The 57,671-nt window shown below is 37.5% G+C and carries 44 protein-coding genes and 1 tRNA gene (2 of these 45 running past the window's edge); 18 read left to right on the forward strand and 27 right to left on the reverse strand.

Annotation, left to right across the window (positions count from 1 at the left end):
• From L2586_RS19290 to rpsO, 5 genes are all read right to left on the reverse strand, one after another.
• A protein-coding gene (locus tag L2586_RS19290) for a hypothetical protein (protein WP_235294585.1) crosses the window boundary here: on the reverse strand, positions 1–182 show its beginning. 253 nt of this gene lie to the left of the window's left edge; 182 of the gene's 435 nt are visible here — the first part of the coding sequence; its start codon is at positions 180–182; the stop codon falls past the left edge of the window.
• 84 nt (positions 183–266) lie between these two features.
• Entirely contained in the window at positions 267–887 is a 621-nt protein-coding gene (locus tag L2586_RS19295; protein ID WP_235294586.1) for a hypothetical protein, read from the reverse strand.
• A gap of 58 nt (positions 888–945) precedes the next feature.
• Positions 946–1,812, reverse strand: a complete 867-nt coding sequence (locus L2586_RS19300) for a sigma-70 family RNA polymerase sigma factor (protein ID WP_235294587.1) — start codon at positions 1,810–1,812, stop codon at positions 946–948.
• Between the two features lie 211 nt (positions 1,813–2,023).
• Positions 2,024–4,174: a polyribonucleotide nucleotidyltransferase gene (pnp, locus tag L2586_RS19305; protein WP_235294588.1), complete on the reverse strand. Its 2,151-nt coding sequence runs from the start codon at positions 4,172–4,174 to the stop codon at positions 2,024–2,026.
• A gap of 107 nt (positions 4,175–4,281) precedes the next feature.
• Positions 4,282–4,557, reverse strand: a complete 276-nt coding sequence (gene rpsO / locus L2586_RS19310) for a 30S ribosomal protein S15 (protein WP_235294589.1) — start codon at positions 4,555–4,557, stop codon at positions 4,282–4,284.
• Positions 4,558–4,790: 233 nt separating this feature from the next.
• On the opposite strand from rpsO, the gene L2586_RS19315 reads away from it, so the two are divergent.
• On the forward strand, positions 4,791–5,717 hold the full coding sequence (locus L2586_RS19315; RefSeq protein ID WP_235294590.1) for a TolB family protein: 927 nt from the start codon (positions 4,791–4,793) through the stop codon (positions 5,715–5,717).
• Positions 5,718–5,805: 88 nt separating this feature from the next.
• Here the strand turns inward: L2586_RS19315 and L2586_RS19320 are convergent, their stop codons facing one another.
• Positions 5,806–6,129, reverse strand: a complete 324-nt coding sequence (locus tag L2586_RS19320) for a hypothetical protein (protein WP_235294591.1) — start codon at positions 6,127–6,129, stop codon at positions 5,806–5,808.
• A gap of 254 nt (positions 6,130–6,383) precedes the next feature.
• Here L2586_RS19320 and L2586_RS19325 point away from each other — a divergent pair, with 254 nt between their 5' ends.
• On the forward strand, positions 6,384–7,163 hold the full coding sequence (locus L2586_RS19325) for a dienelactone hydrolase family protein (RefSeq protein ID WP_235294592.1): 780 nt from the start codon (positions 6,384–6,386) through the stop codon (positions 7,161–7,163).
• 212 nt (positions 7,164–7,375) lie between these two features.
• Here L2586_RS19325 and L2586_RS19330 read toward each other — a convergent pair whose 3' ends face one another.
• Positions 7,376–8,032 (reverse strand): hypothetical protein, encoded by a 657-nt coding sequence (locus L2586_RS19330; RefSeq protein WP_235294593.1) that lies wholly within the window; start codon positions 8,030–8,032, stop codon positions 7,376–7,378.
• 324 nt (positions 8,033–8,356) lie between these two features.
• Between L2586_RS19330 and L2586_RS19335 the strand changes: the two genes are divergently transcribed.
• Entirely contained in the window at positions 8,357–8,614 is a 258-nt protein-coding gene (locus L2586_RS19335) for a hypothetical protein (protein WP_235294594.1), read from the forward strand.
• A gap of 712 nt (positions 8,615–9,326) precedes the next feature.
• Here L2586_RS19335 and L2586_RS19340 read toward each other — a convergent pair.
• Positions 9,327–9,399 (reverse strand) — tRNA-Met (locus tag L2586_RS19340).
• A 230-nt stretch (positions 9,400–9,629) separates the two neighbouring features.
• On the opposite strand from L2586_RS19340, the gene L2586_RS19345 reads away from it, so the two are divergent.
• From L2586_RS19345 to L2586_RS19375, 7 genes are all read left to right on the forward strand, one after another.
• The gene (locus L2586_RS19345) at positions 9,630–10,958 is read left to right on the forward strand and encodes a glutamine synthetase family protein (RefSeq protein ID WP_235294595.1); all 1,329 of its coding nucleotides are present in this window, start codon (positions 9,630–9,632) and stop codon (positions 10,956–10,958) included.
• Between the two features lie 51 nt (positions 10,959–11,009).
• A complete protein-coding gene (locus L2586_RS19350; protein WP_235294596.1) occupies positions 11,010–11,786 on the forward strand; it encodes a glucose 1-dehydrogenase in 777 nt (258 codons plus the stop codon).
• 37 nt (positions 11,787–11,823) lie between these two features.
• A complete protein-coding gene (locus L2586_RS19355; RefSeq protein WP_235294597.1) occupies positions 11,824–13,191 on the forward strand; it encodes an aldehyde dehydrogenase family protein in 1,368 nt (455 codons plus the stop codon).
• Positions 13,188–13,850 carry a glutamine amidotransferase-related protein gene (locus tag L2586_RS19360; RefSeq protein WP_235294598.1) on the forward strand — a complete coding sequence of 221 codons (663 nt, stop codon included), beginning with the start codon at positions 13,188–13,190 and terminating at the stop codon, positions 13,848–13,850. Before L2586_RS19355 ends, L2586_RS19360 begins: the two co-directional genes overlap by 4 nt.
• Complete coding sequence (eat, locus tag L2586_RS19365; protein ID WP_235294599.1) at positions 13,847–15,148, forward strand: ethanolamine permease; 1,302 nt, start codon at positions 13,847–13,849, stop codon at positions 15,146–15,148. The genes L2586_RS19360 and eat overlap by 4 nt, the downstream gene beginning before the upstream one ends.
• A gap of 1,938 nt (positions 15,149–17,086) precedes the next feature.
• Positions 17,087–19,237: a S9 family peptidase gene (locus tag L2586_RS19370; RefSeq protein WP_235294600.1), complete on the forward strand. Its 2,151-nt coding sequence runs from the start codon at positions 17,087–17,089 to the stop codon at positions 19,235–19,237.
• Between the two features lie 111 nt (positions 19,238–19,348).
• Positions 19,349–22,042, forward strand: coding sequence for a hypothetical protein (locus L2586_RS19375; protein WP_235294601.1), 2,694 nt, complete (start codon positions 19,349–19,351; stop codon positions 22,040–22,042).
• Between the two features lie 34 nt (positions 22,043–22,076).
• Here L2586_RS19375 and L2586_RS19380 read toward each other — a convergent pair whose 3' ends face one another.
• Entirely contained in the window at positions 22,077–22,892 is an 816-nt protein-coding gene (locus tag L2586_RS19380; RefSeq protein WP_235294602.1) for a S1 RNA-binding domain-containing protein, read from the reverse strand.
• 25 nt (positions 22,893–22,917) lie between these two features.
• Here L2586_RS19380 and L2586_RS19385 point away from each other — a divergent pair, with 25 nt between their 5' ends.
• The gene (locus L2586_RS19385; RefSeq protein ID WP_235294603.1) at positions 22,918–23,355 is read left to right on the forward strand and encodes an SRPBCC family protein; all 438 of its coding nucleotides are present in this window, start codon (positions 22,918–22,920) and stop codon (positions 23,353–23,355) included.
• On the opposite strand, the gene L2586_RS19390 is transcribed toward L2586_RS19385, so the two are convergent.
• From L2586_RS19390 to L2586_RS19420, 7 genes are all read right to left on the reverse strand, one after another.
• A complete protein-coding gene (locus tag L2586_RS19390) occupies positions 23,352–24,278 on the reverse strand; it encodes a hypothetical protein (protein WP_235294604.1) in 927 nt (308 codons plus the stop codon). The genes L2586_RS19385 and L2586_RS19390 overlap by 4 nt on opposite strands.
• 153 nt (positions 24,279–24,431) lie before the next feature.
• Positions 24,432–24,971, reverse strand: coding sequence for a hypothetical protein (locus tag L2586_RS19395; RefSeq protein ID WP_235294605.1), 540 nt, complete (start codon positions 24,969–24,971; stop codon positions 24,432–24,434).
• Positions 24,943–25,398 carry a leucine-rich repeat domain-containing protein gene (locus tag L2586_RS19400; protein WP_235294606.1) on the reverse strand — a complete coding sequence of 152 codons (456 nt, stop codon included), beginning with the start codon at positions 25,396–25,398 and terminating at the stop codon, positions 24,943–24,945. The genes L2586_RS19395 and L2586_RS19400 overlap by 29 nt, the downstream gene beginning before the upstream one ends.
• 119 nt (positions 25,399–25,517) lie before the next feature.
• On the reverse strand, positions 25,518–28,373 hold the full coding sequence (locus L2586_RS19405; RefSeq protein WP_235294607.1) for a lysozyme family protein: 2,856 nt from the start codon (positions 28,371–28,373) through the stop codon (positions 25,518–25,520).
• A gap of 209 nt (positions 28,374–28,582) precedes the next feature.
• The gene (locus L2586_RS19410; RefSeq protein WP_235294608.1) at positions 28,583–29,029 is read right to left on the reverse strand and encodes a hypothetical protein; all 447 of its coding nucleotides are present in this window, start codon (positions 29,027–29,029) and stop codon (positions 28,583–28,585) included.
• Positions 29,030–29,177: 148 nt separating this feature from the next.
• Positions 29,178–30,794 (reverse strand): phosphoenolpyruvate carboxykinase (ATP), encoded by a 1,617-nt coding sequence (gene pckA, locus L2586_RS19415; protein ID WP_284283288.1) that lies wholly within the window; start codon positions 30,792–30,794, stop codon positions 29,178–29,180.
• Positions 30,776–31,948, reverse strand: a complete 1,173-nt coding sequence (locus L2586_RS19420) for an aminotransferase class V-fold PLP-dependent enzyme (protein WP_235294610.1) — start codon at positions 31,946–31,948, stop codon at positions 30,776–30,778. Before L2586_RS19420 ends, pckA begins: the two co-directional genes overlap by 19 nt.
• Positions 31,949–31,974: 26 nt before the next feature.
• Here L2586_RS19420 and L2586_RS19425 point away from each other — a divergent pair, with 26 nt between their 5' ends.
• Together L2586_RS19425 and L2586_RS19430 are read left to right on the forward strand one after the other, a co-directional pair.
• Entirely contained in the window at positions 31,975–33,186 is a 1,212-nt protein-coding gene (locus tag L2586_RS19425; protein WP_235294611.1) for a hypothetical protein, read from the forward strand.
• Positions 33,187–33,241: 55 nt separating this feature from the next.
• Entirely contained in the window at positions 33,242–34,426 is a 1,185-nt protein-coding gene (locus L2586_RS19430; RefSeq protein WP_235294612.1) for a hypothetical protein, read from the forward strand.
• 263 nt (positions 34,427–34,689) lie between these two features.
• On the opposite strand, the gene L2586_RS19435 is transcribed toward L2586_RS19430, so the two are convergent.
• From L2586_RS19435 to L2586_RS19470, 8 genes are all read right to left on the reverse strand, one after another.
• On the reverse strand, positions 34,690–38,013 hold the full coding sequence (locus tag L2586_RS19435) for a methylmalonyl-CoA mutase family protein (protein ID WP_235294613.1): 3,324 nt from the start codon (positions 38,011–38,013) through the stop codon (positions 34,690–34,692).
• Positions 38,010–40,397, reverse strand: coding sequence for an alpha-ketoacid dehydrogenase subunit alpha/beta (locus L2586_RS19440; protein ID WP_235294614.1), 2,388 nt, complete (start codon positions 40,395–40,397; stop codon positions 38,010–38,012). The genes L2586_RS19435 and L2586_RS19440 overlap by 4 nt, the downstream gene beginning before the upstream one ends.
• Before the next feature lie 89 nt (positions 40,398–40,486).
• Entirely contained in the window at positions 40,487–42,016 is a 1,530-nt protein-coding gene (locus L2586_RS19445) for an acyl-CoA carboxylase subunit beta (protein WP_235294615.1), read from the reverse strand.
• 85 nt (positions 42,017–42,101) lie between these two features.
• Positions 42,102–44,222, reverse strand: a complete 2,121-nt coding sequence (gene scpA, locus L2586_RS19450) for a methylmalonyl-CoA mutase (RefSeq protein ID WP_235294616.1) — start codon at positions 44,220–44,222, stop codon at positions 42,102–42,104.
• Positions 44,222–45,115: a 3-hydroxyacyl-CoA dehydrogenase family protein gene (locus L2586_RS19455; protein WP_235294617.1), complete on the reverse strand. Its 894-nt coding sequence runs from the start codon at positions 45,113–45,115 to the stop codon at positions 44,222–44,224. The genes scpA and L2586_RS19455 overlap by 1 nt, the downstream gene beginning before the upstream one ends.
• Positions 45,116–45,132: 17 nt before the next feature.
• Positions 45,133–46,602 (reverse strand): acetyl-CoA carboxylase biotin carboxylase subunit, encoded by a 1,470-nt coding sequence (locus tag L2586_RS19460; RefSeq protein WP_235294618.1) that lies wholly within the window; start codon positions 46,600–46,602, stop codon positions 45,133–45,135.
• Positions 46,599–47,414, reverse strand: a complete 816-nt coding sequence (locus L2586_RS19465; RefSeq protein WP_235294619.1) for a methylmalonyl-CoA mutase family protein — start codon at positions 47,412–47,414, stop codon at positions 46,599–46,601. The genes L2586_RS19460 and L2586_RS19465 overlap by 4 nt, the downstream gene beginning before the upstream one ends.
• Positions 47,411–47,875 (reverse strand): acetyl-CoA carboxylase biotin carboxyl carrier protein subunit, encoded by a 465-nt coding sequence (locus tag L2586_RS19470; protein WP_235294620.1) that lies wholly within the window; start codon positions 47,873–47,875, stop codon positions 47,411–47,413. The genes L2586_RS19465 and L2586_RS19470 overlap by 4 nt, the downstream gene beginning before the upstream one ends.
• Before the next feature lie 137 nt (positions 47,876–48,012).
• On the opposite strand from L2586_RS19470, the gene L2586_RS19475 reads away from it, so the two are divergent.
• The 5 genes from L2586_RS19475 to argE all read left to right on the forward strand — a co-directional run bounded on the left by L2586_RS19475 (position 48,013) and on the right by argE (position 54,664).
• Positions 48,013–48,648 carry a TetR/AcrR family transcriptional regulator gene (locus L2586_RS19475; protein ID WP_235294621.1) on the forward strand — a complete coding sequence of 212 codons (636 nt, stop codon included), beginning with the start codon at positions 48,013–48,015 and terminating at the stop codon, positions 48,646–48,648.
• A 138-nt stretch (positions 48,649–48,786) separates the two neighbouring features.
• Entirely contained in the window at positions 48,787–51,600 is a 2,814-nt protein-coding gene (locus L2586_RS19480; protein ID WP_235294622.1) for an outer membrane beta-barrel protein, read from the forward strand.
• A 23-nt stretch (positions 51,601–51,623) separates the two neighbouring features.
• On the forward strand, positions 51,624–52,037 hold the full coding sequence (locus tag L2586_RS19485; RefSeq protein ID WP_235294623.1) for a hypothetical protein: 414 nt from the start codon (positions 51,624–51,626) through the stop codon (positions 52,035–52,037).
• Positions 52,038–52,042: 5 nt separating this feature from the next.
• Positions 52,043–53,425, forward strand: coding sequence for a YfcC family protein (locus L2586_RS19490; RefSeq protein WP_235294624.1), 1,383 nt, complete (start codon positions 52,043–52,045; stop codon positions 53,423–53,425).
• An 84-nt stretch (positions 53,426–53,509) separates the two neighbouring features.
• Positions 53,510–54,664: an acetylornithine deacetylase gene (gene argE / locus L2586_RS19495; protein ID WP_235294625.1), complete on the forward strand. Its 1,155-nt coding sequence runs from the start codon at positions 53,510–53,512 to the stop codon at positions 54,662–54,664.
• 86 nt (positions 54,665–54,750) lie between these two features.
• On the opposite strand, the gene L2586_RS19500 is transcribed toward argE, so the two are convergent.
• The 3 genes from L2586_RS19500 to L2586_RS19510 form a co-directional block, all read right to left on the reverse strand.
• A complete protein-coding gene (locus tag L2586_RS19500; RefSeq protein WP_235294626.1) occupies positions 54,751–55,749 on the reverse strand; it encodes a nucleotidyl transferase AbiEii/AbiGii toxin family protein in 999 nt (332 codons plus the stop codon).
• Between the two features lie 6 nt (positions 55,750–55,755).
• Entirely contained in the window at positions 55,756–56,349 is a 594-nt protein-coding gene (locus L2586_RS19505) for a DUF6088 family protein (protein WP_235294627.1), read from the reverse strand.
• A gap of 793 nt (positions 56,350–57,142) precedes the next feature.
• Positions 57,143–57,671: the 3' portion of a sialate O-acetylesterase gene (locus tag L2586_RS19510; protein WP_235294628.1), read on the reverse strand. It continues 1,376 nt past the right edge of the window; the window shows 529 of its 1,905 coding nt (coding positions 1,377–1,905); the start codon falls outside the window, past its right edge; its stop codon occupies positions 57,143–57,145.

A 57,671-nucleotide genomic window follows, 5' to 3' on the forward strand; every position in this document is an offset into this window, starting at 1 on the left:
TCGAAAGGATCTAGCTCGATAATATGTTCTGGGTCAACATTCAACTTTTGGCTGATTAAATCGCCTTGAGGGATATTCCAAACATCAGGATCGTTTTCTAAATTTGAATTGACTAGAAATATCTCTAATCCTTTCTCATGGCAACGATATATTATAAATCTTACTTGATCAAGTGTACTCATATTGTTTATATAAACCTCATTCGGCTCGAAATGTTGTAATTTTACTTACACAAGAAAAGGAAATTTATTAAATCCACCCAATAATCACTTTAGTTTCTTAATTTCCTTTGTTCTATCGACAATGGTATAAATTGCTAGGGCAGTTGTAATTAGAAAATCAGTATGTGATAATTTAGATGAAATATACTCGAATGCCCTTGGGTTAAATTTGTCATTTGTGATGGGATCCAAGATAGCTCCGATTCCCTTGTCTCCAATAATTATAGGTTTCACAGGTCTATCATAGTCATTGATTCTAGCGATTAATCTTCTATTATTCTTACCATAAATCAAACCTTTATCATTCATATTTCCTAGGAAATGCTCATCTACAAATATCTGTGTATTGTTATCTTTTGTGATATAGAAGAATTCATGCTTGAGTGTCGTCGCATAAATTAAACTCTTCTTCCTGCTCCCTGGAAACTCTCTATACCCATAAGCGATCATGTGCTCATGATATATAGAATCGATGATGCCTTTTACAGTATTTGCAAAGCGACTAGAGAAACTCCTTTCTACTTGATTCAAAGAAAGTAATTCTATTTCAGACTCTTCCCAATTGATAATCATTTTCTTGAGATCATCAATTTCAGATCTTAATTCAAGAATTTCTTTTTTAGGATCGAACCCTCCATTAAATATAAGATTGATTAATCTTAACATTCAGAATGCATTATAATTTTAGAAAACGATCACAAGGTATAAATATTTGACCAAATGCTTATCCTAAGTAGGACTTCAAGGCATTTTTATTTACGGATTTTCGTAACCTTCTAAGTGCGCGCTCTTTAATTTGTCGAACTCTTTCACGTGTTAAGCCGTACATGTCTCCTATTTCCTCTAAAGTTTTACCTTTTTCATCTTTTAAGCCATAATATGCACAAAGCACATCCACTTCTCTAGGGGAAAGACTAGCAAGACCATGGTTCACTTCATCTTTTAGAGATTGTTCCATTAACTTAAGATCGGGACTTATGTTTTCGCTGGTTTCGAAAAGATCTAGCATAGTAGATTCTCCTTCTTCACCGCCTAATGGTGCATCAAAAGAGATATGCCTGCCTTTCCCATTTAACATGGTTGCGACTTCTTTCGGAGTAATTTCTAAAATTTCAGCTAATTCTTCGTGAGTAGGTTCTCTCTCAGATTTTTGGACGAAGGATATGAATGCTTCATTAATCTTGTTGTAAGAACCAACTTTGTTAAGCGGTAACCTTACAATTCTAGAATATTCGACGATAGCCTGTAGGATAGATTGTCGAATCCACCACACGGCGTAGGAAATAAACTTGAATCCTTTTGTCTCATCAAACCTTTTAGCAGCTTTCATTAAGCCTACATTACCCTCATTGATAAGATCAGAAAGGGAAAGACCTTGATTTTGATATTGCTTAGCAACAGAAACGACAAAACGTAAGTTCGCTTTGGTTAATTCTTCGAGCGCATCTTTATCACCATTCCGAATTAATTTGGCTAAACGTGCTTCATCATCAGCGGTTAAAAGCGAAATCTTCCCAATATCATTTAGATATTTGTCAAGAGCTAAACTTTCTCGAGCTGTTATTTTATTCGTTATTCTTAATTGTCTCATTGATTGTTGATGGGTTAAATCTCTAAATCCTGAACACTTAATAGAATGACATCTGATCTAGCCACGAAATAAACATGACCAAACGATTACATTGTTTTCAATAGAATTACTACAATAATATTTATGAAAAGGTTTCTTTAATTCAATATTTAAATAAAAAAAACCTGATCAAATTACATTTGACCAGGTTTATATTGCTTTTTCGTACTATTTAAGAGTCGCTTTTCTCTTTTCTTTCAGGCTTCGGCATCAATGCTTTACGTGAAAGTTTGATCTTTCCAGAACGACTATCGATATCAAGAATTTTAACTTTTACTTTGTCTCCTTCCTTGAACACATCTTCTACTTTCTCTACTCTAGAGTGAGAAATTTCAGAGATGTGAAGTAGTCCACTTTTTCCTGCAAAGTCAACAAAAACACCATATGGCATTAATGAACGTGCGATACCTTCATACTCATTTCCTATTTCAGGAACGTGAGCAATCTTTAAGATAGCATCTTTTGCTGCTTCTAAAGCAACTTTATCATTACTTGAAATATTCACATGACCTTTACCATCTTTCTCTTCGATAGTAATGATTGTTCCAGTTTTCGCTTGTAACTCTTGGATGATTTTTCCTCCAGGTCCGATAACTGCACCGATGAAATCTTTTTCTATGATAATGCTCTCGATTCTAGGAGCGTGTGGTTTGAAATCTTCGTTTGGAGCTGTGATGGCTTTCTTCATTTCATTTAAGATATGAAGTCTACCTTCTTTCGCTTGGTTAAGAGCTTTCTCTAAAGTCTCATATGGTAAACCATCTATTTTGATATCCATCTGACAAGCCGTGATACCGTTTTCAGTACCCGTTACTTTAAAGTCCATATCTCCTAATGCATCTTCATCTCCTAAGATATCAGAAAGTACTGCGATTCTATCTCCTTCAGCAACCATTCCCATTGCGATACCAGAAACTGCAGACTTAATCGGTACACCCGCGTCCATCAGTGCCATAGAACCTGCACAAACTGTTGCCATTGAAGACGAACCATTTGATTCTAAGATGTCAGAAACAATTCTGATCGTATAAGCATGATCTTCTGGAAGAACTTGTCTTAGCGATCGTCCAGCTAAATTAGCGTGACCTACTTCTCTTCTTCCAGGTCCTCTCATCGGCTTGATTTCTCCTACTGAAAGTGCAGGGAAATTGTAATGAAGGATAAATTTATCGTAACCAGAAACTAAAGCAGTATCAACCATTTGCTGATCCATTTTACTTCCTAATGTTAGTGAAGTTAAGGCTTGAGTTTCTCCTCTATTGAAAATTGCTGATCCGTGAGCAGAAGGAAGGTAGTCTACCTCAACCCAAATTGGTCGAACTTCGTCAAATTTTCTTCCATCTAATCTTTTAGACTCATCAAGCATCATTAATCTGATCGTTGCTTTCTTAAGTTTGTCAAAGTATCCAGATACGAAGTGTCCATTTTCTTCCATGTACTCTTCACCGAATTTCTCAACTAACTTCTCTTCCATTTCAGTCTTTACAGCTTTAAAGCCGTCCTTTCTCGCTACTTTGTCTAACTCTCCTTGAGCAACTTCTAGAATTCCTGCTTTTGCGATTTCTTCGATTGCTTTCTTTAGTTCTTCATTTTCTTCAGCAGGAACAAGTTCTCTTTTTACAGTTGCTTTTTCTCCTACTTTCTCAGCTAATGCAATTTGTGCATCACACTGAACGATAATAGCTTCGTGTGCTACTTTGATCGCTTCGATAACTTCTATTTCAGAACATTCTTTAGCTTCACCTTCTACCATCATCACATTATCTTTAGTTGCAGCAACAATTAGTTCTAATGATGCATTCGCTAAAGCAGTACGACCTGGATTGATAACATATTCGCCATCTATTTTTGCAACTCTAACTTCTGATAACGGACCGTCGAATACGATGTTAGAAACAGCTAATGCTGCTGAAGCAGCAAGTGCTGCATATGCATCGGGCATTGTTTCTTCGTCCGCTGAAATCAAGTTGATAATTACTTGTGTTTCGTTCATGTAACCATCTGGAAATAATGGTCTGATCGCTCTATCCACTAATCTTGAAGTTAAGATTTCGTAGTCGTTTAATCTTGTTTCTCTTTTAAAGAAGTTTCCCGGAATTCTTCCGATTGCTCCGAATTTTTCTTGGTAATCTACAGACAAAGGAAAAAATCCTTGACCTGGCTTAGGTTCAGCAGCCGAAACTACAGAACAGAATAACATTGTTTTTCCAATTTTTACTACAACTGAACCGTGTGCTTGAGTTGCTAGTTTTCCTGTTTCGATGGTGACTTCCTGACCATCAGGAAGGTTAAATGAGATTGTTGTTGGAATTTGATTTCCCATAAATTTCTATTCATTATAGAGTTAAAGAAAGGTAGTTTTCAGCTTATTCGAAGAAGTAAGCCAAAAAAGCAAAGTACCATCGAGTTCGATGGTACTTTGTAAATTTTTTATTTTCTGATACCTAATTTTTCAATTAGTTCTCTATACTTAACGATATCTTTTTTCGCGATATATTTAAGTAATCTTCTTCTTTTTCCCACAAGGGTAAGAAGTGCTCTCCTACAAGAATGATCTTTCTTATTCTCCTCTAGGTGTTGAGCTAACATTTTAATTCTGTACGTAAAAAGAGCCACTTGCCCTTCTGCGGAACCTGTATTGTTCTCGTCTCCACCGTACTCAGCGAAAAGTTCTTTTTTCTTTTCTTCAGTTAAGTATACTGCCATTTTTTTGTTTTATTTATACCATTAGTGATTGCTAAAATCAGTTATAGCGCCGCAAAGATAAGCTTTTTGTATGAAAATGAAAGCAAACTTTGATTTATTGGAAATAATATGTCATCCTAATATCCTAGCTCTTATATGACATGCTTTATAACCATTGACAAAACGCCACTATAAATCGTTTATTGTTTTAATATGAAGTGTTTATTTTTCATTCAATCAAACATATCAAACAAATGAATTATCCTTGTCTAATCCTCTTTATCTTCTTAAGCGCTGCCACATTATCTTATGGTCAAGAAAAAGAGACACAATTGGTAACTACCATTAATACACCCCTGAACGAACGAGACTTCACCGTATCTCCTGATGGTTCAGTTGTGTATTTTACTAGATCACTTTTAGATAACAAGACGAGAGTAATATTGAAAGCAAAGAAAAATGGAGCAGATTATAGTAACATAGAGCTAGCTTCATTCTCTGGAAAATTTAATGACCTAGAGCCTTTCTTCTCACCGGATGGAATGCGACTTTATTTCGCTTCTAATAGAAATGCTGAGCAAACTGCAGAAAAAGATGATTATGATATATGGTATATAGAGCGGCTATCCAATGGTGAATGGAGCAAAGCGCTTCGATTGCCCGATATTATTAATACCGAAAAAGACGAATTCTATCCAGCGGTATCTGCGAATGGTAATCTATACTTTACCGGAGTTCGAGAGAATGGAGTGGGAACAGAAGATATTTTTCTTAGCAAATTTGTTAATGGAGAATATCAATTGCCACTGCCACTCAGTGAAAGCATAAATACTAAGACCTATGAATTTAATGCGTACGTTAATTCGACAGAGGACTTAATTATCTTTTCATCCTATGGGAGGGCGGATGACTTAGGAGGTGGCGATCTTTATTATAGCGTTAAAGATGAACATGGAAAATGGAAGACAGCAATACATTTCGGATCGGATATTAATACAAAGAGTTTGGATTATTGTCCATATTATCATGCGGGAAGTGGTGTACTTTACTTTACAAGTAATATAGGCCGGGAGAAATTAGAAATACATAATGTAGATGAATTGGATATTGAAATTTTAAACGAACTGAACGGATTTGGGAATATTTATCAGATAGCATTTCGCTTTGAAGCTAAGAATTAGTTGGCTGCATCTTAGTGTATTTTTTTTAGGTCAATGTTTTAATGGCGGGAATCAATGAAAGGGCAGGGTAGTAGTCATTACTACTATTTTAATGCCATATAGAAGTTCCAAAGAGTTTTTTTATTTCTTTTCTGTGAGCAAGGTAGTCTTTAAATTTAGTTTGGTCCGACTGAAAGTCAATTAAACTACCATCACATTGAAACTGAGAACGATTAGTTGAACTATATAATGAATTTTGTACTTCTATAATGGTTTGTCCATCATACTTAAATGCAAATATTCCATTAATCTCAGGATAGTCTTTGATTGCTAAATATTCCTTATTCAACCATTCAAGGTCTGTAATGGGATCCTCACTGTCACAAATAATGACTATTTGATTACGGTCACATGAAGACATAGCGATTGTCATTAAGAGCAGTAGAACAAAAAGTTTAGATACAGGATGCATGGCATTATATATAATAGATATAGTAATATAGCACTTGTATATAAAGTTACACAGTGCTTATGGAAATAACGAAAGATAGCTAGGATTTGCTAATTAGGTTGGTGTACAATTGGATGATTCTTATTCAAATACTCAACATTCATTCTAATTTACAAGAAAAAGGAATGACGGATTAGCATTATATTACGTTCTTAGAATGCATAAATGCAGAATCAATGAAAAATATAATTATTCCATCTAGTTTGCTATTTGTTTTTTTGATATTTCTTTCCAGTTGTAAGAAGGAAGATCCTTTACCGAAGGTGACAGATGCAACTATAAGAGCGGACTTCCAAGCTATTTCTTTAGATCCAGGTGTTCAGGATATTGAATTAGAAGTTGCAGAAAATGTGTTTTATAGTTTTAGGGTGATTGTACCAGATGTGGACTTGAGTCAGGATTGGCCATTGATTATGGCATTTCATGGAGCTTCAGGTGGGAGTGCAGATGCACATAAGACAACGGATTGTTACATTGAACCTGGATTTCAGGATTTAGATGCATTTATTATCCATCCGAATGCTGGTCAAGATGAATGGTATGAGATTTCGAATCAAAATAAAGTACAAACATTACTTCGACTTTCCACAGAATATTGGCCGATCGATTTCGATAAAATAGCGGCGACGGGTTATAGTAATGGTGGAAATATGAGTTGGTTAATGGCAGAAGTTGCATTCGAAGCTTTCACTGCTAGTATTCCTATTGCAAGTTCATATGATATGTCTGTTACTGATTCTACAAGCCGCAAGGTTACTATTCCGATGTACGTAATACATGGTGAAAATGATGAATTATTTCCTATTGCAGACACAAAGAAATGGGTGGATGAATCGATTGCTGCAGGGAGTGACATTACTTTTGTGCAAGCCGATAGTTTAACGCACTTTATGCCATGTGACTATGTCCCATATGTTCAGGATGCAGCGATGTGGCTGAAGGAGTTGTGGCAGTAAGTATCTTATCTATTATTAAGCCAACGAATATGAGCCCTGAAATATGGCTCAGCAGTGTTTCCGTTGCACTCCAAGCTTACTGGTCCATCCCTACTAAAAACATTTAGACTCGTAAGCCAGAGCGATGAAATGCAGGGAAAGCAAGGACTGCGACCTGTCTTGCTTTAGCGAGAAGCTAAATGTGGGTATGATTTTAAAAATAAATTCTCAAATTATTCCATTTCCAATCTTTCCAAAATGCGTTTATTATCTTTAAAATCTGATTGAAAAGAAAGGTGAGCTTCAAGAAACTCCTTTAATCCACCAAACCACTTCAGAATTAATTCCTTCTCTAATAAAGTTTTTTGATTTGAATTGTAAGCTCTAAAAGATGAATGTTTCCAATCTATCATAGACTTAGTTAAACCATGATGGATCGGATTGTGGTGAAGGTAGCATACTAAATAGGATAATTTAGCTTCTTTTGAGACAGTAACTCTCTTAAATCTTTTTGCAAAAAGGTTTCCCTTTCTGCCATACTTTTTATTATGACTAAGGACAATAGAACTGAAAAATCTCCTAATTTGATTTACTAGAAATTCATCTATACCTATTTCATTATTTAGAAATTTTGACGATGTTAATGTCTTTTCTTCTTTGATGAAAATAGTGCAGGCGTCTAAAGGTTTGATTTTAACTAGAAAATGAAAATGATTTGGAATAAGGCAATAAGCATAGGTCGCAAAATAAGGTGAAAGGTATTCTTTATACTTTTTTAAGAAGTAAGTATAATCACTATTATCTTGAAAAAGTAACGCTTCTTGAATACTTCTGTTGTAAATGTGATAAACATTGTCGTGATCGAACTTCTGCCAGTAATTGAATGACATTTTTTTATTCTAAATTTAATAAATAATGTAAAATAAGACAAAGTATGATTTGAGATTAAAAATTCAGCTTCAACCTTATGGCTCAGCAGTCTTTCCGTTGCACTCCAAGCTTACTGGTCCATCCCTACTGAAAACATTTAGACTGCGACCTGTCCTGCTTTAAGGGGAAGCTAAATGTGGGTATAGAAAAAGGTACAGCATGCTCGATACTTTTTTCGTGGTTAGTGAACCTAAAAACATTTAGACTCGTAAGCCAGAGTAAGGAGGTGCAGGGAAAGCAAGGACTGCGACCTGTCTTGCTTTAGCGAGAAGCTAAATGTGGGTGTGGAAAAAGGTACAGCATTCTCGATTCTCTTTTCGTGGTTAGTGAACCTAAAAACATTTAGACTCGTAAGCCAGAGTAAGGAGGTGCAGGGAAAGCAAGGACTGCGACCTGTCTTGCTTAAGCGAGAAGCTAAATGTGGGTATGATATAATAAGAAAAGTATCGTTTGGGATTAAAACTTCAGCTTCGACCATATGGCTCAGCAGTCTTTCCGTTGCACTCCAAGCTTACTGGTCCATCACTACTAAAAACATTTAGACTCTGACCTGTCTTGCTTTAGCGAGAAGCTAAATGTGGGTATGATATAATAAGAAAAGTATCGTTTGTAGATTAAAACTTTAGCTTCGACCTTATGGCTCAGCAGTCTTTCCGTTGCACTCCAAGCTTACTGGTCCATCACTACTAAAAACATTTAGACTCGGACCTGTCTTGCTTAAGCGAGAAGCTAAATGTGGGTGTGATATAATAAGAAAAGTATCGTTTGGGATTAAAACTTTAGCTTCGACCTTATGGCTCAGCAGTCTTTTCGTTGCACTCCAAGCTTACTGGTCCATCACTACTGAAAACATTTAGACTGCGACCTGTCCTGCTTTAGCGAGAAGCTAAATGTGGGTATAGAAAAAGGTCCAGCATTCTCGATACTTTTTTCGTGGTTAGTAAACCTCAAAACATTTAGACTTTGACCTGTCTTGCTTTAGCGAGAAGCTAAATGTGGGTATGATATAATAAGAAAAGTATTGTTTGTAGATTAAAACTTCAGCTTCGACCATATGGCTCAGCAGTCTTTCCGTTGCACTCCAAGCTTACTGGTCCATCCCTACTGAAAACATTTAGACTGCGACCTGTCCTGCTTTAGCGAGAAGCTAAATGTGGGTATAGAAAAAGTTAGAGTTGTTATTACATTTCATGCTTATTTTTACAACATTCTGTAATAAAAAAAGGCTCTCGATTTCTCGAAAGCCTTTTGTAGTAGCGGGAGCTGGACTTGAACCAACGACCTTCGGGTTATGAGCCCGACGAGCTACCAACTGCTCCATCCCGCGATATTTCTTTGTTTTTGGGTTTCCCTTTCTTCTAAGGGATTGCAAATATACATATATTTAATAAAACATCAAGAAAAAACTCCTTTATTTCTAACATTATACTTGGGCTGCTATGTATCAATTGATTAGCTTCGAACCTTTATCCCAATTGAATAAATGAATCTTTTAAAAAGTTGACCATTTTTTAATAGAAGTATTAAAATTTTACCTTTTTTAATGTAATTTTCGAAATGGATATTAACACATTAATCAAGAATGGAGAAATCGAAACCATCATCGTTGGTTTCGTAGATCACTATGGAAGATTGCTTGGGAAAAGATATGATGCTGAATTCTTTCTGGAAACAGTGCCAGATGGTGGTACACACTTTTGTGACTACCTGCTGACAACAGACATGGAAATGGAGCCCATGAAAGGCTATGAATCGGCCAATTGGGATCTGGGATATGGAGATTTTCATTTGCATCCAGATATGAACACATTTCGAATACTTGACTGGCAGTATAAAACAGCATTGGTCTTATGCGATATAGATGAAGACATTGCACCTCGATCTATTCTGAAAAATCAGACCAAGAAGCTGATCGATAGCGGTTATCAATGTATGGCTGCTTCAGAGTTAGAACACTACCTCTTTAAAGATGGATATGAAGCCGCAAATGAAGCTGGATTTCAAGACCTGAAACCTGCAAGCAATTACTTAGAGGACTACCACATTTTTCAAGGCACAAGGACCGAGAATTTTCATGCGAAAATAAGAAGCCATCTGAAAAAATCTGGTGTTCCCATTGAAAACTCAAAAGGAGAGTGGGGAAAAGGCCAACATGAAATCAATGTCAGGTATGCTGAAGTACTCGATATGGCAGATCGACATATTGTGTTCAAACAATGCCTGAAAGAAGTGGCAGATTCTATGGGCGCTTCGGTCACTTTTATGGCGAAATACCACGAAGATCAAGCAGGCTCTAGTTGTCATATTCACATGAGTATTTGGAAAGAGGATGACAATATCTTTGCCGGAGACCAACAGATCGGACCTGTTTCCGGATCTGATGAATTCCGTTGGTTTCTGGGAGGGTGGATAAAACATGTTCCGGATGTGATGCCTTTTTATGCGCCTACCGTAAACTCCTATAAAAGATATGTTGATGGTTCTTGGGCTCCGACAAGACTTGCATGGAGTTATGATAATCGAACAGCTGGTTTTCGAGTCGTTGGTAAAGGTAAAAGTCTGAGAATAGAATGTAGAATTCCAGGTGCGGATTGTAATCCTTACTTAGCTTTTGCAGCTTCATTAGCAAGTGGAATGGATGGAGTTAATAACAAAATTGAACCACCAGAAATCTTTGTAGGAGATATTTATGCAGCCAATGAATTACCTAGAGTCGCTTACTCGTTAGCCGAAGCAAATGCAGCATTCAAGAAAAGTGAATTTGCCAAGGAGGTTTTCGGAGAAAAGGTGGTTGCCCACTATGCTCATCATTTTGACTTAGAACAGAAAGCGTTTGATAGTGCAGTAACGGATTGGGAACGGAAGAGATATTTCGAACAGATCTAACTCCAACATTGACATAGGAAAAATTGAATAAACTTTAAAACAATAAACTTAATGAGACTTAAAGACAAGGTTGCTCTTATCACTGGCGGTGGTAATGGCATAGGAAGAGCTAGCGCTATTTTATTTGCAAAAGAAGGAGCAAAAATAGTAGTTGCAGATGTAGATGAAAAAGGCGGTAATGAGACTGTCGAAGAAATTAAAAATAATGGAGGCGAAGCTGTTTTTATCAGAACGGATGTTTCTAATCAAGCTCAATGCGAAGCCATGATTTCAGCAGCTGAGAGTAATTTTGGAGGATTGCATATCTTATTTAACAATGCTGGGATTATGCATAACGACGATGGAAATAGCCAATCGACCCAGGTTGACGTGTGGGATCTGACAATGAACATCAATGTGAAAGGTGTCTTTTTTGGGTGTAAATACGGTATTCCTTTAATTAGGAAATCAGGCGGTGGTTCTATCATAAATACCGCTTCATTCGTGGCGCACTTAGGAGCAGCAACTCCTCAATTAGCTTATACAGCTAGTAAAGGCGCAGTGCTTTCTATGAGTAGAGAACTCGCTGTGATCCATGCAAGAGAGAATATTAGAGTGAATGCATTAAGTCCCGGACCATTGAGAACAGAATTGTTAATGAGTTTTCTAGATACCGAAGAAAAGAAACAAAGACGATTAGTACATGTGCCAATGGGTAGATTTGGTGAAGCTGAAGAAATGGCTAAGGCTGCTCTCTTTCTAGCTTCTGATGATTCCTCATACATGACTGGAAATGAATTCTTAGTCGATGGAGGAATTACTGCTGCTTATGTAACACCTGAAGATTAAGCGAAACGAATCATATTTTTTAAAAGCGATTGAACACATGAAGAAAAAATTTCAGGTCATTAGCCCTATTGACCAAACGGTATATATAGAAAGGGAGTATGCAAGTTCGGAAGCTATCGAAAACGCATTGTCTGAAGCACATTCAGCGCAGAAAGAGTGGCGAAAATTGACCATCAAAAAGCGTGCGGAATATTGCCTTAAGGCGGTGGAATACCTCGTTGCTAATGCTGATGAATTAGGCAAGGAAATAACGATGCAAATGGGACGCCCGATCCGGTATACGCCCAATGAAATAAAGGGTGGAGTGAAAGAACGAGCAGAATATATGATATCTATTGCGGAGCAATCATTGGCTGATGTAAACTTAGATGATCACCGTTATATTAAGCGAGTTCCTCATGGAATTGTGTTGGTTTTGGCACCGTGGAATTATCCGTATTTGACCTCTGTGAATTCAATTATTCCAGCGCTTATGTCAGGGAATGTGGTTGTTTTAAAGCATTCCGATCAGACGCCACTTACTGCAGAACGCTATGCTGAAGCCTTCGAACATGCGGGTTTACCTTCGGGTGTGTTCCAATTTTTGCACACTAATCACGATCAGATTGCTCAGATAATTAAAGATGAACGTATTAATTACGTTGCCTTTACGGGTTCGGTGGAAGGCGGAAACGCTATTCAAAATTCCCTTTCTGATCGATTCGTCAATGCGGGATTAGAACTAGGTGGAAAGGATCCAGCTTATGTGCGTAGTGATGCAGATGTAGATCACGCCGTAGAAAATTTGGTCGATGGAGCATTCTTTAATTCAGGTCAATCTTGTTGTGGAATAGAAAGAATCTACGTCGCTGAGGAAGTTTACGATGAATTTATCGAGAAATTCGGAAAAATGACCAAAACTTATATTCTGGGCGATCCGATGGATCCAGAAACCCAATTGGGACCTTTAGTGAAGACGAGAGCTGCTGAATATGTAGAGCAACAGATCATAGAAGCGGTGGAGAAAGGTGCTAAGAAATTGGTCAATATTAAAGCAGAAAGGCAACTTCCATATTTGTTTCCGGAAGTCTTGGTTGATGTTACACATGATATGGATATTATGAAGAAGGAGTCATTCGGTCCAGTGGTAGGAATTATGAAGGTGGGCTCAGATGATGAAGCTATTCGGTTAATGAATGATAGTGAGTATGGATTAACGGCTTCGATATGGACGAAAGATATCGGGGCTGCTCGAGACTTAGGTGAGCAATTAGAAACAGGAACGGTTTTCATGAATAGATGCGATTATTTAGATCCGCAATTAGCATGGACAGGAGTAAAAAACAGTGGTAAAGGTTGCACCTTATCAAGCGTCGGATACGAAGGATTAACTCGACCTCAATCATTTCATTTACGTGAATTATGAAAATAGGACTACTAGCATGTGACCATGTGAATCCCGAATATCAAGAGCGCTTCGGAGACTATCCGTTGATGTTTGCTGACTTGTTTCCTGAATTTGAATTTGTGGTTTATGATGCAATTAATAATGAATTACCAACGGAAATCGATTCATGTGATGCATATATGGCAACTGGTTCTAGGCATTCGGCTTATGATGAAGAAGTGTGGATTAAGAATCTGAAATCATTTATTCAGAAATTAGATGCAGCGGAAAAGTGTTTTGTGGGTGTTTGTTTCGGACATCAGATTATCGGAGAAGCGTTAGGTGGCAAGGTGGAGAAATCTGAAAAAGGATGGTGTGTCGGAGTTCATAGGTTTGAACCATTAGGATTTAATTTATTGATGATGTGTCAAGATCAGATATCTGTATTGCCACCTGGAGCGATTACAATTGCTGGTAATGAAATGTGTGAAAATGGGATGATTCAGAAAGGAAATCATATACTAGGCATTCAAGCGCATCCGGAGTTTTCGAAGGAGTACGATCAGTTATTAATGGAAAATAGGATCGCCCGAATGGGTGAAGAAACAGTTCGAATGGGAATTAAGAGTTTAGAAAAAACGGTTAGCCGAGAGGAGATCAAGCAATACATTATTCAATTTATCAAAAAATCAATATGAGTAGCGAATTAAAGAAGACCTTAGGACCATTAATGTTGTGGGGATTAGGAGTTGGGTATGTGATTTCGGGTATGTATTTCGGCTGGAACTTGGGATTAGAAAAAGGAGGGACGTTAGGTCTTGCTATTGCTACCGGATTTATTATTGTGTTGTATTTGTGCTTTACTTTTTCCTATACGGAATTAGCGTGTGCGATTCCGAAGGCGGGAGGTGCCTTTGATTATTCGAAGCGAGCCTTGGGTAAGAATTGGGGTTTTATCGGAGGGATGGCACAGAATATAGAGTTTATATTTGCACCTCCGGCGATTGCATTTGCTATCGGGGCTTATCTGAATTTGTTTCTACCGGCGATTCCAATTATTGTGATCGCGATCGTGGTATATATCATCTTTACGATTATCAATATTCTAGGGGTGAAATTTGCAGCATCTTTCGAATTGGTTATTACGGTAATTGCGGTGATAGAGCTATTGATATTTGCTGGAGCGACAGCGCCTTCATTTGAATGGAGTAATATAACGCACAATGCATTGCCGAATGGAATTCCTGGGATATTTGCAGCGATACCGTTTGCAATTTGGTTCTTTTTAGCGATAGAAGGCGTTGCCAATGTTGCAGAAGAAACGGTTAATCCACAGAGAAATATATTGATTGGTTTTGGGTCGGCGATATTGACATTGGTTGTTCTTTGTATTCTGACCTTTGCATCATCAGTTGGTGTTGCAGGCTGGGAAGCTATTGTATATAGTGAGCCAGGAGCTGCCGCATCTGACTCTCCATTGCCATTAGCATTGGCGAAGTTGTATGGTGAAGGGCACATCATGTTTAAGCTGGTTACGTCTATCGGAATTTTCGGTTTAGTGGCTTCGTTTCATGGAATTATACTCGCAGCAGGTCGGGCGACATTTGAATTTGGAAGGGTTGGTTTTGCACCTCGAGCATTGGGTAATGTACACAGTAAGTTTAGAACACCAGCAGTTGCTTTAGTGGTCAATATGATCATTGGCGTAATCGCGTTATTTACTGGTAAGACTGGCGATATAATAACGATTGCGTGTTTCGGTGCTTTGACATTATATGTAATTTCGATGATTAGTATTATCAAGTTAAGACAAAAGGAACCGGATTTAGAAAGACCATTTAAGGTGCCGTTTTATCCATTGACGCCAATTGTAGCGCTGGTAATTGCTAGTGTAGCACTTATCGCGGTTTCATGGTATAATCCCATGTTAGCTTTGATTTATTTTGGGATATTGGCGATTAGTTTTGTTGCCTTTAAGATATTTCAGAAGGATTAAGGTGAGAGGTTTATGCGAGGCGAAAAAATCATGTGTGTTATCTAAAAAGATACAGCGTGCTGATACTGTTTATTCATCGATAGAAAAGTTACAAAGCCGGTGCGCTGCACCTCAATTTATATGTTGATATATTATTACAAACAAGGGCGGTCCGCTGGACCTATAGTGATATCAATTTTAGGTTATTGATTCGATCTTATGGCTCAGCAGTCTTTCCGTTGCACTCCAAGCTTACTGGTCCATTTATAACGAGGAATATTTCAGGAGCCAGTGTGAGAAAATGTGCAATCCATGGGTATGTTTATTCATCGATAGAAAAGTTTCAAAGCCGGTGCGCTGCACCTCAATTTATATCCATAGGTATTATTACAAACAACAGCGGTCCGCAGGACCTATAGTGATATCAAATTTGGATTACCGCTTTGACCTTATGGCTCAGCAGTCTTTCCGTTGCACTTCAAGCTTACTGGTCCATTGATAGTGAGGAATATTTCAGGAGCCAGTGTGAGGAAATGTGCAATCCATGGGTATGTTTATTCATCGATAGAAAAGTTTCAAAGCCGGTGCGCTGCACCTCAATTTATATCCATAGGTATTATTACAAACAACAGCGGTCCGCAGGACCTATAGTGATATCAGTTTTGGATTACCGCTTCGACCTTATGGCTCAGCAGTCTTTCCGTTGCACTTCAAGCTTACTGGTCCATTGATAGTGAGGAATATTTCAGGAGCCAGTGTGAGGAAATGTGCATTCCATGGGTATGTTTATTCAGCGATAGAAAAGTTACAAAGCCGGTGCGCTGCACCTCAATTTATATTGATAAGTAGTATTACAAACAACAACGGTCCGCTGGACCTATAATGATATCAATTTTAGATTATCGATTCGATCTAATGGCTCAGCAGTCTTTCCGTTGCACTTCAAGCTTACTGGTCCATTGATAGTGAGGAATATTTCAGGAGCCAGTGTGAGGAAATGTGCAATCCATGGGTATGTTTATTCATCGATAGAAAAGTTACAAAGCCGGTGCGCTGCACCTCAATTTATATGTTGATGTATTATTACAAACAACAACGGTCCGCTGGACCTATAGTGATATCAGTTTTGGATTACCGCTTCGACCTTATGGCTCAGCAGTCTTTCCGTTGCACTTCAAGCTTACTGGTCCATTGATAGTGAGGAATATTTCAGGAGCCAGTGTGAGGAAATGTGCATTCCATGGGTATGTTTATTCAGCGATAGAAAAGTTACAAAGCCGGTGCGCTGCACCTCAATTTATATGTTGATTTGGATTACCACTTCGATCTAATGGCTCAGCAGTCTTTCCGTTGCACTTCAAGCTTACTGGTCCATTGATAGTGAGGAATATTTCAGGAGCCAGTGTGAGGAAATGTGCAATCCATGGGTATGTTTATTCATCGATAGAAAAGTTTCAAAGCCGGTGCGCTGCACCTCAATTTATATCCATAGGTATTATTACAAACAACAGCGGTCCGCAGGACCTATAGTGATATCAGTTTTGGATTACCGCTTCGACCTTATGGCTCAGCAGTCTTTCCGTTGCACTTCAAGCTTACTGGTCCATTGATAGTGAGGAATATTTCAGGAGCCAGTGTGAGGAAATGTGCATTCCATGGGTATGTTTATTCAGCGATAGAAAAGTTACAAAGCCGGTGCGCTGCACCTCAATTTATATTGATAAGTAGTATTACAAACAACAGCGGTCCGCTGGACCTATAGTGATATCAAATTTGGATTACCACTTCGATCTAATGGCTCAGCAGTCTTTCCGTTGCACTCCAAGCTTACTGATCCATTGATAACGAGAAACATTTAACCGTCATTAAGTAATCGTCCAAACTCCACTTCGAAAGAGACTTCTTAAATATTCATATTAACTAAAATTAATTATCTTCAAGGCAAATAAAACAACCATTATGATAAAGAATATACTATCGTTATGTGCCATATTTCTATTCGCAGTTTCGATTTCTGCTCAGGATAAAATAGACACGGAAGCTTATCAAAACGCAGAAAAAATGCTAAGCTGGAATACATCCTCACTCGTCGATCGGATGTATGTCAGAGCGAACTGGACGGATGATGGTAAATTTTGGTACAAGAACTTAGTTAAAGATGGATCAGAATACGTTGTATATGATTTAATTACCAAGGAGAAAGAGACTTTCGATTCAGTTGATGATATGCCTGAAACTCCAGAAGGACCAAAATATAATCGTAGAAAAGAATCAATTTCTCCAGACGGCAAAAAAGTTGTCTTTATTAAGGATTGGAATCTTTATGTTGGAGATTTAAGTTCTGGAGCGGAAAAGCAATTGACAACAGATGGAATAGAAAATTTTGGTTACGCAACAGATAATGCAGGATGGAGAAAAGGCGACGGGCCAGTTGTGAAATGGTCTCCAGATTCTAAGAAAGTGGCTACTTTCCAACAAGATCAACGCCATGTTTCTGATATGTATCTAGTGAAAACCACCGTCGGTGAACCCGAACTTCAATCTTGGAAATATCCGCTACCTCAAGATGAAAAAGTAATTCAAATTCATAGAGTTATTATCAATGTTGACAATGGGGAAATGGTGAGATTAAAAATGGATCCAGATCCGAGAAGAGGGACTCAGTGTGATGATATCTCATGCAGTGGAGAATTTGATGATAATGAATGGAATGCAGACGGGACGAAATTAGCTTTTGTCTCTACGTCTAGAGATCATAAAATAGCACATTTGAAAATTGCAGATGCTAAAACAGGAGAAGTTAGAAGTGTACATAAAGAAGTGGTCGAAACTCAGTATGAATCAGGGCAGGGAACAATTAACTGGGAATATATGCCTGAGACCAATGAGTTTATCTGGTATTCTGAAAAGGATAATTGGGGACACCTATACCTTTACGACTTAGCAACTGGTAAGTTGAAAAATCAGATTACTTCTGGAGATTTTGTCGTCACTAAAGTAGAAAAAATTGACCGAAAAAATCGGAAGATATATTTCGAGGCGAATGGAAGAGAAGAAGGAGTAGATCCTTATTTTAGTCATTTCTATGTTGTGGATTTCTCAGGGAAGAACCTGAAACTATTAACACCTGAAGTGGGACATCATTCTGTTTCCGTTTCTCCAGATAGACAGTTTTTTATTGACAATTATTCTCAGCCTGATGTTCCACCAGTATCTGTCTTAAGAAAGATAGATGGTACCTTAGTTGAAACCTTAGAGAAAGCAGATATTTCTAGACTTGTAGCTTCTGGATGGAAGGCACCTACGCCCGTGAAAGTAAAATCGGAAGATGGAAAATTTGACCTTTATGGGTTAATGTTTACACCGACTCACTTAAATGAGAACAAAAAGTATCCAATTGTAAATTATATCTATCCAGGTCCACAAGGGGGAAGTGTGGGTAGACGATCATTCAGTCCGAGTAGGGGAGACCACCAAGCACTTGCAGAACTAGGTTTCATTGTTGTTGCGATAGATGGAACTTGTAATCCTGGTCGTTCGAAAGCATTTCATGATGCATGCTACGGTGATATGTCAGTGAACACTTTACCTGATCAAGTTTCGGCGATGCAGCAATTAGCAGAAAAATATCCATACATTGACCTAGATCGAGTAGGGATATGGGGGCATTCTGGAGGTGGATTTGCAACGGCTGCGGCGATGTTTGATTATCCAGAATTTTTTGATGTTGGGATTTCTGAATCAGGTAATCATGACAACAGAAACTATGAAGATGATTGGGGCGAAAGATATGTTGGATTAGAAGTAGGAGACAACTACGAAAAGCAAGCAAACCAACTGAAGGCTGGAAATTTACAAGGGAAGTTATTGTTAGCTCACGGTGGGTTAGATGATAACGTTCCTCCATATAATACCCATTTGGTAGTAGATGCGTTGATTAAAGCGAATAAAGATTTTGACTTGCTCATTTTTCCAAATGCGCGACATGGTTTTGGTGCAGATACGATGTATATGATGAGAAAGCGATGGGATTATTTTGTGAAAAATTTATTGAATCAGGATCCGCCGAAAGAATATAAGATTGTCTATAAGAGAGATGGAAGAGCTTAGATATATAAAGAAAAAAGTAGAATTTCGCTCGATATAAATAAAAAAAATCACCCATTAGGGTGATTCGGATAACATGTGTTTTAGATAATTTTAATGATAATTTAAAATCATATGTATAAGATAATCACAATATTATTATGTTTTTTTTCGACATTGGTTTTTTCTCAAGACTTATATTGGGTAAATAAATTTGGTGGAAATTTTGGAGACCCAGCAAACTGGTCCCAATCTTCAGGTGGCAGCGGAGGTCAGGGAATACCTGATCAGAACACAACTGTAATTTTTGATGCTAATTCTGGACTTCATACTGGAGAAGAAATTGTTTTTCAGGCAGGGGTAACCTATGAAGTTAGTACCATCATCATTGAACAAGATTTAGATAATTTCACCTTGGATTTTGAGGGGACAGTAAGCAATCCTACAACGCTAAAAGTATTCAAAGACATATATATTTATACTCCTGTCATCACTTCTTTTACAGAAGCCGTTAGCTTTGCGAATGAGGTGTTGATCGAAGGAAATAGTGTGAAGCACAATCTCATTACATCGGGTATTAATTTGAATCATATAGAATTTAAAGATGCAATAGGTGATTATTTGCAATACACGGATTTATATGCTTCCTCTCGAATTAGGATGTATGGAGGGGAGTGGCAGACGAATGGATTTGAAGTTAGAACTGAAGGTTTACTTTTATTTCATGATAGCCAAGCGTCTAATAATCAATATTCTAAGGATGTATATACTGATGGTTCTGAAATATTTTGTGGAACCTTTGATGCTAAGTTTGTGTATGGGTCTCTAGATTTTATAGGAAGTCATACAATTCATGCGGAAGTGTTTAAAGGTAATCCTTCTCAATTGAATAATACAACAACATATGATGAGCTGGTTTTGCAAGATTACGAGCCTGGGTTAAGTAATCCGATTGAAGATAATAACATGGATTGTGCAGGTTGTGTTTTTGCAAGTGTTACCATTGATGATGTTGATGTTACAAGGATAGGCGGAGGTGTCGAAATAAATTCATTAACTATTCTGAATACAGATAATATTATCCAGATCAATGGAGGAAATGGTAGAGAAAATATTATTCACTTAAATGTCGTAAATACACCGAGCCTTGGCCCTTGTAACACCATGCCTACTATAGAAGCGAAATATACTTCTTCTGTAACAATAGAATCAATAAATTCAGCTGTAACACTCTTTCGTCTAAAATTATATAATGTTTCCGCTGGAAGTTCGGGCACTTATTATTTAAATGCTGGGATACTATCAGGTAGTTCTACAGGATGGAATATAATTAATCCTTTGCCAGCTATTGATTATTATTGGACAAACGCGGGGGGTGACTTTTTGTGGACCTATTTTAAGAATTGGGATTCTTCAGCAAACAATGGCTGCATTCCTACAGCAGTTGATAATGTAATTATTGATAATGCATCACCTTCTCAAATAATAATTCCATCCAACTTCGAAGCATCTTGTCATGATTTTTCATGGATAAAAGATAACGGAGTCATAGATTTAGAATTAAATGAGCCATTAAATGTAACTGGTGATTTATATGTTGCAAAATTCGCAACTTTTTCAGGAAATGAAGGCATACGATTTTCTGGAAATGGTCAAATTAATATTTACTCTGAGTCGGAATTGCCTTCTTTGAGATTTGAAAGTAAAGGCACTGATTTTTTACTGAATAGTCCCTTAAATTGTGAATCCATGTTTTTCGATGGGGCAAATTTTTATACCAATGGAAAAGATGTCCTTACCGGCTCTTGGTCAGTGGATAATGTAGACGGTAATAATTTTTATTTCAATAACTCAGATATTACTGTAAATGGTAGCTTAAATCTTGCTGCAAATAATGGCGTGGATCAAGTTTTAGATGCAGGTACGAGCACCATAACTTGTGAATCCTTTCAATCAAGAAAGTCGTATGATTTTTACAACCTTACATTGACCAATCCAAGTACCTATTCTTTTGAAAATTGGCCTTTTAGCTTTAATGTTTTGAATGCTAGTGGCACTGGGAAAGTGCGCGTAATAGCAGATATGGAATTAGAAGAATTAATCTTAAATAACGAGGATTCAGAAATTGAAATTCTACCGAATGTAGAGATAACGGTCAACAAAGAAATTAAGTCTAATTCTTCAAGTTTGCCAGCTAGCCTCAGATCAACCAGTAATACCAATCGAGGAAAAATTATTAATCCTGATGGTAATTTATGCATCGTTGGTCCAATAGATATCGAGAATATAGAAGGAATTGTGGAAGGTGTTTTCCATGCACCAGGAGGTAATAATATTGGAGGAAATATAGGGATTAATTTTACACCATTTAACACTTCTCAAAGTATCCCACTTTACTGGACAGGGAAAACAAATGAAAATTTTGCAACCAGAAGTAATTGGTCCACAGTATCGGGTGGATGCAGCACAAATTATAATCCACAAAATAGACCTAGGCTGATTTTTGATGAGCACAGTTATTATAAAAATAATAATATGGTTTTGTATACTGTCATGAACACTAATATTCTAGAGTTTAGAAACATCACTGATGAGTTTACTGTAGATAATAGGGTAGACCTGACATTTGATCAATTGGATATTGTGAGCAGTTACGTGAAATTTATAGGCAAAGATTATAATATAGGAACAAGAGTGAATATTAGTAATGGCACTCTTCTGGACATGGCTGCAGAAAGAATGATGTCTCCGGAGTGGAATATTTTCACTTCAACTGTAAATAGTCTTATTGTAGTTAGGGATGATTCTGAACTAATCCAGACGGAATAAATTTATGATAAAGATGCTTAATCGATTCTAAATTTTAATTCTTATCAGCCAACCGAATCCCATCTTTCTCCATCGTGATCAATCTCTTTTTATAAAGACCACCTACGGACTTCTTGAAAAGCTTTTTACTCAGTCGGAACTTACTTCTTATAGCATCTGGGTCACTCTTGTCATTAAACGGAAGAAAGCCATCCTCTTTCTTAAGCATATCGAGAATTTTCTGTCCATTCGGCTCGATACTTTGATGACCAAGAGGAGTAAGACTAACGTCTATCTTTCCATCTTCTCTGATTGGCTTGATATATCCTTTTAATTTTTGGCCATGCCTCAGAATTTCGTGCACATCACTTTCATAAATTAATCCCTCATATTTCTGATTAATGATAACCACATAACCTAATTTCGTTTCCCCATAAACGATCAGATCTACTTCTTGACCAAAAGCAATATCGTCTTCAGCGATTGACACTAAATAGTTCTTCAATTTTGCCGTTCCTACTAGCCGATTGGTCATTTCATCAATATACATGTGTATGACATAATCTCGGTTCGGAATCATATCCTTAGCTTGGTTTCGATAAGGTATCAATAAATCCTTTTCTATACCCATATCACAAAATGCACCGACCATGTTTATTTCGGACACCCTAAGTGTTTCGAATCCTCCTAGTTCAATTAATGGCTTTGATTCCGTTGCAACGATCGATTCTCCATCATTATAGACAAAGACTTCTAAAAAATCACCAACTTCTCCCTTGCTATCTTCAATTTCTAATCCACCTTCCAACTTTAATCCTGTCTTGGTTTTCTCAAGAATTGCTAATTTCTGCGTTTTGCCTATCTTTATCATACCACAAAATTAATTATATTCTATTATGAAAGCAAAATCATTTACGATATATCACAATCTAGTGATCAATGGCAGTAAGAAAGATGTCTTTGAAGCAATTTCTGATCCCAATCACCTTGTGAATTGGTGGCCACTGAAGTGTAGTGGTGAAGTTAAATTGGGTGGGGTCTATCGACTCTTTTTCTCCGAAGAATACGATTGGCTTGCTAAAGTCGTGTATTTCGATCCTTATAATACATTTGAGTTAAGCATGATCAAATCAGATGAAGATTGGGCTACAACATCTTTCAAGTATGAATTAGTGGAGAAAAAGGGAAAGTTATGGCTGAATTTTTCGCATGAAGGTTGGGAAACAGAGAATGATCACTTCAAGCATTCATCTTATTGCTGGGCGATGTTGCTCAATGGTCTAAAAAATTATGTGGAGAAAGGTAGTATTATTCCTTTTGTAGATAGGGCTTAAAATTGGCACTGATCAGAAAACCATCTTACGAGTTCTCTTTCGTCTATTCCACTCTGCGCTGTAAGGCTATTTTTACCAGGTTCTACTTCTACTATTGTGGCTTTTGTACTCCCCAGTAATTCAAGTTGGTGTACGAATTCAGAAAGATCGTAATCGAATCCTCCAGCATGATCACTTGCCCAGTTCACATTACTACGTACATAAGCTCGAAGGGGAAGCCTCGTGAAGTATGCCGCGTTTCCTCCATTTCTTACCGTTTTAGTGTAAGGTGAATAACTGTTATACCTAGCTTTACTGGTGGTCGGACTGCCATCTAATTCTTGAACTAGATATTTCTTAGTGACGTGTTGTTCCTTAATTGTCAATTGATCAAGTGGAATTTCAATAGGTTTGTCCAACAATTTATAAAATCTATTCATGTCTAGTGGTGAATCACTGATGGCAATTGCTCTAGGTTTTAGATCTTCGTAGGCTTTGTTTTGCATGATGAATATGGTCAATTTTAGAGCTCTTGTCCCTGAAAGCGCAATTCCGTAAAAGAATAAGTTATTTTTCGGAATTTTAAAATTATCGCAAACCTTCAATATATCGTCAGCGAGTGCTTTCGATTTGTGATCTGAAAAAAGAAATTCAAGAGGATTATCTGTTGTAGTATACATTAAAGCAAGCTTGCTTCTTAAAGCATATTTAATCAGATTATCTTGATAGAGGCTGTCTCTTCTTTGGAATGGGATGATGATCATTCCCTTGGTTTCCTTGCCATTCGGTAACCAAAGTGTGTATCCTGGCTCGATTGCAGGAACTGAAATTCCAGGAATAAGTTCGACTTCATTCGAAGGTACGGGATATCGAACGTTAATTACTTTTTGAGCATTGGCACTACCTAAAAGCAAGAGTAAACCTATTAAAAGTTGAAATTTCATTACTTAAGATCAAGCAATAAATGAGCCAGTAATATTATCGGATTTATAGCAAACCAATCTTGCTTTGGACATTACCACTGTAGAACGAGGCAAGAGCAACCTTAGACTTTTACATTATAGAGTAAGAACATGATCTAAAAAAAAACATGATCTCTACTGGCCTTTGACATAAACACCTCGTGCATTAAGCTTATAAGTTGCAACACCGTCATCACCCATTCGAAATATACTCCGATCTTTTCCTATTCTTGATTTAATATCTCCGTTAGGCCCATCCTCACAAACCAATATCGAAGAATTTCTCATTCCATATTGATCATAGGTGTTGAAATAGATTTGTGAATTTCTAGGCCCTTCTTTTTCTACTACGATTAAGTAGTAATTATCTTTTTTCTCAGCCATTACCGCATTGAAAGATATTTCAGACCATTCATCCTCAGTCCAATCTCTGACATCAGTGCTTATGTATTCTATTACCGCATCTTTTCCTAGAGAAGTTTTACTCATCAAATCGTCACAAGTCATTTCCTTATCAGGAAGTACATCAAATAACTTATAAAATGATTCTATTTTCACAGAAAGCGGATTTTCTTTTTTAGAAGTTTCAACAGCCGAAGTCGATGGAGCAGTTGTTTGTGAATTACAAGAGGCGGTGAAAAAAATACTAATGCACAACCAAGTTAATATTCTCATTTGTATTATTTAAAGATGATGGATCTTCTATACCAACTGATTTTAATGTTGAAATATTGACCAAATTGCCTAAATCTTTTACAGGAGTGGACTGAAATTCGATTTCTTCTATCTTACAACTTGCAGGAATTTCACCTTCGTATGTCTGGTAATCCATTACATCAAACTGTAAGTGCTTAAGTGAAGGCAAACTTAATATTTCTGTAGGTAGATGATCGAGATCTGAAGAATTCACAATGAGTTTTTCAAGCTTTGTTAACATGGTGAAATTATCTGGAATCTCCTTACATTCTAAGTTGTAAAATAGCAAGTACTCTAAGTTTTGGAAAAAGCTTAAGTCACATAATTTTCGTAGGTCTTCACATGTCACTTTAGTATCTAAAACTAAAGTCTTAATGTAATTGAGATTACTTTTAGTATTAATCATGAGGCATATGTCCTCCGAAAAGACAAGCTCTGAGTTTGCATTCATTTCCACGGTTGATTTATCAGATTTACAAGATAACATTGGCAATAAAAGACATAGTAAAAGGAAAGTTGTTTTCATTATCTTCCTGTAGGTGACCAGTGAATCGCATCATCATCTAGAATCCTAGTGACGTTAAATTCTTCAAGACCCAATTTAGCTAAAGGTTTAGAACCACAATTTTTCAAGAAGGCACCATCACTTGTAGAAGATGGTGTTTCAGCTGCAGCATTAATCGTATAATTATTGCCATTTTTCTGAACTACTTTTTCAGTAAAATTAAAGCTAATGTTCATATCGACCGCATTTCCTAAGTTATGCTTACTTAGACTTCCACCCATTTCATCTTTTACACCTCTTGCCGCCCGAGTTCCAATTCTAAACTCACCTCTAACGATATCGGCTTGGGATTTAGACTTAGCAACATCTATGGTTCCATCTTCCTTATAATGAATCCAGTCCACAGGTAATCCATATCTTATACTTTGGGCTTGGGCTCTCTGGAGTTGATCTTCTGATCCTTTAGAAGCTCTGATTGCCGAATCGAAAACCATAGATCTAAGTGGATGCCGTAATCCAGCAGTGATAGACGTAGACATACCATTCTCTCCTAAGAAATCCATGAAACTTTGCAGATTAGAACCAAATGTAGTTCCTAAATCTGCTACATTTGTTGAATTAGGGAAAAATTGGTCCACTACTGCTTTGACTCCGGAACCACTCATTATAGTAGCAGCCCTAGAAGCTTCTGGATCTACCCGCTGCATAACATCTGAATAGTCCTCACCTCCATCCTTTTCATATTGATCAGCATGATCCGATGGATTCCAAAACTGAGCGTATAGATTTCCCATACTCGTCCAGTTCTCTATTGTACCTCCGCTTTGCTCGTATTTTACTTTTCCAATATTGATCTTATTCGTCTTTCCTGTTGGCAGGACTTCCTTAGTTTCTAGAAGGGTTACTTTAGTCCACTTCGTAATGGTTGGTTTACCAGATTTCGGATCGCCATTACTATCTCTAATGATAGCGTTGCCGTCAAATATCGTGTATTGGTCCTCCACTTTTTCTTCTTCCTTTTCATCAAGGTCGCCATCATTGTCAGGTACCTTTTCTGGTGCCGACTTTATGTCTAAAATTGCATCTACACGTTCTTTTGCTTTAAGGTTTCCTCCTCGTTTTGTTGAGTTTAGATAACCACCAAGTTCAGAGCTCATCTTTTCTAACACTTGAACATCAAATTCATTCAATTCGTTATCAGAAGATTGGTCAACTAAACTGCATGCGAGGTTGTCCCGCTGGTACCAGTATAATTTCGAGAAAAGGTTGAGTACTGAATTTGGATGAGTAGCACAGAAAGGCTTAACCATTTCAGCCATTTTCTTTAGGTCAATGTCTCCATTATCATACATCTCATATATCTCATTCAATCCCGCTTTTTCTTCCGTAGCTCCTTCTTCTGTTTCACCACCTTGTTCTTGTTCTGGCTCTTGGTCTGGGGTTTCTTTTGCTGGTGCTTTAATTGCGATTAATCGCGTTTCAGTTCCACCACCTACTTCGACTAAACCATCAGCACCTTTCCAGTATGTCAATTGAAATTTTTTCACATAATCACCAATGGTTGTTTCATCAAGTGACTGCATAACAGCTGCATATTCATCAGGCGTAATCGTACCGTTAAGCACGAGTCTCGCCATTACTTTATCAACATCTGATTTCTTATTTGGTGCTCCGTATCCTACGTTGGTAGAAATAAGTCTTTCTTTAGCAAGATGTGTATCAAGATCTACACCTACTGATTCTTTTAATAGTTCACCAGTTTGATCACTATCTGCAAGCATTTCATCCTTTGTTTTTACATCGTCTGAAACGACAATTTCTTTCCCTGCATCTTGCTGTTCTACAAGTTCTCCAAGTATCTTTCCAAAACGAGTGAAAACTTGTTCTGTCCAATTTTTATCTTTTTTATCTCCTCCAGAATGTAGCGCTACAACATCCTTCGTCGCTTTTATTTGTGCGGATTTTGACTTGCCTTCACAAGCTTCAGCTATTTCCTTATTATACTTACGCGCACCTCCTGCACCACGCCAATAGTTCAAGTAAACCATTACTTCTACGACTGCAGGATGGAATTTATCCATGTCGATTCCACTTTCATATTCTGGAATGGTAAGGTCTAATAATTTTAATGCCTGTTCCTTCGTAATCATCATCCCAGTGTTCCGAAGTTTAGAGGTCATCTCAGCGGCTTTTACCCCTTTAAGACCAGCAGCATCAGATAAGCTTTCAGCATCTGCCTCCGGAAATCCAGCATTGATTAATCTTGTTCGTACATCTGCTTTCACTCTACTTCCCATATCATATCCGTATCCAATTGTTAGACCTGAGTTATTAGGATAAGTTCCTAAGACATGTCCTGAGGGTAGGGTTTCGGTGTAAGCAGAATTATTGTAAATAGATCTTTTGGCACTTCTTACATAGGTTCCAGATGACCGTTTCACGAATCGGTCATTTTCATCTTTATTGTACTTAGCAACGTTGCCATTTGCTTTTTCAGCATCTGTTGCAGGTTTGAAAACTGCGAGATTCTCAGGCATGTGTGGTCTTCGGACATCGTGTTTTCCACCATCCATAAAACCTTCTATTCCTAATTGCATAAAGCCTTTAGAAATCTCGTAAGTTTCTTTTTCTGGACTATCGCCTTCTGGATTCGCAGCTGTTTTTTCTTGTTCAGACTCTTGTTTAGCGCCTGCTACTTGAGGTTCATTTAATTGGAATGGTGCATCTGCCTCACCATTAGATTGGCTGCCTTCGTTTTCAGCTTTAAGCTGAAGAACAGGCGGCGCCATTTGTAATTCATCTTGATTTTCGGCTTCCTCAGATTCACCATTAGGCGAAGAGGATTTGATAAAGTTTCTACTACCCCTAAATTTCATTGTGGTAAAATAGGATATTTAAACTTTATTGTCAATGCGATAAATGTTAAGTTCTATAAAGAAGAGCTTGTCATAATTTACTGAGCTCAGATAACTCATTAATATTCAATGTTCAACAAAACGGACGTGTTGCGTTTTTTTTATAAATATAATGCTAAAATTTATCGAATTCCGTGTTTGATTTCTTCAGTAGAACATTAATTGTAATATTAAAAGTACAATCTGACTCCTAATCCACCACCAAGATCCACGTTCGTTTTATCTAAAAGCGCTAACCTAGGTGTAACTCTTAAGTAAATTTCGAGTTGTCGGTAAACCATACTTAGACCTCCTGTTGCACTGATTCCTAGATCTATGGCATCCTTGAGTTCTTTATTATCAATAATTCCTACAAAAGCACCTGGTCCATATATGAAATGCAAATATTCAGAACCACCAATGTGTTTGTAATAAAGAGCATGAGCATTGACATAGAAAAACTTATCTAGATCCCAAGCAGCAAGAATATCCACCGTTGGACCTGCATTTCTATAAAAGTTTAAGGAAAGTCCCGAAGGTTCACCAAACTGTAATCCGATTCCCACATCACCAGAACTCCTTTGAGCATTTGCAGTTAAGAGTGTAAGCGAGATTAGTATTGATAATATGTATTTCATCTTTCGTTTTTATTTAAGAAAGATAGGATACATATTTTTTGTTCGATTTAGTGCTAAGCTATTTATAATGGTATAGCTATCGTTAATCTAAAAATAGCGCTGCAAATCTAATTGCAACGCTATGGTTTTTCTACTTTAATTCTCGAAATTATATTTCTGGTCCAGCAGCTACAATTTCTTTACTGGCTTGAGCTGCATATTTCTGAAAATTCTTTTCAAATCTCGCCGCTAAGTTCTTGGCTTGTTTGTCAAATTCTTCCTCATTTCTCCAAGTATCTCTTGGGTTCAGAATCGCATTCGGAACATCCGGGCAAGTCTTCGGAATCTGCAAATTAAAAATAGGCATCGTTTGATATTCTACACTTACTAATTTTCCAGTTAATGCAGCTTTAATCATAGACCTTGTAAATGCTAATTCCATTCTAGAGCCTTCTCCATAAGGGCCACCTGTCCAGCCGGTATTAATCAACCATACGTCGATCGTTCCTTCACCAGAATCTGTCCCTTTTTCAATTTTCGCTCCTAGTAAATCAGCATATTTTGTTGGATGCAGTGGTAAGAAAGGTGCGCCAAAACAAGCAGAGAATGTTGCTTGTGGTTCCACAATTCCTTCTTCTGTTCCAGCGATCTTTGCGGTGTAACCACTAATAAAATGATACATCGCTTGCTCCTTCGTTAACTTGGAAATCGGAGGCAATACACCGAAAGCATCACAGGTTAAGAAGAATATATTTTCAGGAAGGTCACCTCTTGAATTGTACATAATGTTATCGATGTGATAGATCGGATAACTTACCCTTGTATTCTGGGTGAGAGACACATCTTCATAATCGACCGTTCTTCCATCTTCTTTGAAACCCACATTCTCCAGCAATGCTCCGAATTTTATAGCACTCCAGATTTGTGGTTCCTTAGAAGCAGATAAATCGATGGTTTTCGCATAACATCCACCTTCAAAATTGAAAACAGAAGAATTAGACCATCCGTGTTCATCATCTCCGATTAATCGTCGATCAGGATCATTCGAAAGCGTCGTTTTCCCAGTTCCAGAAAGACCGAAAAATAATGCCGTATCTCCTTGTGTCCCTACATTCGCAGAACAGTGCATCGGAAGAACATTATGCTCCACTGGTAATATAAAATTCAACGCAGAAAAAATCCCTTTTTTAATTTCACCTGTGTAAGCAGTGCCACCAATGATGATGACTCGCTTTGTGAAATTAATGATAGAATAATTATTCTGACGTGTACCATTCACTTTCGGATCGGCTTCTACTCCTGGAAATGCATAGACATTCCAGTCTGCTTGAAATCCAATTAATTCCTTGGTACTTGGCCTAAGAAACATATTGTATGCAAACATAGATTGCCATGGAAATTCAGCATGAACTCTAACCTTTAGCTTGTAATTCGGATTAGCGCACGCGTGAGCATCTCTCGTGTAGATTGCATCGAGTCCATCCATGTATTTCATGGTTTTTTCGAATAACTCGTCGTAGTGCTTTTCAGAGATAGGGATGTTAATTTCACCCCAATCTACAACATCAGTTGTAATCTCATCTTTAACGATGAATCTGTCCTTTGGGGACCGTCCAGTGAACTTACCCGTATTAACGACGAGTGCACCAGAACTACTTAATTTTCCTTGATCCTTTTTGATGGATTCTTCCACCAATGCGGCTGGGAACAAGTTGTTTTTAATTCTTGTCATTAGTTTCTTTTTCTTTCGAGTGCAAAGGTATTTTTTTACTTTAAATTCTGCAATATATGTGCTACTCTTTCTATTTCTTCTTTGGTATTGTAATAATGTAATGATAATCTATTGCTGGAATCAATATTTTTATTGTTCATATCAGATAAAGATGTGAAAGGCAGACAGATAGAACTGTTTACTTTGTGCGCTTGTAAGTGTTGATGAATCTCTTCGGAGGTGTTTTTATTAGAGGTCAATGTTATAATTCCACTCCATTCATGACCTGGCCCATCTTGAATCGTTACACCTTCTATATTTCGGAATTTTTCTCTTGCAAACTCCGCTAATGATTTAATTCGCTTCCAAATGTTTTCAATTCCTAATTCATTAGCATATCGAATGGCTTCTTGGAAACCCATCATTGTTGCATATGGTTTTTCAAAGCATTCAAACATCTTAGAGGTATAATTGAGTTCGTATTTTTGTTCAGATTCCCAATTGGCCCCAATGGCCTCAAGCATGTAGGGATCTAGTTTGGGGTATATGTTTTTATTGGCATATAAAAAGCCCATTCCTCTAGGACCTCGAAGATATTTTCTACTTGTTGCAGTAAGGAAATCGCAGTGAACTTCATCGACATAAGTCGGATATTGACCTATAGACTGGCAACTATCTATCATGTAAAAAGCACCATGGTTCTTGGTGATTTCTCCGATCTCTGCGACAGGAGCAATAGCACCCGAACTTGTTGGCATGTGCGTTATAGAGACTAATTTTGTTTTCTTGCTCAGTGATTTTTTTAACAATTCAATGTCCACTGGACCTTGGTCGTTGCCTGGAATAGTTATGATCTGAACGCCTTTGTCATTTTTCAACTTAAGGTAGTTCAAAAAGTTATTGCTGTATTCTATTTCGCTTGTAATAATTTCATCATCTGGGGAGAAAGGGATCGCATAAAGTGCTTTAGAAAAAGCAGTGGAAGCATTATCCGTTATAGCGATTTCGTCAACTTCAGACCTAATAAGCTTTGCAATCTCAGTATATATTCCATTAATATCTTCAGTGTGTTTGGCTGCCATTTCGTATCCGCCTACATATTCTTCTTCTGTGAGAAAAGCTTTAATAGCCTGATTTACGATTCTAGGAGGTAAAGATGCGCCTGCGTTGTTAAAGTGAATAATGTTTTCGCAGTTCAAAGTATCTTTCCTTATTTTGTCGATATCCATAATAAAGATTTAATTGTACAATACATATGTTAAAGAAAGGTTTACTACAAATATGCTTTTTATTATTTTCAATTGTTGTTATTGGTCAAGTGAAATTTGAACCAGGATACTATATCAAAGAATCTGGAGAAAAAATAGAAGGGTATATTTTGAATATTGATTGGAAGAATAATCCTACTTCTTTCAATTTTAAGGAAACAGCTGAGGGTGATGATGTGGAAATCAGCATAGAAGATGCTTTAGAATATGGAGTAGATGGATTTTCAGCTTATCAACGACATGTAGTTAAAGTAGATCAGTCGCTGAATAATAGGACAGGGTTGTCATCTGAAAGAAACCCGAATTACAAAGAAGAAACGCTATTTTTAAAAATTCTGGTAGACAGTAACATTGGCTTGCTGAAATATGAAAGCAATCAATATGTTAGGTTTTTTTACAGGGAAGGCAAGAATGTACCAGTTCAATTAATTTATAAAAAGTATTACAAGACTTCTGATAGAATCGCGGAGAATGTAGATTTTCAGCAGCAGATTAAAAATTTAGCTGGCCAGACATTTATGAGTGCTAGTAAAGTGAATAGTCTGAAGTACACGGAGAAAAGTTTGGTCCAGGTATTCAAGGATATCAATGTAGGACAAGGGGCCGAATACACATCATATAGTTCTGAGCGTGTGCATCTCATTCCAATATATTCATTTGTGGTTGGGAGTCGATATTTGAACAATGAGATTAAGAATTCGTCTTCAAATTTTAAAGGTACAGCTGCTGCAAGTTTAAGTTACCTCTTAGGAGGAGAGGTAAAGATTGTTTTGCCATTTAGAAAGGATACTTGGAGCGTTTATATGGGGCTCTATTATCATAATCTTTCAGGCATGAGAGATATTGATTTTGTAAGTCAAAAGATTCCTCAATCGCAAGGGATTTTAGATATTAAGTACAACACTTTGGAGTTGAACTTGGGTTTTAGACAACGTTTTTTTGCAAACTCAAAACCGAAATATTACTTTTTCGGTGCAGGTTCTCTTAATATTGCGATGCAGCGAAAATTTGAAATCTTGGATTATATTGATTTAGAACCAAATACGAGTCTTAATTATAACGTAGGGATTGGATGCAATATAGTGCCTAGTTTTACAATAGAAATTTCTTATGCAACACCGAGAAATTACTTAAATAGCTATACTTTTTGGGATACTGAACAGCAAGGTGTTGGATTATTATTGAAATATCAATTGTAGAGGAAAAATTATGTTTAAAAAGACTTTAATACACCTATGTTTTTTATTCTTTTCATTGTCAGTCTTTGGGCAAATTAATTTTAAACAAGGTTACTACGTTAATACAACTGGAGAGAAAGTCGAAGGATTGATTTCTAATTCTGACTGGAGTGATCATCCTTCAGTTTTTTATTTCAAATCCAGTCCAGAAAGTCTAAATGTTGAATTAGGGATAAATGATGCTATAGAATATGGAATAGAGGGGCAATCAAAATTTCAGAAACATATTGTGGATATTGATAGATCATTGAGTAGCAGAGTAGGGATGTCTAATAAAAGAAATCCAATATTCGAAAAAGACACTTTGTTCTTAAGTGTGGTAATCGAAGGTTCTATCAGTTTGCTTAAGTATGAGAGCAATCAATATTTTAGATACTTCTATAAAGAAACGGGCAAAGCTCCCATACAACTAATCTATAAAAAATATTATAAATCCTCAGATCAAATTGGCCAAAATAAAGAGTTTCAACAACAGATTAAGAACCTTTCTGTGAATGGATCTATGAGTGATTCAGAGATGGGCAGAATTCAATATAATGAGAGAAGTCTATTCAGAATATTTAAGGAGCTGAATGAAAAGAACCAGACAGATTACATTACTTTTGGAGAAGATAAGGTGAATCAGAAAATACAGTTTTATGCTGTTGGTGGTACCCGATATTTGAACAATGAAATAAAGGAATTTGCAAACTATTACTCGGGTAGTGTTCCATATGAATTTACTTTTCTTATGGGACTTGAAAGTGAGTTAATCTTACCCTTTAAGAACAATAGATGGAGCTTATATTTTGGAAGTTATTTTCATAGATATTCAGGTGAAAAAGAAATTGAATATTCAAGTAGAATAATACCAAAATCTGTTGGGACTATGAATATTTCTTATAATACAATAGAACTTAATTTTGGCGTTAGAAACCGAGTTTTCATAAATTCGAGGCCAGTTTTTTATATTTTTCCAGCAATTTCTTTAAATTTTCCAATTAATGGAACGATATCGTTTCCTGAGGATAACACTTATAAAATAAATACTTGTTTCAATTATAATATTGGAATGGGATATAATCCTACATCAAAGATCACGATTGAACTATCTTTTTCGACTCTAAAGGATTTTCTTCATAAAACAGAATACCAAACTGAACAGCAAGGCATCGGATTGTTAGTGAAGTACAATCTGAATAGACAGAAAAGTTCGGAATAAGGTAGACCCTAATATTTACATTCCAGTTTAGAAAATGAATAGGTAAGCTGGGAATGAAATGAAGAGACTGCTTAGCCATTTTATATAGGAACATTCAGCTTTTCAATCCTTACCATCGCTGTACATCTATGCTAGGCTTCCATCTAAAACTGGACAGGTCCGAATCTCAATTTTTTTTGTTAGCTATTTCTTCACTATTTCGGCTTAACTGTCCCTGCTCTTACATCTAGTTTAAAGGTCCAAAATAACTGCATGCTGTAACCCTACATATTCCTCCGATACTTTCCACCTACTTGATAAAGTCCTGTCGTTAATTGACCTAAAGAACAAACCTTAGTTGCCTCCATTAGGGCATTGAATATATTACCATTCGATAAGGAAACCTGCTTAACATCTTCTATGGCATTAATAATTCGATCTGGATTAACCAACTTCATACCTTCGAGATTTTCAACTTGCAAATTCTTTTCTTCTACAGTCGCTCTAATCACCTCCTTTGGTAAAATAGTCTTAGAACCATCCTTTCCCAGAAAAGTATTCACACCAATAATCGGATATTCGCCAGTATGCTTCAGCATTTCATAATGCATACTTTCTTCTTGTATTTTTCCGCGCTGATACATGGTTTCCATCGCTCCTAATACTCCACCTCTTTCGGTTATCCGATCAAATTCTAACAACACCGCCTCTTCCACTAAATCGGTTAAATCCTCAATGATGAAAGAACCCTGAAGTGGATTTTCATTCTTGGCTAATCCCAGTTCCTTATTGATAATCATCTGAATAGCAACTGCTCTTCGGACAGATTCTTCCGTCGGCGTTGTGATGGCTTCGTCATAAGCATTCGTGTGAAGTGAATTGCAATTATCATAGATTGCATACAAGGCTTGAAGGGTAGTTCTAATATCATTGAATGCAATTTCCTGCGCATGCAGCGATCTACCTGAAGTTTGAATGTGATATTTTAGTTTTTGTGATCTTTCATTCGCACCATATTTATATTTCATCGCCTTGGCCCAAATTCTTCTAGCCACCCGACCGATCACCGCATATTCTGGATCGATTCCATTGGAAAAGAAAAAGGAAAGATTCGGTGCGAATTCATCAATTTTCATTCCTCTGGATAAGTAGTATTCTACGAAAGTAAATCCATTCGATAAGGTAAATGCTAATTGGCTAATCGGATTCGCTCCAGCTTCAGCAATGTGATAACCAGAGATAGAAACGCTGTAGAAATTTCGAACTTGGTTGGTGATGAAATGTGCTTGCATATCACCCATCAATTTCAATGAAAATTCCGTGGAAAATATACAAGTATTCTGCGCTTGATCTTCTTTTAGAATATCTGCCTGAACTGTTCCTCGAACGGACTTTAACGCTTTACCTTTTAGGTCATCGTAGATGCTTTCTTCTAGAATTTCATCGCCCGTTAACCCTAATAACATTAATCCTAAACCATTATTTCCTTCTGGTAAATCTCCATGGTATTGCGGTCTAGCCAAACCACGATTATCGTACTTTTTCTTAAATACGGATTCTACTTTTTCTTGTAATCCATGTTCAATAATGTATTTTTCACACTGTTGATCTATCGCTGCATTCATGAAATATGCACAGATGATCGCCGCAGGCCCATTAATCGTCATGGAAACGGAAGTCTTCGGATCGCACAAGTCAAATCCTGAATAAAGCTTCTTCGCATCATTTAGCGAACAAATACTCACACCAGAATTACCTATTTTTCCATATATGTCTGGTCGCATGTCTGGATCTTCACCATACAAGGTAACTGAGTCGAATGCCGTGGATAATCGCTTTGTCTCACTTCCTAGTGAAAGATAGTGAAATCGTTTATTCGTTCTCTCTGGTCCACCTTCACCAGCAAACATTCTCGTCGGATCTTCACCTTCTCTTTTAAACGGAAAAACACCAGCAGTAAATGGAAATTGACCAGGTACATTTTCTTGGAGTAACCATTTTAATAAATCACCCCAGTTCGAATACTTCGGTAAAGCGATTTTAGGAATCTGGTTTTTAGAAAGAGAGGTTGTGAAATTATTGATTTTAATCTCCTTGCCTCGAACTTTGAAACTGAAAAACTCCTCTCGATAAGCTGCTTTTGTATCTGGCCATGCTTCGAGGATTTTTAGATTGTTGGGAATGATTTGTTCTTTGATCTCTTCCTTTTTACGAGCTAAGTCTTCACTTTCCACATAAGCAGAAGCGACTTCAAGGCTTTGGAAATCACTGGCTAATTTGGCTTGTTGTTCTGCATTTTCATCATATTGCCTAATGGTTTCTGATATTTCACTGAGGTATCTGACACGCGCCCCTGGAATGATTACGTGCTTTTCGCTTTCTTTTAGGTCAATGTTTTCAAGTTCTTCAGAAGGATACAGAATCGTAATTAGTTTGTTGAAAAAGGAATTGGTTCCTGGATCATTAAACTGTGATGCAATGGTTCCGATGACTGGCATTTCATCAAGATCCTTATCCCATAGATCGTTGTTTCGCTGGTATTGTTTCTTAACATCTCTAAGCGCATCGAGAGAACCTCTCTTGTCAAATTTATTCAAGACGATGAGGTTAGCAAAATCTAACATGTCAATTTTCTCGAGTTGCGTCGCAGCACCGAACTCTGGTGTCATCACATAGACGGAAAAGTCTGCATGATCTACAATTTCACTGTCGGACTGTCCTATTCCAGAAGTTTCAAGAATGATGAGGTCAAATTTTGCCTTTTTATATATCGCAATAACACTGCTGATGTGCTTCGAAAGTGCAAGATTGTATTGTCTAGTCGCTAAAGAACGCATGAAAACATTCGGGTGATCGATAGCATTCATGCGAATCCGATCACCTAACAAGGCGCCACCTGTCTTCCTCTTAGAGGGATCCACGGATATAATGCCCAGCGTCTTGTCTGGAAACATTCTGGTATATCTGAGCACAAGTTCATCTACTAAACTGGACTTCCCTGCACCTCCAGTTCCTGTAATTCCTAGGACTGGACTGCCCTCAATTCCTGACCATTCTTTTATCCAATCCACTGATTTGTCAGGGTAGTTTTCAGCAGTAGTGATTAAAGAGGCGATGAGTGATGAATCAGAAATAGCAATATTTTCTGGAATAGACTTTACAGGTTCATGAGCAAAATCACATTGACCTAAAAGATCATTAATCATCCCTTGCAAACCCAATGCTCGTCCATCATCAGGGGAATAAATTCGCGTGATTCCATAATCCTGTAATTCTTTAATTTCTTCAGGTAGGATTGTTCCACCACCGCCACCAAATATTTTAATTTGTGAAGCTCCCTTATCTTGTAGCAGGTCGAAAGCATATTTGAAATATTCAATATGACCACCTTGGTAAGAAGTGAGCGCAATTCCTTGGACGTCTTCTTGGATGGCTGCATCGACGATTTCGCCTACTGACCTGTTGTGACCTAAATGTATAACCTCCGCACCTGATTTTTGCAGGATTCTCCTCATGATATTGATGGCAACATCATGACCATCAAATAAAGATCCAGCTGTTAATATTCTGATCTTGTTTTTGGATTGATATGGTTTTACTGTCTTCATATGTTCTCTTTCTCTCTTACCAGATTATAAATGGCTTTAAAAATTTCCTCTTCGTTAGGTTTAGAAGCATAATCACCGTCATTACCATAGGCTGGTCGGTGCGCTTTAGCAGTCAATGTCGCTGGTGGTCTATCTAGATGATAGTAAGCTTTTTGCTTTTCGATCACCTCTTGCATCATAAAGGCAGTGGCTCCTCCAGGCAAATCTTCGTCGATGAAAATTACGCGGTTCGTCTTCTTAATTGAAGCACCTATGACATGTTCTAAGTCAAACGGAAGTAAAGTCTGTACATCTATTAATTCAGGGCTGATTCCGAATTCTTGCAACCGCAAACAAGCTCTTTCCACTAACCTTAAGGTGGATCCATAACTAACTACTGTTACTTCTTCACCTGGAATTAAGATTTCTGGAACACCTAAAGAAATGCAATACTCACCTATGTTAGAAGGCATTTTTTCTTTCACTCGGTAGCCATTCAGACATTCTACGATGATTGCAGGATCTACTGATTTTAGCAAAGTATTATACATGCCAGCCGCTTGAGTCATATTCCTTGGTACCAGAACATGAATTCCACGCATCGCACCTAGAAGCATCGCCATGGGAGATCCAGAATGCCAGATTCCTTCCAGTCGATGACCTCTCGTTCTGATAATCGCAGGAGCGGATTGTTTTCCATTAGTACGATAGTGAAGTGTTGCTAGGTCATCTGAAAGCGGTGAAAAAGCGTATGGTAAATAATCGAGGTATTGAATTTCAGCAATGGGTCTTAATCCACGCATGGCCATCCCGATTCCTTGTCCGACGATGGTCCACTCTCTAATACCTGTATCAAAAATTCTGTCTTCGCCGTACTTTAACTGAAGGCCCGAAAAAGCTTGATTGACATCGCCAATTTTACCTACATCTTCTCCAAATGCATAAACTCTTGGATCTTTTTTAAAGAGTTGGTCGAAGTAGGCATTTAAGATTTGGAAGCCTGGAACTTCTTCAGCATCTTCATCAAATTCTACCTCGATAGGTGGCACTAAAAGAGCGCTTTTTGGTCCTTGATGTAGAAGATGCGTATTGAAATTTTCTTTTATGAAGCTGTGGTGATTATGAATCCATTCATCCAATGCTTCAGTCTTGATGTCCTTTGTAGAAAAGTTAAATTTGATACGTTCTGCAAAGGCGATCAACTCGGAATTATCAGCAAATACTTCTTTTTTTAATTTGGTTAATGCAAGCGGTAGGAAGTCATAATGATGATATACACTTGCCAAGTTTTCGATAATCGGGATGAGTTCAGCTTTCGCTTTAGCTATAGGCTCAGTGTACATTTTCCAAGCTTTATTCTTACCCTTATTAACGGATTCTTTTGCGCTTTTCTCTATTTTGGTCAGTACATCTGGATCTACATTAAAAGTATCTAGAATCCATGATTTTAATTTAGATAGTCCATCGAATTCAGCTTCCCATTGTAGTCTTTCCTTAGATTTGTATCGTTGATGTGAGCCAGAAGTAGAGTGACCTTGTGGTTGAGTGCATTCCTTTATGTGAAAAATAGCAGGAATATTGGTTTCCCGAATTTTAGAAATTCCATTATCGAATAGCTTTACAAGATTGTTGTAATCCCAAGCTAATCCGGTATAAATATCAAGGCCTTTTTCATGTTCATTCGCTTGGAAACCTTTCAGCACTTTAGAGATGTCGCCCTTTGTGGTTTGGTAAGAAGTAGGTACAGAAATGCCATATCCATCGTCGAGGATGATAAAGGCAATTGGGATCTGCATGATTCCAGCGGCATTAACGGATTCAAAGAAAACGCCTTCTGCCGTGGTGGCATCACCTACGATACAGAAAGTAACTTCATTTCCTCGTTTGCTAAAATTTGACTGGTTTCTTAAATAGTCATTCGACTGATAACTTTTCGTTGCTAAAGCAAGACCCAATGCTCTAGGAACATTGCTTGCCAGTGAAGCCATAGGAGCAGTGACGTTATATTGCTCAGACTGATCTAGCCAATTTCCTTCAGGATCTATCATTTGGGTTGCGAAGTGATTATTCATTTGGCGTCCGCCAGAATATTCATCATTTATAGCATCACCATAAAGCGCGGAGAAGTATTTTCTAGGATTCAGTAAGTCTTTCGCGAGAATAGCAGTCTGGTCTCTGTAATATCCTGCCCAATAATCACCTTTCTCGAAGCTTTTCGCTGCTGCAATGAGCGGCAATTCTTTTCCGGCTCCGCCAATTCCAAACTTAGCTTTTCCTGTGAGCACTTCTTTTCTCATGAGTAGACTCATTTCTCTACTCACACATGCTAGTTCGAAGTCCGCTAAGACTTCTTCAATGTCTAAATGGTTCGTGTCCTCATCGAAGGACTTCAATTTAGTTTTCATGTTTCTCTTTTTAATCATTGTTAAGAACTAAAGCTGCTATTTCAGATGGCTTAAATCGATAGCGAACTTATCATCATTCTAAAAGCACGCTAAAGCGGAATATTTCCGTGTTTGCGAGCAGGTCTAATAACAACTTTGTTTTGGATTGCACTAAACGCTTTTATCAATTTACGCCGAGTGGCTTTCGGCTCAATTATTTCGTCTATAAATCCTCTATCTGCTGCTGAATATGGATTCGCAAATAATGCGGCATATTCATCTTCTTTTTCTTTAAGTTTGGCTGTTTTGTCTTTTGCTTCAGAGATTTCTTTCTTGAAAATAATCTCACTTGCTCCTTTTGCACCCATAACCGCAATTTCCGCTTGTGGCCAAGCAAAATTAAAATCAGCTCCTATGTGTTTTGAGTTCATCACATCATATGCACCTCCATATGCTTTTCTAGTGATGACGGAAATTCTTGGTACTGTCGCTTCACTAAAAGCATATAGTAATTTGGCTCCGTTCAAGATTATTCCTTGCCATTCCTGATCTGTTCCTGGTAGAAAGCCTGGAACGTCAACAAGGACTAACATTGGCACATTAAAACAATCGCATGTTCTTACAAATCTTGCGGCCTTTTTAGAACTCTCTACATCTAGAACACCTGCGAGGCTAAAAGGTTGATTAGCAATGATTCCGATGCTTTTTCCACCTAATCTCGCATAGCCGACAATAATGTTATCTGCGTAGTTTTCATGGATTTCGAAAAAGCTGTCTAGGTCTACAATTCCTGCGATAACATCCTTCATGTCGTATGGCTTATTCGACGTATCTGGTAGAATGGTCTCTAATTCTTCTCGAATTTCATTTCCGAATTCGAACGGAAGATCTATAGTTTTTTCTTCGCAATTCTGAGGTAGATAGGAGAGAAGTCTCTTAATTTTTAAGATGCAATCTAGATCGTTCTGAGCGGTAAGGTGTGTGACACCAGATTTGGTAGAATGAGCACTTGCACCACCCAGGTCTTCGGCAGTAACCTCTTCATTGGTGACTGTTTTGACAACGTTCGGGCCGGTGACAAACATGTAAGAACTGCCCTCTACCATAATGGTGTAATCTGTCATAGCTGGTGAATACACGGCGCCTCCAGCACATGGTCCCATGATGGCTGAAATCTGAGGAACGACACCAGATGCTTGAACATTTCTGTAGAAAATATCGGCGTAACCACCTAGAGAACGAACGCCCTCTTGGATTCTCGCACCTCCTGAATCATTTAATCCGATAATCGGCGCGCCAGCTTTTATGGCGAGATCCATGACTTTACATATTTTTTCTGCGTGTGTTTCGGATAAGGAGCCTCCGAAAACGGTGAAGTCTTGAGCAAAAATGTAGACTAGTCTCTGGGCAATTGTTCCATAGCCGGTCACCACACCATCGCCATAGAATTTTTGATCTTCCATGCCGAAATCTTTGGTTCGATGCGTGACCAATCCACCGATTTCTTCGAATGAATCGTCATCAAGTAAGAGCTGAACGCGCTCTCTTGCGGTTAATTTTCCCTTCGCATGTTGTTTGTCAATTCTTTTTTGACCTCCACCAAGATGGGATAACGCTATTTTATCTTTTAATTCTTTCATTTTACTTCTTTTTTTCTCGGAATAAATTCCTAGCTCCAGTTCAAAGTTCTACAACCAATTAAGTCTCTCAAATGGACCTCGTACTTTAGTGCGAGACACCCTTAATCAAAATCTCTAAAATTTGTATTGCTGCTTTCGAAATAACCGTTCCAGGTCCGAAAACACCCAACACACCTTTATCAAACAAAAACTGGTAGTCATTTGGTGGAATTACTCCACCTACAATCGTGTAAATATCTGGTCGTCCTATTTTTTCTAACTCATCAATAACCTCGGGAACCAACGTTTTGTGTCCCGCTGCAAGTGACGAAATACCTAAAATATGGACATCATTTTCAGCAGCCTGTTTCACAGCCTCTTTCGGCGTCTGGAACAAAGGTCCGATATCTACATCAAACCCAATATCCGCAAAGCTTGTAGCAATTATTTTAGCGCCACGATCATGCCCATCTTGACCTAATTTAGCAATCATAATTCTCGGTCTTCGACCTTCTAATTCAGCAAATTCATCTGCTAATTTCTGAGCCTTTTGGAATGATTCGTCCATCTTTATACTATTAGAATAAACTCCTGAAATAATTCTGGTGTTGGCTTTGTAACGTCCGAAAACTTCCTCTAAAGCATCCGAAATTTCTCCAAGTGTCGCTCGGGCTCTAGCTGCCTCTACTGCAATAGCCAGTAAATTGCCCTGTTGATCTCGCGCACATTGAGTAAGTGCTTTAAGTTGTTTTTCTACCTCTTTTTCATCTCTTTCGGATTTGATTTTGAGGATGCTAGCAATTTGAGATTCACGCACCGCTTTATTATCAACTTCTAAAAAATTAAGATCTTCTTCTGAGTCATTTACAAATAAATTGACACCGATAATATGCTCTTGGCCACTATCTATTCTTGCTTGTTTACGAGCAGAAGCTTCTTCGATTCTTAGCTTAGGAATTCCTTTTTCTATCGCTTTTGTCATCCCACCTAACGCTTCTATTTCAGAAAGATGTTGTTTCGCTTTCTCGATGAGATCTGCAGTTAGATTTTCTACATAGAACGAACCTCCGTATGGATCGATATAGTCTGTTATGCCTGTTTCTGTTTGTAATATTTTTTGAGTTTCCCGAGCAATTTTAGCGGAATATTCAGAAGGTAGAGCAATCGCTTCGTCTAATGCATTCGTATGCAGTGACTGGGTACCACCCATCACTGCGGATAAAGCTTCTACCGTTGTTCTGCCGATATTGTTATATGGATCTTGAGCAGTTAAACTCCATCCTGAAGTCTGGCAATGAGTTCTTAGCATCTGAGACTTAGGATTCGTGGGTATAAATTTTCCAACAATTTCTGACCATAAAACTCTAGCAGCTCTCATCTTCGCTACTTCCATAAAATGTTTCATTCCGATTCCCCAGAAAAAAGAAAGTCTAGGTGCAAAATCATCAATAGAAAGTCCCGCGTCTATTCCAGTCTTAATATATTCTAGACCATCTGCTAGCGTATAGGCTAATTCAATATCTGCAGGTGCTCCAGCTTCATGCATATGATATCCGCTGATGCTTATGGAATTATACTTAGGCATGTGCTGCGCTGTATATTTGAAAATATCCCCAACAATTCTCATCGATTCTGCAGGAGGATAGATATAAGTATTTCGAACCATGAATTCCTTAAGAATATCATTTTGGATTGTTCCTTTTAATGATTCTTTAGCAACGCCTTGTTCTTCAGCAGCAACAATGTAGAAGGCCATAATAGGAATTACTGCACCGTTCATAGTCATCGAAACAGACATTTTATCTAACGGAATTTGGTCAAACAACCGCTTCATATCTTCTACCGTGTCGATAGCAACTCCCGCCATGCCCACATCACCACTCACTCTTTCGTGATCAGAATCATAACCTCTGTGTGTCGCTAAATCAAATGCGACGGAGAGTCCTTTTTGTCCTTGTGCTAGGTTTTCGCGATAGAATTTATTAGAGGCTTCCGCCGTAGAAAATCCGGCATACTGCCTAATGGTCCAAGGTCGACCTTGATACATTGTTGCGTATGGACCTTGCAAGTAAGGCGGCTTGCCCGGCGCTAAGTTTTCAAGTTCTGAAGGCCTAGCGTCGTAATTATTTTTAATTAGAATACCTTCAGCACTATCCCAAGTTCGGTCCGATGGGCTATTTTGCTCTTTGAAAGCGGAAAATGATATGGGATTAAACTTGCGTTTCATTACTTTAATTTGAAATTATCTGCAACTATTAAATCTTTACCACCTCCAGTATAATTGTAAAATCCTTCGCCAGATTTTCTTCCCAGTTTACCTGCAGTAACCATATTCACCAGTAAAGGACAAGGTGCATATTTCGGGTTTCCAAAACCATCTTGCAACACCCTCAGAATAGCCAAACAAACATCAAGTCCTATGAAATCCGCAAGCTGAAGTGGTCCCATTGGATGCGCCATTCCTAATTTCATAACCGTATCTATTTCTTCCACTCCAGCCACGCCTTCATATAAAGAAAGGATCGCTTCATTGATCATGGGCATTAGGATTCGGTTAGCGATAAAGCCTGGATAGTCATTCACTTTTACTGGTGATTTTCCTAATTTGGATGAAAGACTCATGACCGTATCTAACGTTTCAGATGACGTAGCATAACCACTAATTACTTCTACTAGTTTCATGATCGGAACTGGATTCATGAAATGCATGCCGATTACTTTTTCAGATCTAGAAGTAACACTAGCAATCTTAGTGATCGAAATAGAAGAGGTATTCGTTGCTAAGATGCAATCTGAAGGTGCATGTTCATCGATAGATTTGAATATTTTTAGTTTTAGGTCAATGTTTTCAGTAGCTGCTTCGACAACAAGCTCAGCTTGACTAACGCCTGATGCAAGATCTGATGAAGTCGTTATATTTTCTAATGTCGCCTTCTTTTGATCTTCACTAATTTTTTCCTTTTGTACCATTCGATCTAGATTCTTAGCAATGGTTTTCATAGCTTTATCTAGTGCCTCCTCAGAGATATCGATTAAGGTAACCTGATATCCATTCATCGCGAAAACATGAGCTATTCCGTTGCCCATTGTTCCTGCTCCAATCACGCTTATATTTTTCATCCTATTCATTTTTATAATCAGTGCTTATTCCTTTTAGACCATGCTTTTCCACATGATTCTATGGGTTTTAATTTGGATTTTTGATCTAAGTAATACTTAAGAGCTATCATTGCTGCTGCGTTTTCTTCTTCGGGATTACTCATTTTCTCCGTAGAAAAGTATTTTTGAACGAAGTGTGTGTCAAACTTTCCAGATTGAAATGCTTCATGATTAGCAACGAAATGACCAAATTCAAGTGTCGTCGCAATCCCTTCGATTTCATAAGCTTCGATGGCTTCTGACAATAAAGTTATAGCCTCGGTTCTCGTTTCTGCATAAGCAACTAGTTTTGCAATCATCGGGTCATAATAGATCGGTATTTCGTCTCCTTCTTCGTAAGCATCGTCTACTCTAATGCCTTCGCCAACTGGAATTTTATAAGTTTCCAATGTTCCAATGTCAGGGAGGAAATCTTTCGTAGGATCTTCAGCATAAACTCGTAGTTCTACCGCATGCCCTTTTAATTGAACTTGGTCTTGGGTGTAAGCAAGCACTTCATTTCGCGCTACTTTTATTTGCTGCTCCACAAGGTCTATGCCCGTGATCATCTCCGTAACAGGATGTTCCACTTGCAATCGGGTGTTCATTTCTAGGAAATAGTAATTAGATTGTTCGTCCAATAAGAATTCTACAGTTCCTGCACCGGAATAATTACATGATTTGGCAACTTTTATGGCGGCCTCGCCCATTTCTTTCCGCAGCTCTGGCGATAATACCGCCGATGGTGCTTCTTCTACTACTTTTTGATGACGTCGCTGTATACTACATTCTCTTTCGAACAAGTGAATGACATTACCATGGTTGTCAGCAAGGACTTGGATTTCAATATGTTTCGGTGATGCAATATATTTTTCTATAAAAACTGCGCCATCGCCGAAAGCAGACTTCGCTTCACTAACCGCTCTATCCATCTGACTTTCAAAATCTTTGCTTGATTCCACAATTCTCATCCCTTTTCCACCTCCACCTGCAGAAGCTTTGATTAAGATTGGGAATCCAATTCCAACAGCTATATTTTTTGCTTCTTCTATATTCGTGATGGCTTGATCGGTACCCGGAACCATTGGAATGTCGTATGCTTTTACAGCAGCCTTGGCTTCTAATTTGCTACCCATAATATTGATGGCATGTTCAGAAGGACCGATAAAAATCATTCCAGCCGCTTTCACTGCTTTAGCAAAAGCTGCGTTTTCACTTAGGAACCCATATCCTGGATGAATGCCATCGACATTCAGCTCTTTAGCTACCTTGATGATATTATCACCATCCAAGTACGATTGATTCGAAGGAGCTGGGCCAATTAATACTGCCTCATCTGCAAATCTAGTATGTCTAGCTTCAACATCCGCTTCAGAATAAACCGCTACAGTCTTGATTCCAAGTTTCCTTGCAGTACGCATTATTCTCAAGGCAATTTCACCTCTATTTGCAATTAGTATTTTCTTCATTTTAAAAATTTATTCCAGGCTTCTTCTGCCAATTCATTCGTTCTTTTTTCTATGGTGTAACTTCCTTTTAGTGGATCTTTCACCAAATCTATATTGCCTTCTTCTGCTAATAGATGGTGCAGGTTTCTAGTGATTCTAGCACTAAAAGCCTTACTTTTTTGATCACTTTTTGGTTCCTCAATTAAAATGGCGTCAGCAGAAGCAACTGCTGCGGAAGTAAGTTGTAAACTTGCTTTGATAAAGTTTTCTTCTATTGATTTTTCTTCCTTATAATCTCCGGAAGTTGCTAAAATATGTAGTGGTCTATATTCAACTTGGAAGGATTCTAACATCAGTGACCAAAGCGCTTTTATTGCTCTTATTTTACAAATACTCGAAATGTAATCATCATCTATTTTATATTTTACACAGAGGTGATGGTCAATGTTGTCTCTACTTTCAAAATGCTGTCTCCATGTGTTCAAACAATTCACAGCTTCGGCTATAAAATCGGAATTTTGAAATGTAAATGAAAAGTAGCTCAGGTTTGAAGAAGTGTTCTCGGAAATAATTTCAATTGGCAGTGTAGCATTTATGTCCAATTTTAGCACTTTTCTGATGCTGTTAAGATTTCCACTGAGATAGAGATGAATAAGTTTGGTGTCAATTCCATGAAACAGTGATTCGATTGCAACAGCATCTAGTTCTGTTTTGAAATCTAGACTTAATGCAGATGCTCCATTGACCAATGCATCTAACATTTCAACTTGGCTAGGATTTACAAAGTGTTGCACAATCAACCATTGATTTTCACCTTTTAACAATCCGCTCATGCTTCTGAATCAATTTCGATCATCAATTGAGCTTTTTCAACTTTATCTCCTTTCTTGATTTTGATGGATTTCACTACACCTTTTCCATTAGCTTTAATAATGTTTTCCATCTTCATCGCTTCGAGGATGACTAAAGGTTGATCTTCATCTACGACATCACCTTCCTTAATGAAGATGTCGATAACGAGACCAGGCATTGGGGAGTTAATATTGCCAGCATTCGGTTTGTTGATTATGTTTAACCCCATGTTGGAAATCAGAACATCTAATTCGGTCTGGATAGAAATATGATGAGTTTTTCCGTTGATCCTAACTTTAATTTCTTTGGGATCTGAAGAAGTTATGATTTCTGCTTCGTAATTCTTGTTGTCCACTCGATAATTGACGAGTTTTTCAGAAGCAAAATGGAAGTTTCCTTCTAGTGTTCTATCTTCATTAATATAGATGATTTCTCCAGCCATTTAACTAAGTTCTTAATTAATTATAGAATACAGCAAATATAGTAAATATTGAATTCGATTAATAAGTTTAAAAGATTAAATATATATTTACAATTCATTCGTTATTTAATTGAGAACTTATTCAATTAAAAGTTATTATGGAAAAGAGGAGCCCTGGAAGGCCCAATGATAAGCACAGTACAGATTTGGATATGATTATGAGATCATCCATCAAGGAATTTGCTAGGCAAGGGTATGGCGGAGTCACGATTAATAGTCTTGCGAAGAAAGTTGGGATCGCGGATTCTTTGTTCCACTATCACTTTGGATCTAAGTTGAACCTTTGGAAAAGTTGCATGACTTTGATCGGAGAGGAGATTACTTTGAAATTTGAAAATCTTAGCAAGTTAAGTTCCGATATTAATGGCTTAGATCGGTTGAAGTTATTTAATAAACAATTGGTTTATGTTTCAGCTGAGTATCCAGAATTTCAGCAAATTGTTGTTCAAGAGGTTTTTTCTGAATCCGAACGGTCCATTTGGTTAATATCTGAATTGCTCAGACCGATATATGCATATTTTAGTGAAATATTGGAAAGTGAGCAGGAAAAAGGAAATATGAAAAAAATTCCTGCAGCTAATTTAACGAGCTTTATCATAGGATCTATAACAACCTTGTTTTCTCGATCATTCCAGATGAAAAAGTTATATGGTATCGATGCCTTTTCCCCTGAAGAAATAGAAAAGCATGCTGAAGTGATGAATGAGTTGATCATCGGCGCATTGAAAATATAGGATAGCGCACAGATATTGAAGAGACACTTCTTCCATTCAAAATATCTGCTTAGATTTTAGTTTCAAAAAATAATTTGATTTTTTTTTTGACGGGCTTAAACCTTTCTTTAACCCTTAGGTCTAAATCAAAACTTAACTATGATTTCTAGAATCACCATCGGAATATTTTTCTTTCTTCCTTTCCTTATTTCAGCTCAGACATTTGAATTAAAAGGTAAAGTTGAGGATACCAACAAAGAGCCATTAATCGGTGCAAATATTGCGTTGATCCAGGATGGTGAGAATGTTTATCAAACCATAAGTGATGTGGATGGTACCTACCTTTTTGATAATGTAGAAAGAGGAGATTATCGTTTGAAAATCACTTATCTAGGATTTTTCAATGTCAATGAAGACGTAAACATTGAAGATAATGTTACTCTAAAAACAAAGACCATGTACGCTTCACCTGTAGGTCTAGACGAAGTAGTAGTGGAAGGAAAAGTTCCATTAGCGACTCAGAGTGGAGATACTACACGTTACAATGCTTCACAATATAAAGTGCTCGCTGATGCATCGACTGAAGACTTAGTTACAAAAATGCCTGGAATTACCATGGAAAATGGAGTGATTTCAGCGGAAGGTGAAACAGTGCAAAAGGTACTTGTGGATGGTAAAGAATTTTTTGGAAATGATGCGACGGCAGCATTGAAAAATTTACCTGCTGAAGTGGTTGATAAAATTGAGATCTTCGATAAGAAAAGTGAGCAAGCAGAATTTACAGGATTCGATGATGGTGAAACCACTAAGACAATCAATGTTGTAACTAAAATAGATAAAAGAAACGGGCAATTCGGAAAAGCATATGCAGCGATAGGCACGGAAGCTCATTATAACTTGGGTGGTAACTTTAGTTTGTTTAATGGTGATCAGAGAATTTCATTTATCGGACAGGCTAATGATATCAACATCCAGAATTTCTCATCTGAAGATATTTTAGGAGTGAGTGGTGCAGGCGGTGGACGAGGAAGAGGCCGTGGTGGCAGAGGTGGCGGAGATAACGGTTTTCAGGTTTCTCAACAAGGAGGAATTTCTGCGACGAATGCTTTCGGTGTCAATTTTAGTGATGAGTGGGGCGAAAAGACAGAAGCAACATTTAGTTACTTTATTAATCAGAATGAAAACTTCTCTGAAGAATATATTGCAAGACAATTTTTCGATGCAGATGGCGAACAAAGCGGATCTGTGTACAATGAAGAGAATCTAAGTACTTCTAATAATTATAACCATAGATTTAGCGGAAAATTTGAGTTTAAAATAAATGACAACAGTTCATTTCAGATTAGACCAGGTGTGAGTTACCAGCATAATAATGGTCTTTCGTCTACACTAGGAAATACATATAGTTTTTCTGATCCAGTTAATAATACTGTGAATGAATTTGATGCATTGAATAAAGGCTGGAATATTAATAACTCAGCTATTTTAAGACACAAGTTTGGTGAATCAAGAAGAACACTTTCTCTAAGCTTAAGAAACCAGTATAGCGATCAGCAAGCTAATTCTAACTTGCTTTCTACCAGTCAATTTTTTAATCCAATCTTAGAGACTGATGAATTGGATCAAATTGCAATTTTGGACAATGCTGGATGGAATAATTCTGCGAACCTTGCCTTTACTAATCCAATAGGCGAGAAGTCAATGTTAAGTGTGGAATACCGATTGAGTCTAGAATCTGATGCATCTGAAAAGGAAACATTTGATGCGAACGAAGCTGGCAAGTATGAATTATTAAATGAATCATTGACGAACGTTTTTGACAATGATTATGTGACACATTCAGGAGGATTATCTTACAATTATAGAGTAGGGAAGTCGATGGTAGTAGCTAAAGGATCTGTTCAATATTCACAATTAAATACAGAGCAACAATATCCTTTCGAGGCGTCATTGAATCGTTCGTATGTAAACTTTGTGCCTTTTGCTATGTGGAGTTTAAACATTGACCGACAAAATAATGTAAGAGTTATCTACAGAACAAATACACGTAGACCTAGTTTGACTCAATTACAAGAAGTGGTTGATAATAGTAATCCAGTTCAGTTATCTATCGGTAATGCAGCATTAGATCAGCAATTCCAACACAGTGTTTTTGCGAGATTCAAAAGAACCAATACGGAGAAAGGTACGGTGATGTATGGTTTAGTGGGAGGAAATGTAACTAATAATTACATTGGTAATAGCTTATATACTTCACAATCGAATAGTGAATTAGCTCAGGAATATAATTTAGGTCAAGGAGCTCAGATTTCTCAACCTGTAAACTTGGAAGGTTACTGGGATTTCAGAACATTCTTTACCTATGGATTGCCTGTGTACTTTATAAAGTCTAATTTGAATATTAATCTTTCGGGTAATTTCTCTAATACGCCAGGATTAATTGATGACCAATTAAATAATGCGCAGTCGAATACTTATGGCGCTGGACTATCATTAACAAGTAATTTTAGTGAGAAATTGGATTTTAGATTAGGAAGCAATACGAGTTATAATAGTGTTGCAAATGATATCAATACTAGGCAGAATTCAAATTTCTTAAATCAGCGTACTTCTATAAGTATGGATTGGGTAATGCCAAAAGATATCGTCTTCAGAACGGATTTTAACCACCAGTTTTATAAAGGTTTATCTGAAGGATACAATGAAGATTATTTCATTTGGAACTTAGCGATCGGTAAGAAGATCTTTAAGAATAAATTAGGCGAGCTTAATGTTTCCGTATACGATTTATTGAATCAGAATGTTAGAGTAAATAGAGAAGTGACAGGAAATTACCTAGAAGATGTAAGAACGAATGTTTTACAGCGTTATGTGATGGTCAATTTTATCTATAATTTCAGAAATTTCGGTGAAATGAAGGCAGAGAAGAAACCTTCACGTGATTTCGGTGGAGGAAGAGGTGGAAGATTTTAATTAAAAAATATAAATATAAAATAATGAAGAATTTAATATTAATGATGTTTCTTGGGTTGGTAACTTTCCAAGTTCAAGCTCAAGGGCAGGGTCAAGGTGAAAGAAGAGTGGAAAGACCTTCAGAATTAGAAAGTGCTGCGTATATTGCAATGGTAGACAGTATGAGTCTAGATGCAGAACAAAAGATTCAATTTGATGCAGTACAAGTGATGTATCAAGATAAATTGAAGAAAATGATGACGGAGGCAAGAGAGAAAGGTGTAGAAAGAGAAGAAATTAGAGAGGTGATGCAAGGATTGAATAAAGAACAAGATGGCGTTTTGAAAAATTTATTGACAGAAAGCCAATATAAAATTTATACAGAATATAAAGCTGAAAGGCAGAAAAACCGTGGCAGTCGTCGAGGAAATCGAGGCGGTGGCGGAGGTAGAGGATAACGCCTATGAAAATAAAAACCCCGAAGATTCCACATGCTGTAACACTGTTGTTTGTCATCATTATTTTGGTGACGATTATGACTTACATCTTACCAGCAGGGGCATTCGAAAGGGTAGAGGTGGATGGAAGAAATAGAGTTGTCCCAGGGTCATATTCTGTAATGGATGCAACACCTGTAGGATTGCTAGATATGTTCCGAGCCATTCCTTTGGGTTTTAAAGCAGCAGTTGAAATAATATTTATAGTCTTAGCCGGAGGGATTATGTTCGGCATCATGTCGAAAACCAAAGCTATCGAAAATAGCATTGGGACCTTGGTTAAAACATTTGGCTTAAAACGAAAGTATATGATCGTTGTGATCATGACTTTCGTTTTTGGTTTTTTAGGGGTAGCGGTTGGTTATGAGAATAACATTGCTTTAGTGCCTATCGCAGCAGTTCTGAGTTTAGCGCTCGGTGGAGATCTAATTCTAGCTGCAGGAATTTCTGTAGGAGCGATGACCGTAGGTTTCGGTTTATCTCCCATTAATCCATATACGGTCGGAACTGGTCATAAAATTGCCGAATTACAGATGTTTTCAGGCGCTGGTCTACGATCTGCATTGTGTTTTATTGGACTGTCTCTGATGGCTTTATACAATGTCCGTTATTTTAAGCGAATAATTGCAGATCCATCTAGAAGTCTAGGTATAGGTTTAGATGTGGATGGTGTTTCTTTAGATATGGAAATAGAGGAGTATAAAATGGACCTCAAGAGCTGGATGGTGTTGGGGACTTTTATGATCGGACTAGCAGTTATTATTTATGGTGTTTTCAACTTAGGTTGGTATATAAATGAGTTGTCTGCTGTCTTTTTAATGATTACAATTGTTTGTGGTATTATCGCCAGAATGAATCCAACGGATTTCAGTGAAACGGTTTTGAAGTCAGTGGCTGCAGCTGCACCTGGAGCATTTATGGTGGGATTTGCTACGACCATAAAAGTGCTCATGGAAATGGGGAATATAGGTGATACGATATCTTACGAGCTTTCTGACATGCTTCAAGGTCTGTCTACTTACTCATCGGCAATTGCTATGTCGGTTTCTCAGTGTGTTATTAACTTTTTTATACCATCAGGAAGTGGACAAGCGCTTGCTACGTTACCAGTGATGATTCCTTTAGGAGAAGTCCTTGGTTTAACTCCGCAAACGGCAATTCTTGCATTTCAGATAGGAGATGGCGTTACCAATTTATTGAATCCTACACTCGGTGGTCTTATTGCCATGTTAGCGATGTGCCGAGTTCCATTGGATCGATGGCTGCGTTTTATTTTTCCATTGTCAATGTTGATATTAGTGATATCGTGGGTATTTTTGGTTATTGCTGTTTTCACGGGTTATAGTTAAGGTAGGTTGACTCCAAAAAAACATTCATAGCCTCACTTGAGGTGAGACCATGAAGTTTTTATAGTTTTCCACTATCTTCACCTTATGAACGCAACTCAAATTCTAGAAAAACTGGTTTCCTTCCCAGTACTCGGCGGAGAAAGTAATCTGACCATTATTCATTGGATTAAGGAGTATATCGAATCATATGGTGTGGAATGTGTAATGGTTCCACATTCAACGGAAGCAAAAGCATCTTTACATTGTAGGATAGGACCTGCCGTAGACGGAGGAATTATTTTATCTGGACATACAGATGTCGTTCCTGTCGCGGGGCAAGATTGGGATACCGATCCATGGGTGCTGACTGATAAAGGAGACGGTAAATTATACGCCAGAGGATCATGTGACATGAAAGGTTTCCTAGCTTGTGTCCTAGCGGTGTTACCTGAAATGGTAAAAGCAAACCTTTCCAAGCCTATCTATTTTGCTTTTTCATATGATGAGGAAATCGGTTGTCTTGCTGCGCCAGAGTTGGTCCAAGCGATTAACGATTTTTATGATGAGCAACCAGCTTATGCTATTATTGGTGAACCTTCCTTGATGCAGCCTATGATTGGCCAAAAAGGGATCGTAATTTATGAAACCATTGTCAATGGATCGGCTGGACATTCAAGCAGAATTAAGCAAGAGGTAAGTGCCATTCACGAAAGTGCAAGATTGGTGTTATGGCTAGAAGACAAAATGAATAAACTTGTGGAAGCTGGGCATATCGATGATCGATTTCATCCACCACATACTTCGATTCATTGTGGCATGTTGAGTGGAGGCATTGCTCCAAATGTCATTGCGGATAAGGCTAGATTTACTTGGGATGTGAGGGTAATTCCTAAAGATGTTGCAGCTGATATTCTGTATGATTTTGAAATTTATTGTAGAGAGAGCGAAGATCAATTAAGAAGTGTTTTTCCAGGGTTTAAAATTGACACAATAGAAATTCATCCTGACGTTCCTCCATTAGATACTGAGGAAAATGCAGATATAGTTGGATTTACGCAGAAGGTTGCTGAAAATCCTACTTGGGATACGGTTTCCTATGCTGCCGAAGCTGGCCAATTCGCTGAAGGTGGCTATCAAGCAATTATATGTGGTCCTGGGTCGATCGAACAAGCCCACCGTGCGAATGAATTTATTGCTAAATCAGAGCTGGAAAAGGGCGTTGTAATGATTCAAAATATTGTGAAAGAATTATCAGAGTAAGCACCGGAATGAGTTTTTAACGGTTCGGTGATATGAAGCGGACGCAGCGATAGCAATTCTGATCTTATATCACTTGTTAGAGAGAGTTAGCTAATGTTGTTTAGTCTATCCCTGAGATTTTTAAGCTTGTCAATAAGTTCTTCAAATGATAAAGTTACTCCGTAAAACATTGATTCTTTCATGTTTCTGTAGTCTTGCTGCCATTGTTTGATTACTTTTTTCGGTGGAATGAAATCAATGTATTTATGCTGATGCTTATTATAATCGACCCAGGTTATGTTTGTAATCATTTTTCTATGTTCAACTATTTTATTGTATAATTCAATGTCACTTATTGCATCTTCAAGAAAATCAGAATTCATTAATTTTTCAATATCATATAAATGCCTAGTCATTCGGTCATGACGAATAACTTTACCTTCTGGCTTTTGGAACTCTTCATGAAGAAGAAATATTTTTTCTAACATCGTTCGTGTAGGTAATACCGTTGGAACATGTATTGCATTATCCGAAAATGTTTGATCTGGATAAACTTGACCAATGAAAGAAACCATACTTCTTAACTCATATGGATCTCTTAATGATCTCGAGCTAATTTCAATCAGTATTCTTGGTTTTATATACTCAACTTCTTCGGTTATTGGCTCATATTTTAGTTCAATTGACATTGGATCTGTGTCCGATTCTTCAAAATCAACTAGAGTTAGAACATACTCTTTTATTCCATTCTCTTTTAGCCTATTTCTTAATACTGGTACAAATTTTTCATTTACAAACTTTGCAGCATCCTTTCTTAATTTTCTTACACCACTTTTAGTTAAGTCTCCTCCGAAATTCAGGTAAGATCTATCAATACCTAAATCTATATCTTCGGAAAATCTTTCTATTAAATTCCAACCTTTACTAAGAGAAGTACCTCCTTTAAAAACAATATGCTCTCCATATTCGGTTTTAAAAATTGCCTTTAGCGCAATCATAACCCAAAAGTCTTTTTCTATTGCTGTTGGAATGATGCCAATTCTAGTGCTAGTTTGGTTAATTATTTCTTTGCGTTCATTAATTTTCAAGTTGAACCATTCTTCCATAATAAATTAACGTTTAGTAATTAAATCCCTTATCCAACTTGGTGCTAGTTTGATGTCATGTTTAATATCTTCGTTTGGTATTTCTGCCAGTATTTTATTTATCTTTTTCTTTACTTCAAGCGTTATGTTGTCTTTTTTCATATGCTTTAATGCTTGAATGATTAGTATCATTCTATCATTTTTGGCAGCAAGTAATTTAGTTGGTGCAGATTTAAATTTAATTGAACCACTTCCTATTGTAATTTTTCTTGGGCTACCATCTGTTAGGTAGACTACATTCACGGGCACCTGTGTTGAAAAACCTAACTTATTTAGAGCATAGAGACCGGTTGGGATTATCCGTGCCTTATCTCGCTTTGCTATTGCTTTTGCAATATCTTCAATAGTTGGTAACAATATACCTAGTACTTTATGTTTTTTCGGAAATAGATATATGCCCCTTGCTAGCCTTAATAATACTCCTTTGTCCTCTAATCTATTTAGCGCTTGTCTTACAGCTGTTGATGAGCCATATTTGTTAAAATTATCCGGAAAAAATATTTTACCACGTTTGTGATTATATATTGACTTAAGTATTTGATTTTCAACTGAAAGTGTCATTTTTACGATTTCATTTCTGTCACAAAAATATAATAAAAACGTGACAAAACTACACTCGGACCTAATTATGTGTTTGAAAAAACAAAGAGGTGGGAAAGACACTCATGAATCTTTGATTCATGAGTTGATAATATTGATAACAACAATGCATAGTGAAATGCAACAAAGTTGGAAGTCTTTCAGACCATTTCACTATGCATTGTTGTTATCGACGGAGGTAGATGATTTTATTGACAAAGTCAAGTATTTAAAGCTATTACATTCTATATGTTTTTGATTTATAAATATTTATACATGCCAAATTAATATATTGTTTAAAATTCAAAATTCTCTCTAACCACTTTTTAGAAGAAATTATATTTGTCAAAGCGGTATCGCTGGGGAAATCATTATAGGGCTGGTCTTATGTTTAAATATTAATTCTGGCTTTGAAAACTTATCAAGCGTAAAACATATCATGAAAAACATTTCATAGCCTCACTTGATGTGAGACCATGAAGTTTTTCTAATTCATAGCCTCCGTTGGTGATCGGACAATTCACTAGATGTGACCATGAAGTTTTTCTAATTCAGATTGATGGATTTCATGTCTTAATTCTATCGCCAGACATGAAAACATATCATGAAAAACATTTCATAGCCTCACTTGATGTGAGACCATGAAGTTTTTCTAATTCATAGCCTCCGCTGGTGATCGGACAGGGCACTTGATGTGAGACCATGAAGTTTTTCTAATTCATAGCCTCCCGTAGGTAACCGGATAGACTACTTGATGTGAGAACATGACGTTTTTCTATTTTAATTCAAAATTATCCGTCCGAAATGGTGTTACCGGATAACCTGCCTTGCTGAATAAATTGGCGTCCGCTGGATTAATCTCCCATGCATATCTTACCGCTACAGGTTTCGCAATATCTTCACTCCATACGGTTACTTTACCATCTTGTAGTTTTGCTTGTGCCCATACAAATTTACCATCCGCTCCAGCGATACTAAAACCTTGAACATAGCCATATCTGTTTTTCACCATTAGTCCTTCACCTACCGTTTTAAATTGAACGACGACATGATTCCCAACGACCTTATGAGAACCATACATTGGGCTACCCTCTACCACATTTTCTCCATATACTTTATTCCGTGCTGGTAGAGCTAATCTATGCCCTACATCCTTTTTATTTCTCGGATGAATATCATCAGGATTACCAATGTCAGTGATAATTGCCTGTCCAGTATTTTCTACTTTTAGTACATCGGTCATAGATTCACGAATTACTCCCCAACCATCATTTCCAGGTTCTTCCATCGGTTGTTTCCAGTTG

The sequence above is a fragment of the Portibacter lacus genome (genome assembly GCF_021533215.1).
In the GTDB taxonomy this organism is placed as follows: Bacteria; Bacteroidota; Bacteroidia; order Chitinophagales; family Saprospiraceae; genus Portibacter; species Portibacter lacus.

Excerpts from the sequence above, each read along its gene's own strand:
- L2586_RS19505 (WP_235294627.1), bottom strand. The coding sequence starts at position 56,349 with ATGACACTTTCAGTTGAAAATCAAATACTTAAGTCAATATATAATCAC.
- L2586_RS19480 (WP_235294622.1), top strand. The coding sequence starts at position 48,787 with ATGATTTCTAGAATCACCATCGGAATATTTTTCTTTCTTCCTTTCCTT.
- L2586_RS19385 (WP_235294603.1), top strand. The coding sequence starts at position 22,918 with ATGAAAGCAAAATCATTTACGATATATCACAATCTAGTGATCAATGGC.
- L2586_RS19485 (WP_235294623.1), top strand. The coding sequence starts at position 51,624 with ATGAAGAATTTAATATTAATGATGTTTCTTGGGTTGGTAACTTTCCAA.
- L2586_RS19425 (WP_235294611.1), top strand. The coding sequence starts at position 31,975 with ATGTTAAAGAAAGGTTTACTACAAATATGCTTTTTATTATTTTCAATT.
- L2586_RS19410 (WP_235294608.1), bottom strand. The coding sequence starts at position 29,029 with ATGAAATACATATTATCAATACTAATCTCGCTTACACTCTTAACTGCA.
- argE (WP_235294625.1), top strand. The coding sequence starts at position 53,510 with ATGAACGCAACTCAAATTCTAGAAAAACTGGTTTCCTTCCCAGTACTC.
- L2586_RS19375 (WP_235294601.1), top strand. The coding sequence starts at position 19,349 with ATGTATAAGATAATCACAATATTATTATGTTTTTTTTCGACATTGGTT.
- L2586_RS19325 (WP_235294592.1), top strand. The coding sequence starts at position 6,384 with ATGAAAAATATAATTATTCCATCTAGTTTGCTATTTGTTTTTTTGATA.
- L2586_RS19445 (WP_235294615.1), bottom strand. The coding sequence starts at position 42,016 with ATGAAAGAATTAAAAGATAAAATAGCGTTATCCCATCTTGGTGGAGGT.
- pnp (WP_235294588.1), bottom strand. The coding sequence starts at position 4,174 with ATGGGAAATCAAATTCCAACAACAATCTCATTTAACCTTCCTGATGGT.
- L2586_RS19470 (WP_235294620.1), bottom strand. The coding sequence starts at position 47,875 with ATGGCTGGAGAAATCATCTATATTAATGAAGATAGAACACTAGAAGGA.
- L2586_RS19355 (WP_235294597.1), top strand. The coding sequence starts at position 11,824 with ATGAAGAAAAAATTTCAGGTCATTAGCCCTATTGACCAAACGGTATAT.
- L2586_RS19330 (WP_235294593.1), bottom strand. The coding sequence starts at position 8,032 with ATGTCATTCAATTACTGGCAGAAGTTCGATCACGACAATGTTTATCAC.
- L2586_RS19440 (WP_235294614.1), bottom strand. The coding sequence starts at position 40,397 with ATGAAAACTAAATTGAAGTCCTTCGATGAGGACACGAACCATTTAGAC.
- L2586_RS19350 (WP_235294596.1), top strand. The coding sequence starts at position 11,010 with ATGAGACTTAAAGACAAGGTTGCTCTTATCACTGGCGGTGGTAATGGC.
- L2586_RS19405 (WP_235294607.1), bottom strand. The coding sequence starts at position 28,373 with ATGAAATTTAGGGGTAGTAGAAACTTTATCAAATCCTCTTCGCCTAAT.
- L2586_RS19475 (WP_235294621.1), top strand. The coding sequence starts at position 48,013 with ATGGAAAAGAGGAGCCCTGGAAGGCCCAATGATAAGCACAGTACAGAT.
- L2586_RS19435 (WP_235294613.1), bottom strand. The coding sequence starts at position 38,013 with ATGAAGACAGTAAAACCATATCAATCCAAAAACAAGATCAGAATATTA.
- eat (WP_235294599.1), top strand. The coding sequence starts at position 13,847 with ATGAGTAGCGAATTAAAGAAGACCTTAGGACCATTAATGTTGTGGGGA.
- L2586_RS19360 (WP_235294598.1), top strand. The coding sequence starts at position 13,188 with ATGAAAATAGGACTACTAGCATGTGACCATGTGAATCCCGAATATCAA.
- L2586_RS19460 (WP_235294618.1), bottom strand. The coding sequence starts at position 46,602 with ATGAAGAAAATACTAATTGCAAATAGAGGTGAAATTGCCTTGAGAATA.
- L2586_RS19390 (WP_235294604.1), bottom strand. The coding sequence starts at position 24,278 with ATGAAATTTCAACTTTTAATAGGTTTACTCTTGCTTTTAGGTAGTGCC.
- L2586_RS19345 (WP_235294595.1), top strand. The coding sequence starts at position 9,630 with ATGGATATTAACACATTAATCAAGAATGGAGAAATCGAAACCATCATC.
- L2586_RS19490 (WP_235294624.1), top strand. The coding sequence starts at position 52,043 with ATGAAAATAAAAACCCCGAAGATTCCACATGCTGTAACACTGTTGTTT.
- rpsO (WP_235294589.1), bottom strand. The coding sequence starts at position 4,557 with ATGGCAGTATACTTAACTGAAGAAAAGAAAAAAGAACTTTTCGCTGAG.
- L2586_RS19300 (WP_235294587.1), bottom strand. The coding sequence starts at position 1,812 with ATGAGACAATTAAGAATAACGAATAAAATAACAGCTCGAGAAAGTTTA.
- L2586_RS19455 (WP_235294617.1), bottom strand. The coding sequence starts at position 45,115 with ATGAAAAATATAAGCGTGATTGGAGCAGGAACAATGGGCAACGGAATA.
- scpA (WP_235294616.1), bottom strand. The coding sequence starts at position 44,222 with ATGAAACGCAAGTTTAATCCCATATCATTTTCCGCTTTCAAAGAGCAA.
- L2586_RS19370 (WP_235294600.1), top strand. The coding sequence starts at position 17,087 with ATGATAAAGAATATACTATCGTTATGTGCCATATTTCTATTCGCAGTT.
- L2586_RS19395 (WP_235294605.1), bottom strand. The coding sequence starts at position 24,971 with ATGAGAATATTAACTTGGTTGTGCATTAGTATTTTTTTCACCGCCTCT.
- L2586_RS19320 (WP_235294591.1), bottom strand. The coding sequence starts at position 6,129 with ATGACAATCGCTATGTCTTCATGTGACCGTAATCAAATAGTCATTATT.
- L2586_RS19315 (WP_235294590.1), top strand. The coding sequence starts at position 4,791 with ATGAATTATCCTTGTCTAATCCTCTTTATCTTCTTAAGCGCTGCCACA.
- L2586_RS19420 (WP_235294610.1), bottom strand. The coding sequence starts at position 31,948 with ATGGATATCGACAAAATAAGGAAAGATACTTTGAACTGCGAAAACATT.
- L2586_RS19465 (WP_235294619.1), bottom strand. The coding sequence starts at position 47,414 with ATGAGCGGATTGTTAAAAGGTGAAAATCAATGGTTGATTGTGCAACAC.
- L2586_RS19500 (WP_235294626.1), bottom strand. The coding sequence starts at position 55,749 with ATGGAAGAATGGTTCAACTTGAAAATTAATGAACGCAAAGAAATAATT.
- L2586_RS19295 (WP_235294586.1), bottom strand. The coding sequence starts at position 887 with ATGTTAAGATTAATCAATCTTATATTTAATGGAGGGTTCGATCCTAAA.
- L2586_RS19400 (WP_235294606.1), bottom strand. The coding sequence starts at position 25,398 with ATGATTAATACTAAAAGTAATCTCAATTACATTAAGACTTTAGTTTTA.
- L2586_RS19380 (WP_235294602.1), bottom strand. The coding sequence starts at position 22,892 with ATGATAAAGATAGGCAAAACGCAGAAATTAGCAATTCTTGAGAAAACC.